The following is a 57671-nucleotide window of genomic DNA, read 5'->3' as shown; positions in this document are numbered from 1 at the left end:
CCGTTGTTCGCCATGTCCTGCGCCCCGACCTTGTCGAAATCCACGCCGATGGCCTTGCCCCAGACCCGCTGCTCGTTCGCGGCGGCTGAAAAGAACCAGTCGTGCGCGCTAAGTCCGCCCAATTCATCCAAGGTGCGGGCCTTGGTATAGGTCGGGGCCGCGACCACGACGAACTGACTGACCGCGAGCGGTTCGACATCGTTGCCGGGCCAGTCGCCGTTTCCGAACCGTATGGCGAGGTCGATACCATCGCGGCGCAGGTTCGCCAGCGCCATCGACGGCACGAGCCGCACCTCGACCTCGGGGTGCTGCGACCAGAACTGGCCCATTCTCGGCATCAGCCAAGCTTCCGCGAAGGATGGGGTGAGCGTCACCGTGATCGGGCGGATGGCGTTGCGGTCCATGATGTCCGTCACGCCCTCGGCGATCCGCCCGAACCCCTCGCCCAGCGCATCCGCCAGATCACGCCCCGTCTCGGTCAGTTTCATCGTCTGACCGTCGCGGGTGGCAAGGCTTTCGCCAAAATGCGTCTCGAGCGCGCGAAGGTGCTGCGCGATGGCCGCATGGGTCACGTTCAGGTCACGCGCTGCTGCGGACAGGGAGTTGTGGCGCGCCAAGGCCTCGAAGGCGCGGAGCGCCGCGAGAGATGGGATTCGGGACCAGTCCATCCCTTTACTGTAAGTGAAACTTACAACTTTGAAAGTTTAGAAACTCGCCTGACCCCCCCGAATCCCGCATGGTCCTTTCATGCAACGCGGAAAGGAGAAACGCCATGTTGGGTATCATGAACCACGTCATTCGCACCGCAACCGGGGCGGAAGCCCGTCGCGAGACCGGATTCGAACGCGAACACCGCATCCGCAACGCGGATCGCATCAAGCGGGAGGAAGCACGCGACGAACTGCGCCGGCGCATCTACAGCAAGATTTCCCTGTAAGCCAGGCTCACGCCAATCTTCGGGAGCCGCCGGAACGTCGATCAGACATTCCGGCGGTTTTCCTTTGTCTCGTGGATTTGTCATGAAACCGTTACATCGGGCCGATAGCCCGCGACCGACCACCGGAGGTTCACATGACACGCATCGCCATCAACGGCCTTGGCCGCATCGGGAAGCTCGTACTTCGTGAGTTGATCGACAACGGGGTGGAGGCCGAGATCGCCCTGCTGAACGATCCGGTCGGCACACCGGAGATTCACGCCCATCTGTTCGAGTTCGATACGGTCCACGGGCGCTGGGATGCCGACATCTCGCACAGCGACGCATCGGTCACCATCAACGGGACCGAGATTCCCCTGACCGCAAGCTGGACGATCGAAGACCTGCCGCTCGACGGCATCGACCTGGTCATCGACTGCACGGGTGCGTTCAAGACCAACGCGAAACTGGCGCCCTATTACGCGGCGGGCGTGAAAAAGGTGGTCGTCTCGGCCCCGGTGAAAGAAGAGAATGCGCTGAATGTCGTCTACGGCGTGAACAGCGACCTTTATACGGATCATGATCTCGTCACTGCCGCGTCCTGCACGACCAACTGCCTCGCCCCGGTGGTCAAGGTCATTCACGAGGCATTCGGGATCAAGCACGGCTCGATCACGACGATCCATGACGTGACGAACACGCAGACCATCGTGGATCGCCCGGCCAAGGATCTGCGCCGCGCGCGGTCGGCCTTGAACTCGCTCATCCCCACGACGACGGGTTCGGCCAAGGCGATCACCCAGATTTTTCCCGAGCTGACCGGCCGTTTGAACGGGCACGCGGTGCGGGTGCCCTTGCTGAACGCGTCCCTCACCGATTGCGTTTTCGAGGTGGAGCGCGACACGACGGTCGAAGAGGTGAACGGGGCCCTCGAAGCGGCGGCGAACGGCCCCCTCAAAGGCATTCTCGGATACGAGACGCGCCCGCTCGTCTCGACCGATTACACGAACGATCCGCGTTCCTCGATCATCGATGCGCCCTCCACGATGGTCGTGAACGGGACTCAGGTGAAAATCTACGCTTGGTATGATAATGAGTGGGGCTATGCCTGCCGCCTAGCCGACGTGGCCCGGATGGTTCTGGCATCCATTTGATCCATGACTTTCGGGGGCTGTCATGAACCCACGTTTTCTGTTCGTCCTGTTCTCGCTCTGCCCGGCTGCCGCATTCGCCGACGTGGAATTCTGCAATTCGACCGATGCCGTCGTTTCGGTGGCCATCGGATACAAGGGTGACGCCGATTGGGTGTCGGAAGGCTGGTGGAACGTCGACCCCGGCGATTGCCGGACCGTTCTGCCGGGGAATACGCCCAAGAGCCATTACTACTACCGGGTCGAATCCGGCGCCTACGCGTTCGAGCATGAGACCTATATGTTCTGTACATCCGACGACGTGTTCACGATTGTCGGGGACACGAATTGCGAAAGCCGCGGTTACGACCGCGAAGGCTTCAATGAGATCGCGATGGAGGGGCGGCCCGGCTTCACCATCGACATAACCGGCGACGGTGGGCGCGAAGGGCAACCTTCGGCCCAGACCGAGCGCGACGACGGCGTGCCGTCCCTTTTCGACAACCTGCTCGACACCTCCCCTTCGGCTGAAGCCGATCCGCCGGGCACCCATGGCGAATACGGAACCTATGCCGGGTTGTTCAGTCATTGCGGTGACTACGGCTCGGGTCGGGTCTGTTTCTTCTCGACCCAAGGCTGGGTTGTCGGCGTGGCCGAGGCCGGACCGACCCCACAGGCCCTCATCGACGATCTGGTGTCCCGCCCGGTCAATACGGCCATGCAGTTCTCGGGCGACGTGATGGAAAGCGGGAATGGTCGCGCCCTTTTGGCCCTGTCGGACTACATGGTCATCGCGGATGATGAGTTCGCTTCGGATCGCGACGCGATGCAGGGCCGCTGGGTCGGGGCGACCAATCGGGACTATGAGATCGAGATTTATGGCAGCTTCTTCACCGAAAGCTTCACGGGCGAACCCGAAATGTCGAGTTTCATGCACTTTCGGAATGGCTGCCCGGGGGCGCAGGGCGACGGGGTGGGCGTGCGCCTGATGCCTTCGGACGAGAACGACCCCGAGACCTGTTTCTTCCTGTCCTACATCGACGACACTCAGATGGAGCTGCTGTTCGTCGACGACTTCAGCGAGCCGGTGGTGATGAATCGCGCGCCGTGACGGGTGCTGCATGGGGAACGAAGGGGACATGGGATGAAGTGGTTATTGGTCGCGGGTGCCGCGTGCCTGCCGTCGGCGGCACAGGCGGGGCTTGAGTTCTGCAACCAGACGGGATCATCGGCCTCTGTCGCCATCGGTTACAAATCCGCTGACGGATGGATGTCCGAGGGATGGTGGAACATCGACGCGGGTGCCTGCAAAACCGTCATCTCGCGCGATCTGGACAAGACGCATTATTACTGGCGGGCGGAAAGCCGTGACCTGTCGTGGTCCCATGCCAATTTCATGTTCTGCACCAGAGACGAGGTTTTCACCATTCTCGGTGATGAGGATTGCACGGCGCGTGGCTATGACCGCGAGGGCTTCAACGAGATCGAGACCGAAGGCTTCACCACCTTCACGATGAACCTGACGCATACGGGTGACGGGCGGGATGACAACATCGCGGACCACGGTCCACGCGACCCGGAAGAGGGTATCGTCTATCCCGACGAGCCATACGACAGCGCCGCATCCGACGTGGTGGTAGACCCGCCGGGCACCCATGGCGAACCCTATACGTTCACGGGGATTCTCAGCCATTGCGATTGGTATGACGCCGGGGTCGGGTGCACCGTTCTCGCCGACGGCTGGAGTTACGTCGCTTCATCCTACGATCCGACCCCGGTCGCAGTTCTGGAAGAGCTCGAAGCGCTGGGCACGAATGTCCCGATCACCATTTCCGGCGACATGATGTTTTACGAGGGCACGGAAGCGACTGTTACAATCAGCGACTATTCATTCGCGCAACCGGACGTCTTTCAGACCACCCGGCAAGCGATTCAGGGCTACTGGCAGTCCGAGGACGATGCGAACTACGAGGTGCTGATCCATGGGTCCAGCTTCGAGGAATACTACCAGCAGATGCCGGACATGCCGCTTTTGATGCACTTTCAGACCGGATGCCCGGACAATCCTTCGAACGGCACTGCCTTTCGCCTGACGTCGCGCGACGGGTCTGAAGATCGCTGTGTGTTGGTCAGCCATGTCGACGCCTCATCGCTCGAGCTTTTCGTCGCCGGGACGATGCGCCCCCTCTACTTCCAGCGAAAGAACTGACGTGACCGATATGACCGGGAAACCGGAGAATGCGCTTGCGGCCTATGTCGCGGTGACGGCGGCCTACTGGGCCTTCATGCTGACCGACGGCGCGTTGCGGATGCTCGTGCTGCTGCACTTTCACGACCTTGGATTTTCGCCGATCACGCTGGCGTGGTTGTTCCTGCTCTACGAGGTCGCCGGAATGGTCACGAACCTGTCGGCCGGGTGGATCGCGGCGCGGTTCGGTCTGACCACGACGCTTTATGCCGGTCTTGCGATCCAGATCGTCGCGCTCGTCGCCTTGTCCCGGTTGAACCCCGGCTGGGCCGTCGCGGTGTCGGTCCTGTTCGTGATGATCGTTCAGGGGATGTCGGGGGTTGCCAAGGATCTTGCGAAAATGTCCTCCAAGTCGGCGGTCAAGATCCTCGCCCCGACGGCAGGGGGCGGCCTGTTCCGATGGGTCGCGGTGCTGACGGGATCGAAGAACGCGGTGAAAGGTATCGGGTTCTTCCTAGGTGCCGGACTGCTCGCCACCATCGGGTTCAAGGCCGCGGTTCTGTCGATGGCGGTGGTGCTGACCGTGATCCTTGTCGCGGTGGTGCTGTTCATGCCCGCGGGCCTGCCTAAAGGCTCTAAATCAGCCAAATTCACCCAAGTCTGGTCCAAGAATCGAAATATCAACCGGCTGTCACTGGCCCGCATGTTCCTGTTCGGCGCGCGCGATACGTGGTTCGTCGTCGGCATTCCGATCTACTTCACGGCCCTGATTTCAGACGGGAGCGAGGACGGCAACCGCGCCGCGTTCTTCCTTGTTGGCGGCTTCATGGCGCTCTGGATCATCGCCTATGGCGCGGTGCAGGCCTCGGCGCCCCGATTGCTCGGACAGGCCGCGCACGAAAGCCGGGTGGCCGTCCGCCTCGCGATCCGGTGGGTCGGCATCCTGACCGCGATCATCGCAGTGCTCGCCGCCCTGTCGCTGACGTCCGCGACATGGATCGCGGGCGTACTCGTCGCGGGCCTTTTGGCCTTCGGTTTCGTCTTCGCAATCAATTCGTCGCTCCACTCCTACCTTATCCTCGCCTTTTCACAGGCGGAACGGGTCACGATGGATGTGGGGTTCTACTATATGTCGAACGCCGCCGGGCGGCTGATCGGAACGCTGGCTTCGGGCATCAGCTATCAGACCGGCGGGCTGCCTCTTTGCCTCGCCACGGCTGCCGCAACGGCTGGCGCAAGCTGGATTTCTGCCAAAAGATTGGGCGGCGACGGCGCTTTGAATGCTTGACGATTTCTTTTCAGTTGATTGGTCAGAGGCCATCCGTAAAGCTTGGTTAGTATTCTATTAATGACATTGCTTTGACCCGGTTTTTTGGGCCCGTTCGAGCGGTGGAGAGGGGGCCAATTGACTGGATCGATCAATGTAAATGAATCGACGCGTGAAATCACCGTCGATTCCTCAGGCAGCTTGATAGCGGACGACGGCGTAACCACGCTTGCCGAAGCGGTCGCCCATGCGAACGCATGGGACGGGACAGGTTCGGCCTACACTATCCTGTTCGATGCGAGCCTCGATACCATCTGGCTGACGACGCCGATTGTCATCACGACCTCCATGACAATCGACGGTGGCCCGCTCGACGCTGGTTCGCCGAGCTTAGACATCCGAATGGACACGTTCGACCGTATCTTCGAGGTCGATCTTGAACTTGCAGAGTCCCTGTTCCTCAGAAACGTCGGCGTCAAATCCGGGAACCACGTGTCGCCCGACAACGGCACCGGCGGCGCGGGTATGCTGATCGAGGGGAGCGGTTACGTCAGTGTCTTTCAGTCCGAGTTCTCGTTCAACTCTCAAAGCCACCTGAATCCCGCGGGCACTTTTACGGCAGGCTACGGTGGAGGGATCCTGCATGAGGGCGGAACCCTCGTCGTCACGGACAGCACTTTCGCGAACAACAAGGCGGGTTTTGGCGGCGGTGCGATCAGCTCGAGCACCACGGCGGGGCAGCTTTACATCAGCGGATCGACGTTCAGCAACAACTCCGCCAGCGGTGCAGGCGGTGCGATTTATGCGCTGAACCATACGTCCACCGTCACGATCGTGAACTCGACATTCGAAGGCAACAGCGTAGCGGACGTCGCCAATACCAACTCGACGGCAGGCGGCGCGATCTATGGCAGCGACATTGATCTGACCGTGAGCAACACGACCTTCTCCGACAACTCCGTGGCGGAAGGCGCAGCGGGCAGCGGGGATGGCGGCGCCATTGCCCTCGTCAACTCCACGGCCAATGTGCAATCTACACAGTTCAACCGCTCGAGTTCCGAGGGTGTCGGAGGCGCGATCTTTGGAGTGGCAACCGACCTCACGGTTACCGGATCGTCCTTCCTGAACACGGAATGGTTCGGCGGCGGCAACGCGATTGAACTGCTTGGCGACGGAACGCTCGATTTCACGACGAGTTCGGTCGACCTGACCGGCACCACGAACCCGATCGCGATCTTCGGTCCCAATGGCCGCAATGTGATCGAAGCAGACCCCGAAGGTACGGAATATCGCATGGGAGACGCCGATGACGACATCCTGCTTTTGGGTACGGGCATGACACTTCGTTTGGGCGACGGAGCGGATTTGATAACCGGAACGATGGCGACGTTCTTTGGCAACACGGTTGCCGATCTAAGTATCGAAGATGTGTTCTGGATGACGGACGACAAAGCGCCGAGCGATGATTTTCGTGTTCTCGCCGTCATCACCCCCGAACCTGGCGGGGGTATATCGGCCGAGTATTATCTGGATGGCGTCACGTCGACTTTCGCTCCGATCCGGATTGTCGCGGAGAACGACATTTCCGGCACCGATATTTTGATGAGCCATGTCGCGGACCAAACGCAGTTCGGTCTGATCGACCTGTTCCCGGCCCTTTCCGAGGGGACGACGGTGGCGGACGCCGACCCGGAGCGGTCTGCGATGCTCGAATTCTTCGCGGAAGGCTGGCAGGCCTATAGCATCACGACGCGCACCGACCTTGCCGCGACGGTGAACAACAACGCCATCGGGGTGTATGAGGTCAGCGGCGGCGGAACGATCTCGAACGTCCGAATTCTGATCGACGACGCCAAGGTTGGGACGACCGAAACGTTCCAGCGCATGACCGACGGTTACCTTGAGTTCTTCATCATCAAGGACGGGGCGGATCTTGCGGCAACGCTGGGCCGCAAGTCGCTTTCAATCGATAGCGACGGGTCGCTGCTCGTGAACGGCGTCGAAAGCGACCGGTTCATCTGGCACATGGACACGTCCCGCAACAGCGATGCGGCCAACCATGCGATCATCGGACACGGGGGTCGCGCAGACACGATCCGCATCGGGTTCGAAGACGCCTCCGCTTGGGACAACGACTTTCAGGACGTGGTGATCGATGTGCAGGGGCTGGACGGCTTGCCGATCTAGTCCGCGACCGTCGCGATCCAGTCCGCGATGCTTTCGGCGCATTCCTCGGCGGTGAGTTCGGTCGTGTCCAGCTGGAACACGCGCTCGGCCTCGCCGCCCATGAGGATCTGACCCTGTTCGTGATACTGAAGCGCCAGCGCCCGTTTGCGTGATTTGGTCATCGCCTCGCGACCCGCCGACCCGATCCGGCGTGCGTTTTCGTCGGGGTCGCAATGGACGTGGACGACATGTAGCGGACCGTGCGTTTCCGCCAGTTTCTCGATCCGGGCCCAGGCTTCCGCCGACCAATCCGAATCCTTGCGCAGGGTGTCGGTCATGATGAGCGGCACGTCCGACGGCATCTCTGCGATCCGCTTGTCCGCGATGTCCCAGACGGCGCGCACGGTGTCGTAGAACGCTGCGCTTTTGAACTCGGTCAGGGCATAGGCGAGGTTCATCTGGGTGTGAACGTCGAGCAGTCGACCGCCCAGACGATCCATGAGCGCCTGACCGATGGTGAGCTTCCCGGTGCCGGGATATCCGTTGAGAAAAATCAGCATGGCGGGATCATGCATCGGATCGCGCCCGAGGCCAAAAGAAAACCGGCGCGGAGGGCCGCGCCGGTGATTTTTTGCGATCCGTGATGGATCAGAAGTTCAGCGACACGTCGCGGTGGTTGGCCGAACAGGACGCCATGGCGAGCGCCTGCTTGCGGGTGAACCGGTCCTGCGACCGGATACCGAAGGTGCCGATCACGCCGTCGACGTAGTTGCGGACGCCGGGCAGGGCCGCTTGGGCATCTGCGCGCCATTGGGCCTGAGTCGCGTATTCGGCCAGTGCGTCTTCGTAGTTCGACAACACCTCTTCGCGGTCCGGTTCGTCCTCGTCGAGTTCGCGGCGGGCCTTGGCGAGTGCGGACTTCACGTCGCCCGCGCCCTCGACTTCGCCGATGAGGTCTTCGACCTCTTCGACTTTCAACGCATCCGCTTCGCCCGCGCCCGTCTCCATGAGAGAGCGAAGGTCGTTGAGCGGCGCCTCGAGCGCCACGAACGCGTCGTAGTCTTCGAGCACCGCCAGAACCTCGGCCGGGCCCGAATAGGCATCGTCGGCTGCACGGCGATACTGGTTGCGCGCGGCATCCTCGGCGGTCGTCAGTTCGACGAAGGCGTCATGCGCTGCCTCCCACCCCTCCGGGATCTGGGCTTCGAGCGCGGCGATTTCTTCGTCGATCTCGGCGACGCGCGCCTCGAGCGGCCCACGGCTTTCGCTGTCGGCTTCGAGACGATTGAGAAGCGTCTGATCCTCGTCCCGTTCCTCTTCGAGCCGCCGGATCTGCTTTTCGAGATTCCGCACGGCAATGAGTTGCGGGCGATACTCCGGCGTGGCGGCATCCACCGCAGCCTCGGCCTCGTGGATCGCATCCATCTGGGCGAGCGCGGTTTCCCCTGCCTCGACGCCTTCGTTGAAGTCATCGCGCATGTCTTCGGGAAGCGCCGAGAGGTCCAGCGTTTTCGCGGCGGCGACGGCATCGGCCGTTCTCGTGCTGCTCGCAAGCTGCTGACCCACGTAGTCTTCGAGGCAAAGCTGAAGCTGCGGGTTGCGCGGCGGCGGTGCGGTTTCACCCAACAGGCTCACGCGGTTGGGGAGGTAGTTCACGAGCGGCGGGTAAGACCCGACGATTGCCAGAGCAAGGAGCTGCAACAGGATGAACGGCACGACGCCCTTGTAGATCTGGAGCGTCTTGACCACCGCGGGTGCGACGCCGCGCAGATAGAACAACGCGAAGCCGAAGGGTGGCGTCAGGAACGACGTCTGGATGTTCAGACCGATCATCACGCCCAGCCAAACGGCTGTCACGTTGGCGCCGGGGTCGGCCAGCAGGATCGGCGCGACGATGGGCACGACGACCACGGCGATCTCGATGAAGTCGAGGAAGAAGCCGAGGACGAAGATCACCGCCATGACGATGACGAACTGGGTCCAGAACCCGCCGGGCATGCTGTTCAGGAATTCACGCACCAGCTCTTCGCCGCCGAAGCCACGGAAGGCGGCGGTCAGCATGGCCGCGCCGAGCAGGATGATGAACACGAGCGATGTGGTCTTGGCCGTCTCGAGCATCACACCCTGAAGCGTGAACTCGATCCGGATCGCACGGACCGCCGACCAGATCAGGGCGGTGACGATCAGGATGGTCGCAAGGGCACCGATTGCGATGCCGAGCTGGTCCTGCGCGCTATCGACCGCCTTCACGTTCATTTCGAACATGGAAAGCGCGACCCCAATCAGGACGAGGCCCGCGATGGCGACGAGCGCAGGTCCGAACAGCATCCGGCTGCCGGAGGGCGGCAATCGGTAGGAGGCCATGATAAGCGCACCCGCGGCACCGATGGCGCCGGCCTGGTTCACCGTGGCGATACCGCCGATGATCGAGCCGAGCACGAGGAAGATCAGCGCGAGCGGCGGGATCAACGACAGGCTGACACGGCCCCAGAACGCGAGATTCCATTTCTGGCTCTTGTCATGCACGGCGGGCGCGGCTTTGGGCCGGATCACCGCGTAGACCAGAATGTAGATCATGTAGATGCCGACGAGGACGAGACCCGGAATGAGAGCACCCAGAAACATTTCACCGGCCGACGTGCCGCTGACCCCGAAGGTCGAGGGCATCTGAAGGTCGCCGGTGGCGTCGGTGTAGAGGTTCTTGCGCAGCGTCGAGGCCTGATCTGCGGCGCTCGCCAACTGGTCGGCAAGGATGATGAGCACGATGGACGGCGGAATGATCTGACCGAGCGTGCCGGAGGCCGCGATCGTGCCGGTTGCGAGCGGTGTCGAATAGTTCGACCGCAACATGGCCGGGAGCGAGATCATACCCATCGCGACGACGGTGGCGCCCACGATGCCGGTGGTCGCGGCAAGAAGCGCGCCCACGAAGACGACCGAGATACCCAGACCGCCCGGCACGGGGCCGAAAAGCTGGGCCATGGTGACAAGCAGGTCTTCGGCGATCTTGGACCGCTGGAGCATGATGCCCATGAAGATGAAGAGCGGGATGGCGATGAGCGTATCCCTCTCGACCTCCCAATAGACCCCTCGGAGGTTCGTGACCCCCGCCGTCAGCCACTGTTGGGGACCGCCGGAATGGAAGTAGGCGTCCGTGTTGCTCTCAAACAGATAACCGGTCCCTGCGGCGAGACCGATGGTGATGATCGCGGCACCCGGAAGCGCGAACGCGACCGGGAAACCGGAGCCCAGCGCGGCCGCCATGATGACGATCAGCAGAAGAAGGAAGAAGATTTCCATTGTTCCGGTGTCCCCTCAGTGTCCGGCGTCTTGCGCGGGTTCGCGATGGCCCGGTTCATCCCGGGCATCTGCAACGGCGTCGAAGAAATAGCTGACGAACTGGATCAGCATGGTGATCCCGAACAGGCCGATGAAGGCGGCCATCTGGTATTTCACGAACATGCCGAACGGCCCGGCCTGACTGACCTCGAAGCTGGTCAGCGGTGCGTTGATGATCGATTGCTTGCCGCCGAAGCCGATGGCGAGGATCACCCAGACCGTGCTCATCCCAAGCAGGATGGTGCCGAAGGCGTTGGCGAAACCCTTCTTGGTGCGGCCGAAGCCCGCATAAAGGATGTCGACCCGCACGTGACCTTCGTCGAACAGCGTGTAGGCCGAAGCGAAGAGGAACAGCGCGGCATACCAATAGCGAACGAGGTCGCCCATCAGCGCCTGTTCATACGAGAACACGAAGCGCGAGATGACGATCAGGAGTTCGGCGGCCACGATCAGGAGCGAGAGCCAGACGAAACCGAGCGTGCGGGTGAACAGGGCGAGGATGAAACCGACCACGATGAGAGGCCCGTGCACCCACGGCCCGACCCAATTGGCGCGGGCGAACTGGCGCGAAATGTCGGTGCCGAGGATCGGCTCGATCATGTCTTCGGTGCGCATGAACGCGATGGTCGCGTCGGCGATGCCCACCAGAAAGACCGACCAGAACAATGCCCGGATCAGGTAGACGTTGAACATATGGACGCGGTGCGCATCCCACCGGATCGCCCGGTCCTGCGTCGACAGGACGAAGACCGCCGCGATGGCGACCCCGATCAGGTAAAGCGCGGCCTGAATCCAGGCCAGCCCCGCGCCTTCGCCGCCAAGCGCGGCTGTCCCGGGGAACCCGAAGTAGACCACGAGAACATTGTTGATGAGAAACGCGGCCAGCACGCCAAGCGTGATCCAGCCGAACAGACGTTGCAGAACCGCTGGCCGCCCGTGGCGCGGAATCTCAGTGTGATCGAAGACCTCAGTCATGGCCCCTCCCGTGGACGCAAGTGAGCGTGATTTCGCGGTCGTTTATCAGAAAAAAAGCGGGACCGAAGCCCCGCTTTTCACTTTTTGATGCGTTATTCCACCGCAATCAGCCGATGTCGAAGATCCGGTTGCGGTTCGCGACGAACTGACCTTCGAAGAGTGCGATGCCGCGGCCGAAGTCGCGCATCTGCTTCTGGCAGCTCTCGTTCACGCGCGCGGCGAGGTCGGAGTAGGCGGCCGTCTCTTCGAAGACTTCCATCGCGGCTTCGCCCATGGCGTCCCACACGTCTTCGTTGAACTCTTTCACTTCCACGCCCTGCTCGTCCTGAAGCTTGTTCAGGTACTCGCCGTTCAGCGCGGTCGCTTCGTAGTAGGAGTTGGCGTTCTCTTCCAGCGCGGCGGCGGTGATGATCGCACGCTGGGTGTCGGTCAGACCCGACCACCACGACTTGTTCGAGGTGAGCGAGAGCTGCGCGCCCGGCTCGTGCATACCGCCGGTGTAGTAGAACTTGGCGGCTTCGTAGAACTTCATGAAGTAGTCGTTGTACGGACCCACCCACTCGGTCGCTTCGATCGAACCGGAGACGAGGTTTTCGTAGATCTGACCACCCGGAAGCGACACGGTCGACGCGCCGAGTTTCGACAGAACCTGACCGCCAAGGCCCGGAATACGCATTTTCAGACCCTTCAGGTCGTCAGCGGATTCGATTTCCTTGTTGAACCAGCCGCCGGCCTGCGTGCCGGTGTTGCCAGCCGGAAGGCCGTAGAGGCCGAACTGATCCTGCACTTCGTCCCACAGGGCGCGGCCTTCGCCGTAGATGCACCATGCGTTGATTTCAGCGAAGGTCATGCCGAACGGCACAGCGGTGAAATAGGCCAGCGACGGGTCTTTGCCGGTCCAGTAGTAGTCGGCGCCGATGTAGGCCTGCGAGTTGCCGTTCGCGACTTCGTCGAACACGTCGAGCGCGCCCACACGTTCGCCAGCGGCGAAGTATTCGGTCTGAATGGCACCTTCCGACAGTTCGGTGATGCGCGCGGCCAGACGCTGTGCCGAAACACCGAGACCCGGGAAGTCACGGGGCCAGGTCGACACGATGGTCATGGTCGTTGCGTGGCTGGCAGCGATCGCCGGAGCGGCCAATGCGGTACCGGCGGTGCCAAGCGCGGCACCCTTCAGAAACTTACGACGTTCCATGGTTCCTCCTCCAATAAGACGTCTTGTCTTTTCGTTGTTATCGGTGCGGGTTCCCTGCCCGCAGCCTGCCACACCCTACCCGGAAGTCTTGGATATTCAAACGAAAAGACCCGGACGCGGCGGTTAAATTCGTCGCATCCGGGTCATTATGTAGGCTGCCCTACGGGAAACTACGTAGGTCCGCGTTACCGCAAACGCGAAAATCTCATATCGCGAACAGAGGTTGAAGGATGCGCGGCACGAAGGCCGAGAATCGCAACGGCGCATCGGTTGCCGCCAGACAGATGCAGTCGACACCTTCGTCGGCGACCGGAACGTGTTCCAGATCGTCGTTCGCGACTTCGACGTCGCCGACATCGAAATGCCCGGTCGCGTCGGAGAATCCGCCCTGAAGCACCAGCGTCAGCTCAAGCCCGCCGTGCGTGTGCTCCGGCACCGGCTTGCCAGCGGGGATGTGGAGGAGCCGGGCGGACCCTTCGCGGTCCATATCCACGATGCACTGGCGCACGCCGCCGCCGAGCCGCTTCCATTTCGGCTTTTTGCCCTTGAGCGCGGCCATCACGGGACCGGGATAGATGCCGTCGCGAACAGGCGTCTCGTCTTCCTCGCGGTCGAGGTCAATGGCGTCATCCAAGCGGCCCATGATCTGAGCGCGAAGGTCGCCGGACAGCGGCGCTTCGGCCATGCTGTCGAGTACGGCACCACCTGCCGCCTCATGCGCGTGAAGATTTGCACGGCAGTCGTCGCACATCGAAACATGCGTGGCGACGACCAGCGAAAAGGCTTTGGGTAGGTTCCCGGCCACATAAGCCGCCATCACGGCGTCGGGGATGTGATGCGAGATCGTATCAGTCATTTCTTACCTCAGATCCTTCAATTCATGCCGCAGTCGGTCGAGGCCCAACCGGATGCGGGACTTGATGGTGCCGAGCGGCAGTCCTGTCGCCTCGGCAATGTCACTATGCGAAAGCTCACCCAGGTAGGCTTTCTCGATCATTTCGCGCTGGTCGGGGTTCAGACGGTTCAGCGCGTCGCGCAGCACGTCCGTCTCCTGCTCCAGCGCAAGCACCTGCCCTGCATCGGGGGTGCCGTCGTCCTGTTCGGCCTTCAGGGCTTCCGGCATTGGCCGGCCCTCTTTCCGCACGATGTCGATCTGGCGGTTCCGGGCGATCTGGTAGATCCAGCTCGACACCTGGGCCCGCTCGGGATCGAACAGGTGCGCCTTGCGCCAGACCGACATCATCACGTCCTGAACGATGTCTTCGGCCTGACCGGCGGGCGCCCCGCTGCGGATCACGAACCCTTTCAGGCGCGGTGCGAAATGGTCGAACAGCTGCCCGAAGGCGTATTTGTCACGTTTGTCCCGGATCGCCAGCATCCAGAGGGTCTGCTCTGAAAACGGCTTCGGGTCTTCTGTCGTCGTCGTCGCCACGCGGCGCCCCGTCTTCCCAATTACAGCAGTAGCGACCAACCCCGCAGGCGGGGCGAGGTCATGATCGCGGGTATCTTCGTCGAGACGCAGCATACCAACATTACGGGGACAGATGAAACTTGGATCAGAAATGATCCGTATCTTTTTGCGAGCCGTAACTCAGCCTGCACAAACGAGGATTTCGCATGTCATTCGACGCACCACCCCTTCGACCGCAACGCATCGCCGTGATCGGCGGCGGCGTTTCCGGTCTTGCCGCCGCATGGCTGCTTGCCCCGCAAAACGATGTCACCCTCTACGAAGCGGCGCCCCGGCTGGGTGGTCACGCGCGGACGGTGGTGGCCGGGCGAAACGGGGATCAGCCGGTCGACACGGGCTTCATCGTGTTCAACGAGGTGAACTATCCGCACTTCACGGACATGCTGAAAAAGCTCGACGTTCCGGTGGCGGATTCAAACATGAGCTTCGGCGCGACGGTCGATCGCGGTCGGGTGGAGTATTCGCTTCAGACGCTCAACACGATCTTCGGGCAGCGCCGCAATCTGGGGCGACCGGCCTTCGTCGGCATGATCCGGGATCTCATCCGGTTCAACAATGAGGCCGAGGAAGCCGCCGACAGCGATGACGTGACCATCGCGGAACTGGTCGAGACGCTTGGGCTGGGCGACTGGTTCGCGCGTTATTACCTGATGCCGATCTGCGGCGCGATCTGGTCGACGCCGACGATGGATGTCGGGGCCTTCCCGGCCAAAACGCTGGTCAACTTCTTCAAGAACCACTCGCTTCTGGGGTGGAAGCAACACCAGTGGAAAACGATCGACGGCGGTTCGATCCAGTATGTGAACCGCCTGACAAACGATCTGCGTGTTCGCGGCGTGTCGCTCCGCCCCGGCACGCCGGTTCAATCCGTTCGCCGCGATCCCGGTCTGGTGACCGTTCGCGCGCAAGGCTCTTTGCCCGAGACGTTCGATCAGGTGATCTTCGCGACGCACTCCGACGATGCCCTCCGGCTGATCGAAAACCCCACCGCTTCGGAAGAGGCCACGCTGGGCAATTTGAACTATCAAGACAACCGCGCGTTTCTTCATTGCGACAGCGGCCAGATGCCATTGCGCCGTCGCTGCTGGTCGTCGTGGACCTACAAGGCCGAAACGGCGGGCGAAGACACGCAGATCGGAGTGACGTACTGGATGAACCGGCTTCAGAACATTCCCGACAACGACCCGATGTTCATTTCGCTCAATCCGTCCTCCGACATCCGGCAGGAAGCGATTTATGACGAGGTGATGTTCCGCCATCCGGTGTTCGACCGTGCGGCGCTGCGCGCGCAGAAAGACCTCAAGGCGATCCAAGGCCACAACAACACGTGGTTCGCCGGGGCCTATACCCGTCACGGGTTCCACGAGGACGGGTTTGCTTCGGCGGTGGCCATCGCCGAGCGCATTCAGCCCGCACAGGAAGTCATAGCCGCATGAGTGTCGCGCCCCGGCATATGCGTGGCGAGACGATGCATGCCCGCAAGGATGCGATCCGGAACCGGTTTCGCTATGCGGTCGATTACCTTCTGATCGACCCGGACGACACGCGGGACATCGCCCCGCTTTTTTCGCGCAACTCCGCCGGTCTTTTCTCGCTCCATGATCGGGACCACGGCGGCGTGCGCGGTGATGGCGAGGGTGTGTCTTGGGCGCAGAAGGTCTTGGGGAACGCGGGTCTCGACATGGCGGGGGTCAAGCTTCTGCTCCTGGCACAGCCCCGTTTCGCGGGTTTCTGGTTCAACCCGGTCGCGTTCTGGCTGGCGATGCGCGGTGAGGATCTTGTCGCCGTTATCGCCGAGGTGAACAACACGATGGGCGACCGCCACAGCTACCTGTGCGCCCACGAAGGGTTCGTGCCCATCGGAGGGAAGGACGTTCTGACGTCGAAAAAGGTGTTCCACGTCTCGCCGTTTCAGGAAATTTCGGGCGATTACCGTTTCCGCTTCGATGTGTCCGATGAACGGATCGACATCACCATCGACCTCGTAGACGGGAACAAGGGGTTGATCGCAACGCTCTCGGGACCGCTTGCGCCGTTGACCACCCGTTCCGTGATTACAATGGCGGTCCGGCGGCCGACCGGCGCCCTTCGTGTGATGGCGCTCATCCTGTGGCAGGCCGCGAAACTCAAGATCAAGGGCGCCACGTTCCGCAAACGCACACCACCCCCGACACAGGAAGTGACCTGATCATGGCCAAGGACCTCCCGGCAAAACGCTACTGGATCGTCGGTGCAAGCGAGGGGCTTGGCCGCGCACTGGCCGAGGCGCTGGATGCGCGCGGTGCGTCCCTGATCCTATCGGCGCGAAGCGAAGATCGGCTGAAAGACCTTGCCTCGGGCCTGCGCGACGCGACCGTGGTTCCGATTGACGTCACAGACCCTGAATCAGTGTCTAACGCGGCCAAAAGCGCGGGGGAATTCGACGGGTTCATCTATTCGGTCGGTGCCTACGAGCCGATGAAATCGACGGAATGGGATGGCGACGCGGCGCGGATGATGGTTGCGACCAACATCACCGGGTGCCTCAACGTGCTGGGGGAAGTCGTGCCGCGTTTCGTTGAGATGAACCGGGGTCACATCGCGCTCATCGGGTCGCTCTCGGGCTTTCGTGGTCTGCCCGGTGCCGTCGGCTATGGCCTGTCCAAAGCTGCGGTCATGCACACGGCTGAAAACCTTCGCATCGACCTGTCAAAAACCGACATTCTCGTTCAGCGGATGAACCCCGGCTTCATCAAGACGCGCCTGACGGAGAAGAACGAGTTCAACATGCCGCAACTGATGGAACCGGACGTGGCCGCCGCCCTTGTGCTCAAGGCCATCGACAAGCGGGTGTTTTCCTACAGCTTCCCCAAACCGTTCTCGCTCATGTTCACGGTTGGGCAACACCTGCCGATTTCGTGGTTCCACGGATTGTTCAAAGGGATGGTCTGACCGGGTTCACACAAGCGGGACGGTCATCGCCTTGATGACGGGGGCCGTGTCCGGCCGCTTACCGCGCCACCATGCAAAGGCTTCGGCGGCCTGTTCGACCAGCATACCGACCCCGTCCGCAACCTGCGCGCCACGCGCTTCGGCCTTTGCGAGGAATGGGGTCAGCCCCTTTCCGTAGACCAGATCATAGGCCAGCCGCGCCCCTTCAAACACCGTGTCGGGCAGCGGCGGGGCTTTGCCCGTCAGGCTAAGGGTGGTCGAGTTCAGGACAATGTCGAAGAACCCCGACAGGTTCTCATAAGACACCGCGCGGACCGGCCCCCGGTCCCCCAGAAGCGCCTCGATCTCATGCCCTTTGGCGACCGTGCGGTTCGCAATGGTGATCTCGGCCCCCTGTGCAAGGAACGGGGCCACCGCCCCGCGCGTCGCGCCGCCTGCGCCCGCGAAAAGGACGCGAGCACCGGAAAGCGGGACGCCCAGATTTCGGGTGATATCGCGCACCAGACCCACACCGTCGGTATTGTCAGCTTCGATCCTGCCGTCCACGAAGCGCAGCGTATTGGCCGCCCCGCAGATCCGAGCGGCGTCTTTCGCGTGGTCGGCCAGACTGAAGGCTTCAAGCTTGAACGGCACGGTGACGTTGGCGCCGACTCCGCCTTCGTCGATGAACAGGCGCAATGCGGACTCGAACCGATCGACCGGTGCTTCGATCGCCTCATAGGTCAGATCTTCGCCGAACTGCCGGGCGAATTCGGTGTGGATGAAGGGGGATTTGGTGTGGCCAAGCGGGTGACCGAACACCGCGTAACGGTCGGTCATGCGAGAAGTGTCGCCATCCGCCGCACGGCAAATTCGTAGCCTTCGACACCACAGCCGACGATCACGCCCTGAGCGCGGGCCGAAATGTAGGAATGGTGCCGGAACGGCTCGCGCGCATGGATGTTCGAGATGTGAACCTCGATCACCGGACCTTCGAACGTGTTGAGCGCGTCGAGGATCGCGACCGACGTGTGGGTGTAGGCTCCGGCGTTGATGACGATCCCCGCAGCTTCTTCACGGGCGCGATGTATCTGCTCGACAATCTCGCCTTCGTGGTTCGATTGAAAAAGCTCGGTTGAAAGGCCCAGATCGGCGGCGAGTTCGGCGCAGGCCCTTTCGACATCGGCCAGTGTGTCGGCGCCATAGATTTCCGGCTGGCGCTTGCCCAGCAGGTTGAGGTTCGGCCCGTTCAGAATGTGGATCGTCTTCGACATATGCTCCGCCCTTCAAGTTGGCGTCGCATAGCATGGGTTTTCGCAAAGGCCGAGACGAAACCGCCTGTTTTCCTGCTACCCGTGGCGAATTGGTCAGAACCAGCGGCCAATGGCGATCAGGTTCACATCGGGTGCCACGGTATCGTCGCCGATCAGGTCGAAGCTTTCGATGTCCACCGATGTTGCAGATTGCGCGGAAATCGTCGCCACAGCGGGGGCCGAGCCGAGGATCGAGGCGGTGACGCTGTAGGTTCCCGAAGCGAAGGGTTCGGGAAGGGTCCAAGTGGCGGCGGCACCGGATGCGGTCTGGAACTCTGATATCTGGCAGATCAGGGTGCCATCGGCCAATTTCGTGAAGCTGCCGTTCGTGCCTGACCCGGTTTCGAAAACGGCGTCGCCCGGACCTGCCGGGTTCGCGACCGTTCCCACCATGTTCGCAGTGGTCACAACGCCTTCTCCGGGGCCGACCTTCAAGACCTCGTCCCACGACGACCCGTCCCCGCTGACCTTGATCGAGAAGCTGTCGTTCCCGGCGATGCCCATCTCGGCACGTCCCGACCAGTTCGTCTGGAACAAAAGCGATGCCGTATCCGACACGCCCGCCTTGTTGATCTTGAGCTGGTGGCCGGACCCCTCGTGGGTGAGAAGCGTCGCGGGGGACTGAACCGCAAGCCGATTGGTGCCGTCGGAGGTCGTGTTGATGCCGACTCCCGCTACGTTGTCCAGATCGACCGACGCGGTGGCGAGTGCCCAGTCCGAACCGTCGTGGATGTAGATGTCGGTTCCGCCTGCGACCGTGGCGATCCAGCCCGACTTGGGCGTCTGGAAATACCATGCCGCATCGAACCATGTCGCGACCTCGCCGTCGTGGCCCGCCCAGTCGCCCGAGGCGCTTGCGCCGATTGCGTGGGCTTCGCCGTTCGCGGGCGTTGACGGAGGGGTCGTCGTGCCGATGGAGGCCAAGGTCAGCTGAACGAGCGTGTCCAACAAGCGAAGTGCTTCGTTGTGGGTCACGTGTTTTTGGGCCTGCGCGGGTTGCAAAAAGGGCAGCGTGAGCCGTGGGGAAGCCTGGGTCATGTGGGGTCTCGCACTATGTCGGTCTTTCCGATTTCTACGAGATCGCGGTTTGCCGGGTGTGACATCGTCGGCTGCCCCGTTAACCCGTTGTTAACCAAAGACTCGTTCGACTTTTCACGCTTCGCGAACGGGCACGGACTAACCCATTGATCATGATAAACTATTTAGAATGATGTGGGTAACCCTACCTTGCGGAAATTAAAGACTATGTTAAAAGTCAACTTCTGAGGGCAGTGGAAAATTGGGTATGAGCGAGCAGAAAAATGAAAGACGAAAAGCTGCGCAAGACCTGGAAGCAGGACGCAGAGGGCGTTAAACACGACATCCTGATGGTCGCGATGGACGAATTCGCGGACCACGGGCTTGCCGGTGCCCGGATCGACGAAATCGCCGAAAAGACGAAAACGTCGAAACGTATGATCTACTACTACTTCGGTGACAAGGAAGGGCTGTATCTGGCCGCGCTCGAGGCCGCATATGCGCGTGTGCGCGGCGGTGAGGAAAACATCGAAATCGACGCGCTCGGCCCCGTCGAGGCGATGCAGGAACTCGTCCGGTTCACCTTCGACCATCACAGATCGCAGCCGAACCTCGTCCGCATGGTGATGAACGAGAACGTCAACCATGCGGCCTATCTCAAAAAGTCGGACTTCATTCGCGATCTCAACCTGATGTCGCTCAGGCGTATCAGTCAGGTTCTCGAACGCGGTCAGGCCGAAGGCATCTTCCGCACCGATGTGGACGGACGGTTCCTGCATTGGCAGATTCAGGCGCAGTGTTTTTACAACGTTGCGAACCGGCCGAGCTATTCGACGAAGTTCGGCGGCGAATTCTTCACGGACGAGGGCCAGAAGCGCGTGCGTGAACTGATCGTCGAGTCGGTCATCGCGTTTCTGAAAGGCTAGCGCGACCCACGAACAGAAAGCTGCGCCGTCCTGCGGGCGGCAAATCCGCTCCGCGCGTCCTGATACGATGCGCGGAGTGCCTCGTTCGGCGCTATGGTCTCGCTAATCGCCGGGGGCGTCAGAACGTCGGTCGCTTTCGCGCCGGTCGTCATCATCCCCAAGCGTGCAGCCCCGAATGCAGCCCCGAAATCCCCATCCGCGGGTCGTTTGATTTCGACGCCGAGGATGGTTGCGATCAGTTCCAGCCAGTATCGCGACCGTGAGCCGCCCCCGACAGCCAGTATCGACGACAGCCGGGTTCCGGCGGCTTCGAGCGCGTCGAGGTTTTCGGCGAGGGCGAAGGCGACCCCTTCAAGAACGGCATGGGTCATGGCTGCGCGATCCGTGGCGTGTGTCATCCCGTCGAAGCTGCCCACAAGGTGCGGGTCGTTGTGCGGCGTGCGTTCGCCGGACAGGTAGGGCAGGAACCGCACCTGCCCCGGACCGCGAAGGTCCGCGCCAAGCGCATCGGTCAGCGCCTTCGCCGGATGCCCGGTGATCCCGGCGAACCAATCCAGTGCCGAGGCCGCCGACAGGATCACCCCCATCTGGTGCCAAGTGTTCGGCAGGGCATGGCAGAACGTGTGAACCGCGCTCGCGGCATTCGGGCGGTATCCTTCCGTCGCGGCGAAGAGCACACCTGACGTTCCAAGCGACACGAACCCGTCGCCTTCCCCGACCACGCCGACACCGATGGCCGTCGCCGCGTTGTCACCGGCGCCGCCTGCCACGGGAAGACCGGGTTTCATGCTCCACCGCGCGGCGAGCGATTCCCGCAACCCGCCCGACGGCTCGGTCCCTTCGACGAGTCGGGGCATATGCTCCCGCCGCAATCCGGTTGCAGCCAGCAAAGGTTGGGACCAGTCGCGTTTCTGCATATCGAGCCAAGCGGTACCTGCGGCGTCCGACATCTCGCTCACCCGTTCGCCAGTCAGCCAAAGGCGCAGGTAATCCTTGGGCAAGAGCACGGTTGCGATGTCTGCGAATGCAGCCGGTTCATGAGTTCGGAGCCAGGCGAGCTTAGGGGCGGTGAAACCCGGGAACACCACATTCCCGGTCAGCTCCCGAAACCGCGGATCGCTGTCCAGAGCGCCCGCTTCGGCATGGCTCCGTGTGTCGTTCCACAGAACGGCGGGGCGGATCACGTCATCCGACGCTTCCAGCAACGTGGCGCCGTGCATCTGGCCGGACAATCCGATCCCCTGCACCTTCTCGAGTCCGCCATTCACGGCGAGGCTGTCGAGCACGGTCTTTGTCGCCTTGATCCAGTCTGCCGGGTCTTGCTCGGACCAAAGATCGGCCGGACGGGACACAGACAGGGGCGCGGTCGCTTGCGCGACGATGCGTTGATCGTCGTCCAGCACAACGGCTTTGACACCTGAGGTGCCCAGATCGATACCAAGATACATGACTACTCCTGCAACCTGGCGATTTCGGCGCGATGCTCCTGCATCAGACGATGGACTCGGCGGTCCCGCGCGACATCGGCGGCCCTTGCGGGGTTCGGTTCTAGGGTTCTGATCGCTGGTGTCATCCGGTGACTGGCGTCGTCCATGTCACCAGCCCAGCCTGCCGCGACAGCACCGGCCATTGCCGTGCCCAGAAGCACCGCGTCGACCCCGACAGGCAGGATCAGCGTGTTGTCCGTCACATCGGCGAACAACTGCGCGATCAGATCGCTTTGCATGAGCCCCCCGGTCGCTGCAATCGCGCGCGCCTCCAACCCCGATGCGCCGAAGCGGTCGATCACATCACCGATGGAAATGGCGAGGGCGACGGCCGTTCGCCAATAGAGCGCGGCAAGGGCGGACAGGGACGAATCAAGCCGAAGACCGTGAACGACGCCACGCCAGCGGGGGTCACCCACCGGCCCACGACTTCCGACGAAGTCCGGTAGCACATGCAGGTCGGACGCGAAAACATGGCCCCGACGGACCAGACGTGTCTCTATTTCAGCAATAACGGCAGGGTGCCCGATCTTCGAGCCGCCGATCTCCGGCCAATGGATCAGCACGTGGTCGAGCAAAGCGCCCGCGTTCGTGATCCCGCCTTCGTGGCTAGTCAGGCCCGCCGTGGGCACATCCCGGAACGGCCCCCAGAGGCCATCGAGTGACACGGCGTCCGGGCGAAGGGCAATGACGCTTGCCGAGGTTCCGGCGATCAATGTCAGAGCGTCCGGCACCTCTGCCGCGAGCGCCATGGACCGACAGCCCATCGCCCCCGCGTAGCCGTCGATCATGCCCACTGCGACCGGGATGCCAGAGGACACTCCCATGTCACTGGCCGCTTCAGGGGACAGGTTCCCCGCCACGCTTCCGACCGGCCGCACGGGCGTGGCCCAGCCGGAAGTCGCGCGCAGATCGTCAAGCCCGAGGCGGTCCAACAATACGTCATCCCATCCCTCCCGCGATGACCACGGCCATTTCGCCCCCAACGCCGAGACGGAACGGGAAACGGCGCCGGTCGCGCGGAATGCGAGCCAGTCCGGCAGATCGAGCGCCGTGGAGAAACGGGACCAGACATCCGGGCATGTCTCGCGAAGCCACATCAGCTTGGGCAGTTGCATTTCGGGCGACATCACGCCGCCTAAAAGGTCGACGGTTCGGCCACCGACACGGGTGCAGGCCTCGGCCTGCGACACGGCGCGTCGATCGAACCATGCGAAGGTGTCCGTGCCGTCATCGCCGAACGGCAAACCATCACCTTCCCGGTCCATGATTACGAGCGAGCAGGTGCCGTCGAACGCGACAGCCCCGACGTCGCGCGCATCGACTCCGGCGGCCGACCGCGCGAGGCGGACGGCGCGGCAGACCGCGGACCAGATCTGGGCCGAGTGATATGCGCCAAGACCGTCGGGTTCGACGGTCACATGAATCGGCGCGACTTCCCGCGCCGACATATGGCCGTGCGCGTCGAAAAACGCCGCTCGGGCCGAGCGGGTGCCAACATCGACGGCACAGACGAATTTCGCCATGTCCTCCCCCGGATCAGGCCGTGACTTCGATCAGCGACGGCAAGTCGCTCATATGTTCGATGATCGCATCCGGGCCAGCCGATGCAACGGCGGTTTTCAAGTCCGCCGGCTTGGCGTGACTGCCACCGACGAAACCGACGACGGACATGCCCGCAGCCTTGGCCGCACCGATACCTGCCGGGCTATCCTCGATCACGAGGCAATCGCCCGGCGACACACCCATTTCCCGCGCGGCATGAAGGAACAGGTCCGGCGCCGGCTTGCCGTTGTCGACCATCGCGGCGCTGAACAGGTGGGGGTCGAACAGGTCGATCAGGCCGGTCAGGGTCAGCGACAACCTGATGCGATCCGGCTGACTGGAAGATGCGACGCACCGTTCGATGTTCAATGCTTCGATCGCCGCGCGGGCACCCGAAACAGGCTCTAATTCAGCCCGAAACCGCTCGAACACCCGACGACGCAACGCCTCCCTGTGTTCGCTCGTAAGTTCGAGCCCTTTCTCATCACGTATCCAATCCGCATTCGACGCGATGGACCGGCCCAGCAGGTGCCGATACCCTTCGGCTTCGGTGACGTCGATCCCGGCCTCGTGCAAGACGTCAAGCATGACCGAGAGCGAGATCGGCTCACTATCCACAAGAACGCCGTCGCAATCGAAGATCACAAGTCGCGGTTTTGCGTTCAAAGCCATCGGTCAGGTTGCAAGATAGTGTTCGAGCGTCGCGACGGTTCCGCGCGACCACAACATGTCGAGCCATTGCGCAAAGGCCGCAGAAAACCGCGGGTCCGATCCAACGGCGCCGTAAACCGCCTCCTGATCGAGCCACGCTTGCGGGTTATCCTTGGCGGCTTGAGCCACGCGAACCAGCGTGTCCCAGTTCGGGTCGTTGGGTGCAATCGCGCGACCGGACTCGTCTACCGCCGCGCAATACCGGCACCACAAGGCGGATTCCAGCGCGAGACCGGAAATCGAAGCCCCCTTGGCGATGGCGTCACGAATGACCGGGACGATGAACTTTGGTTGCCGGTTCGATCCATCAAGGCACAGCCGCTGGATGGTGTCGCCGATCTTGGGGTTCGAAAACCGCTGTTCGATCAGGTCGAAATAGGCGTTCGTATCGGTTTCCGGCACCGGCGGCACCATCGGGATGATCTCGGTCTCTACCAGCTTTCGCAGGAACGCGCGGATCAGCGGGTGCTCCATCGCTTCGTGGACATAGTGAATGCCCATCAGGCCGCCGGGATAGGCTATCGTCGCATGGCCGCCGTTGAGAATGCGGAGCTTCATCAGCTCGAATGGCGACACATCGTCGACGAACTGGACCCCCACCTTCTCGAAGTCAGGGCGACCGAGCGAGAAGTTGTCTTCGAGCACCCACTGCGTGAACCCCTCGCAAAAGACCGGGCAACCGTCTTCGACACCGAACTCACGTTCAAGGATCTCGCGCTCGCGGTCGGTGGTTGCCGGGGTGATCCTGTCGACCATGCCGTTCGGAAAGGCGACGTTCGACGCGATCCAATCGGCGAAGTCGGGATCGGAGAGCTTTGCGAGACCCACGAGCGCGTTTTTCGTCACCGTGCCGTTGTGGGGAATGTTGTCGCAGGACATGACGGTGAACGGCGGGTGTCCTGCACGGCTCCTCGCGCGCAGACCCGCCAGAATCATTCCGAACACGGTCTTGGGGCTTTCGGGGTTGGTCCCATCCGCCTGTATCGCGGGATGCGACGGGTCGAACTTGTCCGAAGAATCAAGGAAATATCCGCCCTCGGTGATCGTGAGCGACACGATCCGAATATCCGGCTGCGCCATCCGAGCGACAATCGCATCTGCATCGGCAGGTTCAATAAAATCGATCATCGAACCGAGGACGCGAGCCTCGGATCGGTCTGCTTCCTGCTCGACAAGCGTCGTCAGCCAGTCCTGCCTTTGCAGGACATCCTTCCCCTTGCGTTCGCCCTCGAACACACCAGCCCCGACAATGGCCCAATCGTGGCTCTCACCCGCCGCGAAAAGACGATCGAGATATTCGGCCTGGTGGGCGCGGTGGAAATTTCCGACGCCGAAATGCAGGATCCCCGCCGAAAGATTTTCGCGCGCATATGCCGGGCGACCCACGGACACAGGAAGCATATCAAGGTTCGTTAGAGACAGTTTTACAGCCATAGGCTCAGCTCATCCAGTTCCCGCCGTCGACGTTGTAGGTCTGAGCGACGATGTAGTTTGCCTCGTCCGTGGCGAGGAAGATCGCCATGCCGGTCAGATCGTCGGCTGTGCCCATTCGTCCGAATGGCACCGCCTCACCGACCTCGCGCTTCTTCTGGCCGAGGGGTTTGTTTTCGTGTTTCGCGAAAAAGGCATCCACGCCGTCCCAGTGCTCACCGTCGACCACGCCGGGCGCGATGGCGTTCACGTTGATCCCGTGCTCGATCAGGTTCAGCCCTGCGGATTGGGTCAGTGAAATGACCGCGGCCTTCGACGCGCAGTAGACACCGACCAGCGGTTCGCCGCGACGTCCGGCCTGCGACGCCATGTTGATGATTTTCCCACCCCGTCCGCGTTCGATCATGTGCTTCGCGACGGCCTGAAGCGTAAAGAGCGTCCCGGCCACATTGATCGACATGACACGGTCGAAATCCGCTCGGTCGATCTCGACGATGGGCGCAGCGGTGAAGATCGCGGCGTTGTTGATGAGGATGTCGATTTGCCCGAATTGCGCGATGGTTTCTGCCACGCCTGCGTCGATCGAGGCTTGATCGGTCACGTCCAACTCGACGGCGTGGGCCGCTGCACCGATCTCCGTCGCCGCCGCACGCGCGCGAATGATGTCGATATCGGCAATCGCCACCCGCGCGCCTTCGCGCACGAACGCCTTGGCGAAGGCGAGGCCGATCCCGCGCGCCGATCCCGTGATCAGCGCCGTTTTGCCGTCGAGGCGTTTCATCCGATGCGCAGCCCCTGAGCGTCGAAGCGGTGGATCTTCGTGGCGTCGGGGGTGAGGAAAACGGTGTCGCCGTGCTTGACCCCGAACTCGCCGCCGACGCGCACGGTCATGGTGTCGGCGAGGCCCGTTTCGGTGACGTGCAGATAGGTGTCGGAACCCAGATGCTCGGAAACCGTCACCGTTCCCTTCCATTCGCCCGCGTCTTTCGATGCCGCCAGATGTTCCGGCCGGATACCGATGGTGTGCGCGTCGTGCTTGGCGGCCTCGGCGCCTTCGATCATGTTCATCTTGGGCGAACCGATGAAGCCCGCGACGAAGATGTTGCGCGGCGCGTTGTAAAGTTCCAGCGGACTTCCGACCTGCTCGATCACGCCTTTCTGGAGCACGACGATCTTGTCGGCCATGGTCATGGCTTCGACCTGATCGTGCGTCACGTAGATCATGGTGGTCTTGAGCCGTTCGTGAAGTTCGGAAATCTCCAACCGCATCCCCACGCGCAGCGCCGCGTCGAGATTCGAGAGCGGTTCGTCGAACAGGAACGCCGCCGGTTCGCGCACGATGGCGCGTCCGATGGCGACGCGCTGACGTTGACCGCCCGACAGTTGGCCGGGCCGCCGGTCGAGGTAGTCGGTCAGGTTCAGCACCCGCGCCGCATCCTCGATCTTGCGGTTCTGCTCGGCCTCGGGGATGCCAGCCATCTTCATCGGAAAGGCGATATTCTTGCGCACCGACATGTGCGGGTAAAGCGCGTAGGACTGGAACACCATCGCAAGGCCCCGCTTGGCGGGCGGCAGGTGCGTGGCGGGCTGTTTGTCGATGCGAATTTCGCCCGACGACACATCCTCAAGCCCCGCAATGAGCCGGAGTAGGGTCGATTTCCCGCAGCCCGACGGGCCGACGAATACGACGAATTCACCGTCGTCGATGGTCAGGTCCAAGGGCGGGATCACCTCAACCTCGCCGAAGGCCTTGGTCACTTTATCAAGCGTAATGCGTCCCATGGTCTTTTCCTTATTTCACCGCGCCGAAGGTCAGACCCCGGACGAGTTGTTTCTGGCTGAACCAGCCCATGATGAGGATCGGCGCGATGGCCATGATCGAGGCCGCCGAGAGTTTCGCGTAAAACAGCCCCTCGGGGGACGAATAGCTGGCGATGAACGCGGTCAGCGGCGCGGCCTTGGCAGCGGTCAGCGTGAGCGTCCAGAACGCCTCGTTCCAGGCGAGGATGATGTTCAGAAGCAGGGTCGAGGCGATGCCCGGCACGGCCATCGGCAGGAGGACATAAATCACCTCTTCCCGCAGCGAAGCGCCGTCCATCCGCGCGGCTTCCAGAATCTCGCCCGGAATCTCGCGGAAGTAGGTGTAGAGCATCCAGATGATGATCGGCAGGTTGATCATCATGAGGATGAAGACCAGCGCGATGCGCGTATCCAGCAGCCCGAGGTTCTGACAGATCAGATAGATCGGGAGCAGAACGCCGACCGGCGGAAGCATCTTCGTGGACAGCATCCACATCAGCACGTCCTTGGTCCGCTTGCCGGGCACGAAGGCCATCGCCCAGGCGCTTGGCACGGCGATGATGAGACCCAGAACGGTGGAGCCGACCGAGATCACGACCGAGTTCCAGAAGTGGCGGAAGTAGTTCGACCGCTCCTGCACCGTCGCGTAGCTCTCGAACGTCCATGTCGAGGTGATGACCTCGAGCGGCGATTTGATCGCGTCGCCTTCCGAATGGAAGGACAGGATGAAGATCCACAGGATCGGGAAGAAGATCAGAAGCCCGACGATCCATGCGATCAGGGTGTTGATCGCCTTGCGTTGTGTGGTGACTGCGCGTGCCATGTGTCCCCCCTCAGGCGTCAAGGTTCTTGCCGATCATCCGCATGAGGAAGATCGCGACGATGTTGGCGAGGATGATGGCGATGACGCCACCGGCGGAGCCTGCACCCACGTCGAAGCTCAAAAGGCTTTCCTTGTAGATGAGGAAGGTCAGGTTGGTCGACGCGTTGCCCGGCCCGCCGTTCGTCGTGACGAAGATCTCGGCGAAGATCGACAGCAGGAAGATCGTCTGGATCAGCACGACGACGGTGATCGCGCGGGCGAGGTGGGGCAGGGTGATGTAGAAGAACCGGCTGAACGGTCCGGCCCCGTCCATCTCGGCGGCCTCCAGCTGCTCGCTGTCGAGCGACTGGATCGCGGTCAGAAGGATCAGTGTCGCGAAAGGCAGCCACTGCCAGCTCACGATTCCGATGATCGAGGCGAGCGGGGCTTGGCTGAGAAAATCGAAAGGCTCTAACCCTAGCCCTTTCGCCAGATATCCGAACAACCCGTTCACGGGGTTCATGAACATGTTCTTCCAGACCAGTGCCGACACCGTGGGCATGACGAAGAAGGGCGCGATGACCAGAATACGGACGATCCCCTGGCCCCACATTTCGAGATTGAGCAGCAGGGCGAGGAGCACGCCCCCGATCACGGTGATGAGCAGGACACCCCCGACCAACAGCAGCGTGTTGATGAGTGCGGTGGCAAAGGCGGGGTTGGTGATGAAGAACTCATAGTTCTCCCAGCCGACGAAGGGCCGCGCCCCCGGCATCAGAAGGTTGTAGCGCAGAAGCGAGAAATAGATCGTCAGGCCCAGCGGGATCAGCATCCAGCCCAAAAGCAGGATGACGGATGGCGAGATCATCGCCCGGGCCGCGGTTCTGGATGCTTTGGTGGCCATGTTCTGCCCTCGCCCATTGGAACAGTTCCGAAGGAATGACCCCGATGGGCCATCGCCACGACACTGTCGCATATGCGTCGGGGCCGGCCCGAAGGCCGACCCCAGTCGGGAGGATTACTCGATGTAGCCCGCGCGCTTCATCTCACGCTCGGTCAGCGCCTGAGCCTGAGCCAGCGCATCTTCCGCCGACATCTGGCCCGCCAGCGCGGCCGAGAAGGTCTGGCCGACGGCGGTGCCGATCGACTGGAACTCCGGGATCGCGACGAACTGAACGCCGGTGTAGGGCACTTCGTCCACGGTCGGTGCGGTGGGGTCCGCCGCGTTGATCGATTCCAGCGTCATCTGCGCGAACGGAACTTCCTGATACTCGGGGTTCTCGTAAAGCGAGGTGCGCGTGCCCGGCGGGACGTTGGCCCAGCCTTCGTTCTCGGCGACCAGCGCGGTGTAGTCCTTGGAGGTCGCCCAAGCGATGAATTGCTTGGCCGCATCCGGGTTGTCGGACCCGGCGGGAACCGCAAGCGACCATGCCCAGAGCCAGTTGCCACGCTTGCCCAGCCCGTTGTCGGGGGCCAGCGCGAAGCCGACCTTGTCGGCGACGGTGGAATCGTTCGGGTTGGTCACGAACGAAGCGGCGACGGTGGCGTCGATCCACATGCCGCACTTGCCCTGCTGGAACAGCGCGAGGTTTTCGTTGAACCCGTTGCCGGACGCGCCCGGCGGGCCGTAGCTGTTCATGAGGTCGAGATAGTCGTTCAGCGTGTTCGCCCATGCTTCGCTGTCGAACTGCGGGTTCCAGTCCATGTCGAACCAGCGCGCGCCGTAAGAGTTGGACATGGCGGTCAGGAACGCCATGTTCTCGCCCCAGCCCGCCTTGCCGCGCAGGCAGATGCCGTAAACTTCGTTGTCCTTGTCGGTCATCGCCGCCGCGGCTTCCTTGATGAAGTCCCAGGTCGGCGCGTCAGGCATTTCCAGCCCGGCGGCTTCCATCAGGTCGGTGCGATACATCACCATCGAGGATTCACCGTAGAACGGTGCGGCATAAAGCTCGCCATCGACGGTCAGGCCGCCGCGGATCGCGGGCAGAATATCATCGACGTCATACTCGGCGGGAAGATCGTTCAGCGACACGAGCCAATCCTGCGCCCCCCAGATCGGAACTTCGTAGGTGCCGATGGTCATGACGTCGAACTGGCCGCCGTTGGTGGCGATGTCCTGCGTGACGCGCTGACGCAGCACGTTCTCTTCCAGCGTGACCCATTCCAGAGCAATGCCGGTCTCTTCCGTGAACGCGTCGGCCAGACCCTGCATACGGATCATGTCGCCGTTGTTCACGGTCGCGATGGTGAGTGTGGTGTCCTGTGCGCTGGCGGCGAAACCGGCAGCCGTAAGTGCGGTCGCGCCCAAAAGCGCGCGGATCATGGTCGTCATGATATCCTCCCAAAATTGAAATGAGCAATTGCTACGCTCGTTGGCAATTATTCATTCAGGCGCGACTCACGTCAACGCACATTCCGCTCTGCACCGCAGAGAGAACAGTCAACACCCTGTAAATGCGGTTGAAAAAGGTCTACGGCGCTTGTGTTAGCGCAATCGCAGTTTCCTCGTCCGTAATCAGACCATTCACCAATCGGCCCCGGAGCGCACCGCGAATCGCGGCGAGTTTGTCGGGCCCGTGCGCACTCGCGATCGTCGGGCGGGGCGGCGAAGGTTCCATGACCGCAGAACTGACGCGATCGTTGATCCGGTCGTCGATGAGCGTGCCGTTTTCGTCGAAAACCCAGCCGATCACCTCGCCCACGGCACCCTTCTCGACAAGACGCGATTGATCTTCGGCCGAGATGAAGCCGTCCATGAGCAAGGGGGAGGGGTCGGTCATCGGGCCGACCCCGACGAAGCGAACATCGGTCCGCGCCGCAAGATCCCGTGCGGTCTGCACCGTCTTCTGGCCCAGCAGCGTCTCGCGCTCATCCGTCGAGGCCGAGATGACGGGCATCGGCATCGGAAAGGTCGAGGCGCTGACCTTGTCGGTGATGGTGAACAGGACGTTGTAATGCGCGGTCGATCCATCCGGCGCGATGTTGCCCGTCAACGACACGATCCGGTGTTGCGCGCAGTCGATATGCGGCAGGTGCTCGATCGCACCGCGCAATGTGCGCCCAGTGCCGAGACCGATCACCATCGGCGTGTCGCGCATCAACCAGCTTTCGATCATGTCACCCGTCGCGACAGCGACGGCGACACCGCTTTCCGAGGGCGTTGTGAGCGATGGAACCACCTCACACGCCTCCAGACCGAAGGTCGCCTGCAAGTCCTGCGCCAGACCCATGCATCGCGCGATGGGGTGGTCGATACGGACCTTGATAAGCCCGGCCGCATGGGCCTGCGACAGCAGGCGCTGGGCAGATTGACGGGAAATTCCCATGATCTGCGCGATCTCGTCCTGCTTCTTGCCGGCGATATAGGACAACCAAGCAGCGCGTGCCGCGTCGTCCAGTTTTCGGTCCATCGAGTTCATAGGTTAGTCCCGTAACGCTACCGCAATGGTCGCGGCAATCGCGGCCTTTGACAAGGCGTGCCACCTGTCCAAGGTCCGATCCGATTGACAGACAGGCCCGGACCCGCCTTTGTGAGCGGCATGTTTCAGCGCCTTTCGTCTTTCATTCTGGCCATGTTTTTTCCGGCGATTGCCGTCGCGCAGGACGCGGGCGAAACCTTTCGCGATTGGTCCGTCGCCCGGAATTCGGCGGGATGCATCGCGGTCATCAGCGTTGGGTTGCGGGAAGCGGACTCGGGCCTTTTGACCGTCGCGCTCCTGCCCGGTCCGAACGACGACACGCCGTCCATCATGACGGTGCGCGTGCCCTTGGGTGCCGCCTTGAACCAGCCGCTGACCTATACCTATCCACGCGGGGATGAGGCCGTGGGCCTGGAATGGCAAAGTTGTAGCGACCGGACTTGCCTCGCCTCTGGACCCGTCAGCAAGCCGGAACTCGACAAACTGAAGCGTGCAAACCGGATTTTCTTTGGCTTTCAACCGCTTCCGGGCGCGCGCCCCCTGATCGTTCCGGTGTCGCTGCTCGGCGTGACACGGGCCTGGGACGCCGCTCAGGCCTGCGAACAAGCGAACTGAGCGCGGATGGCGTCGAGCACGACACGGGGCGATTGATAGAACAAAAGCTGTCCGGCCTCGTCCAGCACGGTCAGTTCGGCGCGACGCCCCAAGGATCGTGAAAATTCGCGCACCGAGTCGACGGTCACGACGCTGTCGTGCGCGCCGTGGATCAGGTGAACGGGCGCGTCCGAACCGGCTGTCAGGTGGGACCAGTCGCGCACGACCTGATGGCTGTCGATTTCGAACGCGCGGTGCCCCTGTCGAACGGTGAACTGGTAGCCGTCGAGGATAAGGCGTCTGATCTCAGGGTCTTGCGTGACCTTGAAGTCGACCGGCGCGTTTTCGTAGAGCGACGTGAGGAACCGTTTGTCTCCGCCACTCTTGAGTTGATGGATTCCGGCGCGCAGCACATATGGCAGCATGTTCGGTGCATGAAGCGCGGTAAAAGCGACCAGCCGTTGCCGCCGTGTCATCGCGCTGATCTGTTTGCGGGATGTGATGGGCACACCGCCCGACACGCAGACGATCCCCCGCGGCTCGCACACCTGCGCCGCCGCGAAGGCATAGACGGACCCGGCCATGTGGCCGACGACCACGGGCTGTGTCACGCCGAGCTGCCCGCAGACCTGTTTCAGATCCCGCGCAAAGCGTTGGGGCGCTTCGGAAAAAGGCCCGGGGTCGGGGTCGGATTGGCCGAAGCTGGGCCTGTGGGGGCAGATGAACCGAAGATTATATTCGGCAAGCAACTCCTGCGCGCTGCGGGTAAAGGCCGTGCCGTCCAGCATCCCGTGCAGGAAAATGACCGGATCTCCGGTCTCGGGCCCATGAAACTCAAGGTCCATGCGCCGATCTCCGATCCGCGCCGTCGCGATGCGCCCTTCCGGCCCCAGCGTTTCTTCGCGCTTCAGATCGTGCCGCTCGGCCAAACGCCGGATGTTGTTCAAAAGCGCGGTCAGCTCGCCCTGCGCATTCGTGCCGGTCTTGGACATGATCTTTTTGACCTGCGTGCGCACGGTGGCGACCGACGCTCCGCGCCGCTCGGCGATCGTTGCGGGCGGCAGACCCTCGGCCACCAGCCCGGCCACTTCGCATTCCGAAGCCGACAGGCCGTAGCTATCGGTCAACATTTGCGACGCAAGCGGCGGCCACACCGGTTCCAGCCCGGCCACGAGGATGACATCCGTGCTTCCCGCATAACGGAAACGCTCGGCCCTGAGGTGGATCGGCTTTCCGCCATTCGGGGCCTGTAGCTGCAACAGCAAAGGGGCCCGCATCTCGGAAAGGTCGCTCGACAGATCAGCGACCAGCGCCTTGAGCGCGGCGGCCTGATGCGGGGGCAAGGGCAGCCGATCCACGGCGTCACGGCGCTGCAATCCTAGCGCGTCGGCCGAGGCGCCATTGCGCCAGACGACCTGACCCGACGCGTCGATCAGGAACTGCGGTGCGCCGATCTGGGACACCAGTTGACCGGGCGCCGGGGCCGTCTGCGGCGCGCGTTCGATTAGCTGCGAAGCGATCTCGAAATGCTTTTCGAATTCAGGCGCTTGGAAGGTCGGATCGGAATCCTTCAAGGCCTCGAGCGCGGCCAGACGCTGCGAGACGTATCCATCCCATTCGAGCATGAACGCGTCATAAGATCCGGGCTCCAACGCGGCCCGATAAATCGATTCGATCAAGCTGTCCGGTGTCGAAAAGGGGCCCGGGTCACTCATATTCACCGCCAAAAAATACCGGAACAGCATACACCAATTGCGGTATACGCCAATGAATTTGAGAACTGAGACGGCAATTCCCACCCTTCTGGACGCCGTAGGGCACGGTTATCGTTGACCAAAGGTTACTGAACGCCCGACCCTGAGCCGGTAGATTGCAATTACATTTTGAAGAGGCGCACTTTGCGCAGCGGGGGACCCATCACGAGAGCGAACTTGTTGGCGACGACCGCGATGGTCGTGGCCCTGCCTTTCGTTTCGCCCCACCTCGCCATTGCTCAGGTCACCCCGGATGGGCGCACCGCCACGTCGATCACCCGCAACGGCGCGACGGCGAACGTGCGAACCGGCACCATTGCCAACAACCACGGCGTCAACTCGTTCTCATCCTTCAACGTGCGGCAGGGCGCGACGGTCAACCTCCACGCCCCGAATGGCACGCGCGGGACGATCAACATCGTCAACGGCAGTCAGGCCCAGATTCACGGCATGGTCCGTGGGATGCAGAATGGTTCGGTCGGTGGCGACGTTTACATCGCCGCGCCGAACGGTGTCGTCGTCGGCCCCACGGGCACGATCCGCGCCGGGTCCATCGGGCTTTCCACGCCATCCCAATCCGTCGTGAACAACCTGTTCGGGACGGGGGGGTCGGTGAACCCGCAGGGCATCGGCCAGATCATCGACGGCACCGTGCCGCTCGGCCCCGGAAACATCGCGGTGAACGGGGCGCTGACGGCGGATCAGCGCGTCCGGCTTCGCGCAGGCGGTCAGGTCAACGTCGGCGGCTCGATCACCGCTGGCCAGACGGTCGACATCTACGGTCAGACCGGCGTCACCTTTTCCGGCACGTCCACCGTGCGCGCGCAGGACGGGAACACGGGCGGCACGGTCAGGGTCCGCTCGGCCGGTGACATCGTCCTTGAACGCGGTGCGAAAATCCTGAGCCAATCCACTGGCTCGGCGGCGGCCGGGACGATCGACATTTATGCCGAAGGGTCGGCGTTGCTGGCACAAGGCGCCGTCATCTCGGCCGCCGCGTTGGGAAGCGGCACCGGCGGCTTCGTCGAGTTCTCCGCCACCAATACGGTCGAGGCGCTCGGCGACCTCGAGGCGTTTTCGGCCCAAGGTGTCGGCGGCAAGATCCTGATCGACCCGCAGCACGCCGTATTGACCGGGACCGCCACGAACGGTGCCGATTTCGAGGTCATCGCGACCGAAACCATCACCCTGTCGGCAGGGGAAACCATCTCGACCATCTCCGGCAGCGGCCCGGCTGGCGACGTGACGCTGACCGCGCCACAAATCACGCTTGAGCAGGGCAGCCGGATCATCGCGACGGACGGGGTGCACCCCGGCGGGCGTATCCACATCGAGGCGCGTCTGGACGACCGCCTGACGGACCAGACGACTGCGCCGGGCGACGTCGCCCAGAACGCCCTTCCAGTCGGTATTACCCGCGTTTCCATGACCGGAGCGATCCTGAAGGGTGACGTGGTCCATGTCTCGGCCACCACGTTCAAGGACAACAAGGTCGATGTAGAAGCCGCGACCGACGCCTACCTTACGTCCCTTGCTGGGCCGCTCGCGGATTTCGAAGCGGTGCAAGCCGTGCTCGACGTCGCGAACGGGATTGCGAGCGGCGCGCAGGCGGAACTCGACAAGATCGACATCGAAAACCTGCCGATGTTCCTCGACGCGCACGCGATCATCGAGATGGACGGCAGTTATATCTTCGCCGACACCGATGCCATTGTCGTGTCCCGCGCCACCACGCATTTCGAGATCGCGCCCGAGAACCAGAATCTCGCGCTGTCCATCGCTGCGTCCAACACGGTCGCGCGCACCACCCTGCACAACACGGCCATCGACGCCGGAAACTCGATCGAAGTGCATTCCGTGGTCAGCGAAGAGCAGACGCTCGTGGCCAAGTCGGGGGTCGAGGATCCCGACGTCGATCCCACCGCCTTCAATCTCGCGGTCGCCGCCTCGCTGCGCCGGTCGCGGGCCGAAACCATCGTGAACGGTGTGCGTCCGGTCATCGGTTTCGACCCCTATGCGAGCACAAATCCCGACACGTCGATCTACATCCCGTGGAACCCGAACGTCGATCAGGGTGAATACGCCATCCTGACCACCGGCGGCACCATCGACATCGCCGCGCTCACCACCCGCGACATCCTGATGACCTCGGATGCGGTCGTGAGCGACGCGGCCAAAGGCGTGGCGCTTGCTATTTCGCTCGAAAATAGCCTGACCGAGACCTACCTGGGTGGTGCCATCGCCGCCCAGTCGGGCCAGATCGACATTCGTGCGGAAACCACCGTCGAACGGTTCGCAAGCCGCGCCCGCGTTTCGGGCGGGTCGGAGACGGTCGAAAACATCGATCCAGACCGGGACGATCAGGCGGTCGACCCGGACGATCAGGAAGCCCTGTCGCCGGACGTTTCTGCGCTGGTTCTTGGCAACTTCACCCTGACGGATGCCGTAAGCACCGCGTTGTCCGCCAAGATGGACAACGGATCGGCAGGCAGCAGCGGCGGGTCGGGCGACAGCGACGACAACCGCTTCGCACTCGCCGGTTCGATCATCGTCCATTCGACGCGTTCGGTGGCCGAGGCCGGGGGCGATCACGAATACGAAGCCCCCGATGGGTCCACGGCATCGCTCATCGCGCCCCTGATCGAAACCACCCCGGATGGCTCCTACGGGCGACCGGGTGGCCAGTTCTACGCCGACGGGTCCAAGATCAACCTCGACGACAACCCGATGGTCGCGATTACGGCCCGAAACACGTTGCAGGACGTGCGGGTGGAGACGCTGACACAGGTCGGGTCGGTCCCCCAGCCGGACCCCGAGGATGACGGTGATCTGACCGGGCAGACCGAGGAAGAGCTTGCGACCAGTGGCGAGCAGGTTCTGCTTGTCTCGGTCGGGATCACCCAGTGGGGTCTTGGGGCGACCGCCAACATCGACGGTGACGCCGACGGCGACTGGTCGGCTCGCATCCGCAGCCCTTCGGACGCGGGCGTCATCGCCGAGAACATTCTGGCCGAGACCGAAGGCCGTGACGAAGTCGGCGACTGGTGGGGCGACTACCGCAATGCGTTGGAGCAGACGGAAAGCGACGATCCCGCCGATGTCGTGCCGGAGGACGAGGTCGGTGAAGGTGCCGATCCCGATGACGAAACGTCGACCACAGAACCGGGTTGGAAGGGCCCGGGCACGCCCAAGGGCCCACGCCCGAACCGGCCGGGGCGACCGGGGGCGGTCGGCAATTTTGCGGATGGCGACAGCTACGGTGTCACCGGCCTGAAGCCCGGCGATCCGAGCATTCCCGACGACACCACCGATCCCGATGCGCCCGACGATGCCGACGATCCGGTGTCGCAGACGCCCACGGACACGCGCATGTTCGTGGCCGAGACGACGGGGCGCGGCACCGAGGTGGGTGCAGGGATCAACATCCTGTCGAGCAACTTCGAACTCGACGCCGATGCCACGGTCGGGGACGTCTGGGTTGAGCGTGAGACCTATTTCCGTTCCAACGACCGCGACAACGAAGACCTGAACGCCCGCGCCTTCGCCATTGCGCGCAATGCGGGTGACATCATCGCCAGCGCGGGGTCGCCCGGCAATTCGACCGGAGGGGAAAAGGGTGGTTACGGTGGCGCGCTGTCCCTGATGGACGTGAACGCCTCGGCCCGGTCCGTTCTCAGCCCGAATGCGACATTCTCGCTCGAAGCGACCGAACAGCGCGCCGAGCAGGATCTTCTGATCGTCAATACCGCGCGGGCGCAGGCGCAGAACGACGACGGTGGCACGGGGTTCAACATCGCCGTCGCGATCACGAACTATCAGGCCAACACGCTCGTGCGGAACGACGCGGACGGGATCGAAGGGCGGGGCGACGACGGCGTTGTCATCCGGGCCGACGACAAGACCTCGGTGGTCACGCTCGCCGGGTCCGGCAGTCTCGATGCCGAGAAAGGATTCGCGATCGGGGTGGCGGTGAACCTGACCGATCGCAATACGCGCGCGATCATCACCACGCCCGACGTCAACGTCGAAAAGGACATCGAAATCGCCGCAACCACCACTGGTTCGGTTCTGGCGGCGGGCACGGCATCGGCCCTAGACGCGCTCCCCGACGATGAGGAAACCCCCGACGACCCGGATACGCCCGAGGATGAAAGCGAAGCCGAGATTCCCCCGTCCAACAAGGATGAGGCGCCGGTCGATCTGTCCTCGGACCTGTTCGGTGACAAAGCCGATGCGGTTGCCGAGGCGATGGGCGACGGCGACGACGGTTCGGCACCCGATCCCGGCGGCAGCGGTGACAGCGGCGGGGACGGCACCAAGACCTTCTCGTTCGCGGGTGATTTCGCGGCGACGTTCGGGACGGTCGCGACCGAAGTTCTGATCGAAGGGGCCGAAATAGGCTCTGAATTCGAGCAGGAGATCACCGTAACGGCGCTGACCGACGTGGAATACGGTCAGGCCAGCTCGGTCACCGCGTCTGCTGTCGACGGTGTCGGCATCGCCGGAAGCTTCGGGCTTTCCCTGATCGACCACACGACCTCGGTCATCGTGCGCGACAGCATGATCTTCGTCTATGAAGACGAGGCGGACGCTGGCGACGGGCTGACCAGCATAACGGCCATAGACCAAAGCGTCTTCGACACGCTGGTCACAGGGCGCGCGGCGCATAGCGAGGACGCGTGGGGCGTGGCGATCAGCGCCAGCTTCAACCAGTTCAAGTCCGCCGCATCGGTGGACATCGAAGACACCAAGATCACCAACGGCCGCTTCTTCGACTTTTCCTTCGACGAGGGCGAAGGCGGCTTTGAAGGTGAAGGCGGGTTCGAGGGCGAGGAAGGCTTTGAGGGCGAAGGCGAGGGCGACTACACCTGCGTCGATGAAATCTGTTCTGACAACACCGTCGGCCGCGAAGTCCTGATCCATGCCGAGGCTCTGCCGGTTTCGATCGTCACCGTCTTTGCCGCGCGTGACGCGGTGGGGGCCGAGAATTCCGGCGATCAGCAGATGGACAAGCTGTCCGAACAGATGGAGGACGCGGCGAAGCAAGCCGAAGAACCGTCCGAGACTGCGCCGGACCCGGGCGACTCCGGGTCGGGCGACACCGGTGGCGGCGACGCGCCGGACGAAAAGGGCAAGGGTCGCAAGGGCGTGTCGATTTCGATTGCGCCTTCGGTCGTGCACGCCACCGCTTCGGTCAACATCACCGACACACTCATCGTCGCGGACCGTGACGTGCCCGGCGTCGTCGCGGGCAGCAAGGGTGAAATCGACATCCTGTCGAAGGCGGTCACAACGTCGAACGTGGACGCGAGCGCGGGCACGGTGGGCCTGAGCTTCGCGCTGACAGATACACAGTCGGTGGTCTGGATTCAGAACTCCGAACTGCTCGCACCCGGAAACGGCTCGGTTTCCGTCCGCTCCGTCGTTGGCGAAGTGCAGGAAGTGTCGGCGCGCGTCGAAAGCGACAGCAGGGTCAAGGTCGCGGGCATCCTGTCGCTGCGTGACGCGCTGAACCGGGTCATCATCGACGGCGGCACGAACACCGGTTCGGTCATTTCCGGCGGGACAGGCGTGACCATCAGCGCGACGACCACGCATGACTTCGGTTTCACGGCCCATGCCTCGGACAGCACGTCACTGGTGTTCGCAGGCGCCGGGATTGTCTCACTCGGTGACGCCGATACCGCCGTTTACATGGGCGGTCAGGCGAGCAGCGGCGGGACGCTTGGCATCTCCGCCAGCGATACGACGACCCGGTATGAGGCCGAGGCGATCGTCACCACCGGCTCTCTCACGGACGAGGAACTGGACGAGGATATCGAAGAGGGTGGGGGGCCGGACAAGCCCAAGACCCCGTTCGGCAAGCGGGACAAGGCCGAAACGCCCGAGGACGCGGGCGGTGCCGATGCGGCGGGCGGAAACCTGACCGACGCGCTCGCCAACATCGCGGATGAGCAAACCGAAAAGGCCGAAGACACCGCCGAAGAACAGACCGGCACCGGCGACCAGGACGACGACGACGAGAAGAAGGCAGGGAAAGCCCTGTCCTTCGCCATCGCCGTAAACGCAGACCGGACCGACACGACCGTGACCGCCCTGATCGGTGGAACGGTCACGGGCGACCAGATCGCGGGTGACCTCGACCTGTCCGATGCGTCGGTGGCGGGGTCGACCGTCACGCTCGCCGCCAGTCAGGATCTGTCTCACTACCGCAAGGTGTCGGCCACCAAGGCGGGTTCGCTCGATGACAAGGTCGGGTTCGTCGGTACCTTCTCATACGGGTTCATCGGGTCGACCGTCACCGCACGGGTGGAACCGACGATCAGTGCCCTGACCGCTTCCGATCTGACCGTGCGCGCGACGAATTCGCTTCCCACCAACTCGCTGGCCGACATTCAGAACCCGCTGAATGACACCACGCTCGGGATCAAGACCATCGACGACAGCGAGGCGTTGCTTGCCGGTGACCTCCTCCCCGATCCGGCGCTGGAGATGGATCAGGAGAACTGGAACATCCTCAACCGGACCGAGGGTCAGGCCGGTGTCGGGTTCGCGGTCGACATCGGCATTCACACCGCCAAGCTCGATACGGTCGCCGAGATCGCGGACGACGCCAAGCTGGGGTCGGGTGCCGCTGTGACGCTGGAGGCCCAAAACGAAGGCGGGCTGATCGCCCTGCGTGACATTCCGGTCGAAGAAAGCGTTGCGCCCGAAAAGCAGGAGGATGTCGATCCGCCATCGCCCGTGCCGGTCGACGGGCTGACCGACGATATCCCCGGCGACGATATATCCAAGGAAGAGCGTGACGACGCGCGCGAGGATGAAGAGCGGACCATGGGCACCGTCGGCATCGGCGGCGCAGTGCAGTATCTGCGCCTCGATGCGAATGCCACGGCTCGTTTCGGCGTTCTTTCCAATACCGGCGCAGTCAACCTCGCCAGTATCGACGCCTCGGCCACGAACGACATGCAGGGCATGGTCGTCACCAAGTCGTTCGGGGCGGCGGAAACGGTGGCGTTCAACGGTGGCTTCTCGATCATCGATTATCGCGGCGACGCCCGCGCCGTCGTGGACGACCGCAATCCGCTGGTCGTCGGCAATTTCACGACGCTCAACGCCGAAGACACCGCGCGCCTGCTCGCCTTCGGTGGCGCCGGGTCGCAGGCCGGAAAGGTCGCGGTTGGCTTGGGGGCCGGGATCATCTTTGCCGACCGTTCCGCCATTGCCGCCGTCACATCCTCCAAGACCGAAGACATCCTCGCCACGCTCAAAGGAAGCGGGGGTGCGCCGGAACTGACGCTCGGCGACCTGAGTATCACCACCGAGACGGGCGGATATTCGGTCGCGGGTGCCAGCGCCGGGGCGGAAGGGATCGAAGACGAGAACGAGGCCGAGCCGACACCTGACGATCCCGACACGCCCGAGGACGAAAGCGAAGACGGCAAGAAACGCGGCAAGATCGACCTGCCGGACCAGTTGACCGCCGACCGGCAGGAAGAAAACGAAGAGGGGCTGGGCGAACAGACCACGTCGGACGAGACCGGGCAGGATCAGGTTTCGGACAAGGCATTCGGCTTCGCGCTCGCCGCGGATTTCGGCGGGGTATTCGGCACGAATACCGCTGTTTCCACCCTTGCCACCAATTCCACAGTCATGACCGACAGCATCGCCCTGACTGCCGAGAACACGGCGGACGCGCTGATCGGAACGGGGGCCGTGATCGGAACCGCAGGCAACATCGGGCTCGCCGGTGCCGTCTCGATCACCGATGTGAAGACCGAGGTTCACGCGCTTATCGCCAGCGGCTCCCACATAGTGAACGGCGGCGGCGTGTCGATCGTCGCGAAGGATGCGGGCGATCTGCTGGCCGCCTCGGTCGGGCGCGGTGGCGCTGGCAGCACCTTTTCGCTCGTCGGGTCGGGCACGCTGCATCTTGGCCGTTCCGTCGTCGAAGCGCAGGTGAGTTTCGCCGAGATCAACGAGGGCGGCGACGTGACGCTCGAAGCCGAGCTGACCGGCGCGACCGTGGCCGTCGCCGGGTCGCTGGCCCGCGAAGTCGCAGAAGAGGCGCGGGAGGAACAGCTCGGCGACGACAACGACGAGACGGCGCAGGATTACATTGATGATGTGAACCCGCTGGCGGATGACACGCCGATCCCGGACGAAGGGGAAGGCGATGCAGGTGCGGGCGCGGGTGACGATCCACAGGAAGAAGAGAATTCCGACAGCATCGGCGTGGGGATCACCTATGCCCAGAATACGCGCGTCGAAACCGTGCGGGCCGAGGTCTACCAGACGAATGTCGAGGCAAACTCGCTCGAACTCGACGCCAAGAACGCGCGCCAGATCGACGGGGTGGCGGCGGCGACCGGGGATGATCCCAAAATCGGGATCAGCGCATCGGTGGTGGTCAACGTCCTGACCCAAACCACCGAGGCCCGTATCGCGGGGTCCGGCGCGACACTGATGCAACTCGACATCGCCGAGTCCGTCGATCTGCTGGCCGAGAATACCTCGGATGCCGGGATCACGGTCGGGTTCTCGGGCGCGGGCAGCGCCTTTGCGCTGGGCATCACGGGCGGCGCGCAGGTGGACCGCCGCACCACGACCGGCGCGGTCGAGTTTGTCACGGGCGACGTCGACGGCATCCGCTCCCGCGCGCGGCACACCGGGGTGGCGGACATCGCCCTGACATCCGGTCTCGCGTCGAACAACGAGGGGGACGAGGACGGCGGGTTCGCCGTGAACATTCCGATCTCGATTCTGACGACGAACTGGGAAACCCGCGCGGTCATCGACGACACCAGCCTGAACAGCAGCGGCGAAGTCGAGGTCGACGCGCTTGAAGATGCCGAGGTCAAGAACCGACAGGGCGCCGTCACCGCCTCCGGCAATATCGCGGGGTCGGTCGGGGTCGCGCTGACGAATTACAATGCCGATACGGTCGCCGAAATCACCGACAGCAACCTGTCGGGGGTGAACGTGGTCGCCCATGCCACCACGCAAAGCCTGTTGCGGGCGGTCGCGGTGCGTGACGGCGAAACCAAGTATGGCATCGACGTCATCACCGCGATCCTCAAGGGCAACGGCGAAACGCGCGCCCAGATCGACGACAGCGCCGTAACGGCGAGCAAGATCGTCATCTCCGCGCTGGACGAAACCCGCCACGACGTGTTCGCCAACGGCTATTCCGAGAATTCGGGGGCCGGGGCATCGGGTGGTGTCGGCGTCGATATCTACAAGCGTGACCTCATCGCGCGGCTCTCGGACGGGTCCGCGACCACAACGGCCAATATCGAGCTCGAAGCCCGGTCCGGGATCAAGGCGACCAACGTGATCCTCGGCCACAACGGCGGCGGCACCGACCTGTTCGACGAGTCGAACAGCATCACGGGGCTCGCCAATATCGCCTGGACCACCGACGCGCGGGACGTGATCGCCGAAATCTCTCGGGTCACCGTTGATGCGGGCGGTTCGGTCCTGATCGATGCGAAACGTGAAGACACGTTCCTTGCGATCGAAGCGGGTGCGAACCGGTCGTCCAAGGGCGTGGGCATCGGCGCGGGCATCCTCAAGTTCCACGGTCTGACGTCTGCCCGCATCGTCGGCAACCGCAGCCTGACGGTCGATGGTGACGTGATCCTGACGGCTGAGAACCTGACCGAAGTGCTTCAGGTCGGGATCGGTGTGACGATCAGCGGGGGCTTCGCGGCGGTCGGGTCGTTCGGCTATGTCGATTTCGGCCAACGCTCCGACGATCTGGGTCAGGTCGACGGCGATCCGCGCGGCGTTCTTCTGCGCGATCTGGTGGAAGACGCGCTGAACGAAGGCGCGGACTTCATCGAGGAAAAAACGACCCTAACGCTGCCCGAATTCAACCTGACCCGCGAAAGCCTGATCGAAGCTCGGCTCGATATCGACTCGGCAAGCGTGGATATCGACGGCAATCTCGAACTGAATGCCATCGACGGGCGCGAGGCCGATGTGATCTCGGGTCAGGTCACCGCGGCGCTGGACATTAGCCTCGCCGATTTCATCCTCGATATGTGGACGGTCGAACGCGACCCCGACACCGGGAAATTCCGCGTCGCCAAACGCCCGGATGCGCCCAAGTCCGAGGCGAGTGCGAACGAGGAAGAAGAGAAAGAGGTCGACCCCGGCGAAGACAGCGAAGGCGCCAACAGCTTCGATCAGGCCGACAGCGCGAATGCGGACGGTCAGTCGAACGAGGGGAGCGGCGACAGCGGCGGGGGCGAGGACAACAGCCCGATCAGCTTCGGCCTCGGCGTGTCGTGGGTGCGCGTCGGGGGCGAGGTGGACGCGGTCATCGACCTCAGAAACGCGGGCGCCTTCAGCGTCGCGCAGGACATCGAACTCACCGCGAAATCCGAGACCAAGGTGATGACGGCCTCCGCAGGTGCCTCGGTCCTCGGCAACGCACTGGGCGCGGGTGGGGCCATCACGCGGCAGGTGCAGTTCGTGCGCGCCCGTGTGGTCGGCAACGGTCAGCTCAACACCGGCGGGATCGGGCTGACGGCCACGTCCGACAACAGCATGTGGTCCATGGCCGGTGTCCTGTCCATCGGGGAGGATCTTGGTTTCGGCGCGACGCTCGCCCTCAACGAAATGCTCGCCCGGACGCAGACCCGCATCAGCGACGATGCCAGTGTCTTCACCTCGGCGGGTGATGTCAGGCTGGCGGCGCGTGACGATACGCGAGTCGTCTCGATGGGTGTCGCAGGTGTGGGGTCCGTGAACTCCACCGGCATCAGTGCGGCGAACGGGGTCATTTTCAATCGTTCCGCAGTCGATGCGTTGATCGACGGCGGCGCGACCGTCGTGTCCGCAGCCAACGTCAGCGCCGAGGCGATCCGCAGTCAGGAGCTTGCAGGACTTGCCTATCAGGTCGTCATCGCGTCGTCGGTCGGTGCGGGTGGCGCCTTGGGTCTTGCCGTCGACAAGGGGTTCACGACTGCCAAGATCGAAGATGCGACGGTGCGCGCGGCGGACGACGCAATCGTGCGGGCGCAGAACAACACCAAGGTCGTCTCGTCTGGGATGGGTGGTGGATACGGCGGTTCGGCCGGTGTCACCGGCTCGATCTCGATCACGATCAAGAACGATACGACCTCGGCACTGATTGCGGATGCGCAGGTGCAGGCGGGCGACGTGCTTGTCGAGGCGTTGAACGGCGGTCGGATCGATGCGGTCGGCGGCGGCGACGAGACCTTCTACGGGGCCTTCGACCAGACGACGCTGAATGTCACCGTCGGCAATTCGGCGGCCATCGGTGTTTCGGTCGCCGTGATCGACAGCTCGTCCATCGTCACAGCGGCCATTACCGACGGCAGCCTCGTCATCGCCGAGAACAGCGCATCGGATGATGGGGTCGTCGGCACGCATCGCAGCGAAGGCGGCGATATCTGGCTCGACCGTCAGACCCAGACCTACCACGGCGTCGCGGTGGTCGCGGACAACACGACCGAGTTCAACACTCTGGCCATGACAGGCTCCGCCTCGGCTGGCGTGTCCGTGTCCGCCCAAGTTCCGATCCTGTTCGTGGCCGACAGCGTGGTGGCCCAGATCGCGGGTGGTGCCGATGTGACCAGCGCGAGCGATGTCGACGTGTTCGCGGGCAACGCGACCAAGATCAAATCGATCTCGGTCACCGCCTCGTTCGGCACGACGGCCGGGATCGGCGCGCATAACGAGTTCTTCAAGATCGAAAAGGAAACCCGGGCCGAGATCGAACAGGCCGATGTTTTCGCCAGTCGCGACGTGACCGTCGAAGCCGTGACCCCCGAGAGCCTGTCCCATTTCGCCGTGTCGGGTGCGGTCGGCATCTACGCCGGTGTCGCCGGGGTCAATCAGGTGGGCATCACCAAGTCGCGCACGATTGCCTATATGGCCGATGCGGCGGTCGAATCCGGGCGCGACACGTCGATCATCGCCACCGCGCCGCGCCAGTCGCGTATGACCGCCGGATCGGGTGGGGGCGGTTTTGTCGGTGTCGGCGCTTCCATCGTCATTCTCGACGCGCAGGACGAAGTCGTCGCCGAAACCACGTCGGGCCGCAGCGCGAATGACGGCTATGTCGACCTGACCGTTGGGCGCGATCTTCTGGTCCATGCGGACGCCCGGACCGATCCGTCCGAGAAGGTGCCGTTCGTGAACGGTCAAAACGGCGAAGGCGGTTACAGCGTCAATCAGGTCGTGGTCGGCACGGGCGGCGGATTGGTCGGGATCGCGGGGGCCGGGCTTTACACGTCCGCCAAACAGTCGGTGACCGCGCGGATCGGCGACTACACGCGCGTCGATGGCCCGGACCTCAACGATGTGACCGTCGAAGCGCATCAAAGCTACGGGCAGGACGTTTTCGTTCTGACCGCTGCCGGGGGCGCGATTTCGGTCGGTGCGGCAGGCGTCATCACCTCCATGCGCAATGCCGTCCTTGCCGAGATCGGTACGGGCGTCATCCTCAAGGCGACGGGTGACGTCACCGTGAATGCCTATGGCGAGCGTGACTTCACCGGAGCGGTCGTCGCCGGTGGCGGCGGTGCCATTTCCGCGCAGGGGTCCGGCATCCTGCTGACCTATGGCAAACGCGTGCGCATCGACGACCCGGACGAGGAAGTGCCGGATTGGCAGGAGCAGATCGACGACGCAGACGACAGCCTGCAAGACGACAGTTTCACCAACACGGACGATCCGGTGAAAGCGGGCGAAGATCCGCCCGACGAGACCTACAACGTCGCGCAGGGCGCGAACCCGAACGGGCCGCAGGACGGCAACGAGAACCTTTTGGCAGCGATGCTGGGCAAGGTCACAACGGGTCGCCGGTCGATCAACCTCGAGAACAGCTTCAATGGTGCCGATGTCGACACGATCGAAACGCGGATCGGCACGAACGTCACGATCGAAGCGGCGAATGTCGATATCGGCTCGGAAGAGGGCGGGCGGCTCGACATTCTAGCAGGCGGCGCGTCGGGGGGTGCGATTTCGGCAACCCACGGTGTCGCAATCGTCCGTCGTGGCACTACGGTCGTCACGAACCTTGGCGCCAATGTCGCAATCGACGCGCGCGGGGGTGATGTCCGCGTCGGGGCGCTGGCCGATGTGGATGACGGGACGCCCGAGGCGATTGCCGGGTCGGGCGGTGCCATCGCCTCGTCGATGGGTATCGTCGATATGCGCGTCGGCCGCGCCGTCAGCGTCAACATCGGCAGCAACGCGGACATTCTGGCCGACACCCTGACCATCGAGGCTGAGGAAACGAGCGTCACACAGGCCAAGGTGTCCGCCGGTGTCGGAGGTGCCATCGGTGTCGGCGTCGCGATCGCTGGCGCGAAACGGGAAAGCCAGGTCGGCGTCAACTTCAGCCGCACGGGCGCGGCGCCACAGCTCGAAGCCGAGACCATCGTGATCGAAGCGCGCCGGTTCGGCGAAACCGATGCGAAGGTGCACCTCATCACCTCGGGCGCCATCGGCGTCGGCGGCACGTCGGCGACGGCCAAGGACAGTTCGGTCGTCAATGTCGACCTGAGCAATGTCCGCATCAACGGCGGCGATCTGACGGTTCGTGCGATCAACTCCGGCGATGTGATGGCGAGTGCGTTCGGCCTTGTCGGCGGGGCAGGAACCACCGGGTTGAACAACGCCGTCGCGCGGCGCGAATCCCAGACATCGATCTTCGGGCAGGCCATCGACCTCGAAGTGCGCAACGTCACGGTTCTGGCGACCGACAACGTGCCGGGCGCGGCGAATGCGACGGTGTCGGCGGATGCAACCTCCACCACCATCGCCGGGGGCAGCCTGAACGGGTCGAACACGCTGGCCCGCAACGAAAGCGCGGTGACCACCGATCTCAGGTTCTCGCAGTTCAAAGTGGGCGGGGATGCGTGGCTCGAAGCGCGAAACGAGGCGGACCTCGAATATCTGTCCAAAGGCGTCACGGCGAGCCTCGTTGGTCTCGGCGCATCGCTCGCCCGCGGCATCGACTACAGTTCGTCGACCCTCGACGTCTTTTTCGTGACCGAAGCGTCGGTCGCGGGCACCTTCACCGCGCGTTCCGGGGGCGACGGTTACCTGTTCGGCAATTCGGTTTCCGGTCGCGGCGGAATCGTGTCGATCTATGCCTCCGAGAACCGCCTGACGATGGACCTGACGACAGAGTTGCGGCTGGACGGTGCGGCGCTGAACGCGACCGACATCGACATCGCGACGAACCGCGAGATCGAGTTCGAGAGCAATTCGGACAGCATCGAAGTCGCGCTTGTCGGCTACGGGGCCACGCGCCAGATCAACGAGGTTCAAAGCGACAGCCAGTTGAATATCGGGCTCGACCTGAGCGCCGAGACCATCGACATCGCTTCGGTCAACGACATCACGAAACGCGCCATCGATTTCAACGGCGTGACCGGCAGCTTCGGTGGCGTGAACCGCGCGGCATTGGTGTCGCGCACCGAGGTCGAGAGCGATGCGCTTATCAACATCGGGCCGGGCGTCACGATCACGCAGCTATCGACAACGGCCAATCCGGTGAACGATACCGGCTACGTCAATATCGCGATGCGCACGAACTATGACCTCACCGACCGTCTGACGGGGGACATGGGCGGGGCCGTGCCGCTGCCCAAGCTGGTGTCCAACGTGATCGTGGGTGCGCATGAAGACCCGAACGTCTGGTCCTCGGGCAATATCCGCATGACGGGCGCGACCATCCGGGCGAACGGCGACGTGAACATCACGGCGCGCGCGGATGCCGAAATGGTGTCGGAATCCTATATCCGCACCTATGGGTTCGCGGGCGCGGGTGAATCCGAAGCCCACACGATCCTCAGACATTCGAGCCTGATCGACCTTGCCTCGGGCGAAATCGAAAGCCGCCGGGGAAGCATTTCGATCCTCGCAGGGGCCGATGCCTCGGGCGTGCAGGAACAGTACCAGCATGCCGAGACGCGGGTTCACAACAGGACGGCGATACCGCTCAGCTCCGACCCGGATGCGTTGGCGGAACTGCGCAACAAGGCGTTCATCGACGTCGGCTCGGGCATGTCTCTGGTCGCGGCGGGCGATGTGAACCTCGAAACGGGCGACGGGATCACCGACCCCTATGCCTACGGCTATGCCATCGATGCCTATTCCGAAGCGGCGGAGGCCGTCGGCAACTTCTTCGGGGGTCTGATCGGCGCCGATGAGGTGTCGCTCGCGCGGGAAAGCGGAACATATCGCTCGGTCGCGCAAACCGGAGTGACGGTGGACGGGTCGATCGAGGCGGGCGCCTATGCGGCCAAGCGGATCAACATCGGTTTCGCCGGATCAGGGTCGCATCCGGCGGTCAACGACGCTGGCGATCTGGTCATCACGACAGAAGGCGACATCTCCTACGCTCTGGAATTCGATCGCAACATCGGTGAAAAGATCCTGAGTTTCATCGACGAGTTGGAAGACCTGCGCGACGAGTATGACGTGAATTCGTCGGTCTATGACACGCTGACGACCCAGATCGAAGCCCTCCAAGCGCGTTACAATTTCCTGAACTCGAACGGCATCGGCCAGCTTTCGACCGACTTCCTCTATATCACGGACGAGTCGGCCCAAGGCGGGAACGTGAACGTATCGGGCGACTTCTTCCTCGGGTCCGGTGACATCACGGCGAACGGCGATGCGTTGATCGAAGTCATCAACAGCTCGTCGCTTTCCGTCGAGGTCTCGGGCCTCGTCATTCCCTTCGAGGACTATGGCGAGGTCCGCTATAACGGCGTGTCCGTCGATACTATCGGCGATCTGATCTCGCTTGGCGCGAATTACGATCCGACGGCAACCGGCCTGGGCGAAGTGCCTGCCTTCGACCTGACGGCGAACCATACCGACGTCACGCCGCCGAACATCATCATCCGCAACCTCTATACCGCGTCGAACAACGGGCCGAGCGCGGATGTCTATGTCGTCGGCGATGTCGAAAACCTGAACGGGAACGTCCAGATCTTCGCGCAGGACGGTTCCGTCTATGTCTTCGGCGGCGACATAAACGCGCAATCGGTGACGATCGATTCCGGCGGCGACTTCTTCCTCGCACCCTCCGATCCGACGACCCACATCACCGGCGATCCGCGTGGGCTGTACGAAAACGAATTCGCCGCGATCGAACTCTACTGGGATCGCGTCTATTCGAGGATGAACAACGATCCCGACCTGTCGCTCGCGTCGGCGCGGTCGGCGGTCAATTCAATCTATGGGCCCCAGCCGTCCGAAGTTCTGCCGGATCGTGCGGCGGGCGGCTCGGTCACGGCTGTCGGCAACATCTTCATCTATGCCGATGTCCTGAACATCAACGGCCGCATTCAATCCGGTGTGACAGACTGGGATCTCACGATCAGCTCGGCCATCGACGCCTATCTCGACACCCGCGGGGGCAGCACGATCATTCCGCTCTATGCGCCGCTTCGTGGTGAGCCGGTCGGCAGCGACGCGGATCAGACGAACGTCGACGTGATCGGTGGGATCGGAAACAACCCGCCCTCGTCCCTCCCCGGCGATCCCTACATGACCGGCAATGTTTCGGTGAACTACAACCCGATCACGGATCAACTCGAAGTCGCGCCGATCCGCACCAAAGGCGGGTTCATCGAGATCTCCGGCAAGATCGTATCGACCGGCGATGGCGAAATCATCGCGGCGAACGGGTATGGCACGCTCGACGTCGTCAGCAATTCCTCCCGCGACCTCGTGTTCTCTCATATCGACCTTGGCCCGGACGAAGGTGTCGAGGGCGTCATCCGTATCATCGACAAGAACAAGATCGCCGAGAACACGATCTTCATCGGTGGGCAGCCCGTTTACCTGACGACCGAGTATCGGCTGTCCGAAGGGTATTCGACCATCGAGATCGACCTGAGCCACGGGACCGACCCGGCCCCGACCACGCAGGCGTTCTACAACCCCGTCGATGACATGGCCCTCTACTACACGACCGCCTACGACCGCACGGTCGAGCAGCGGCGGGTGCACACGGAAATCACATACACCTGCATCAGCTTCATCGGCTGCGGCAACAAGGAGAACGACGATCTCGGGGTCGCGCTGGTCGGCGCGCCGCAGCTGGTGAACCTGCCGAACAAACCCGAAGTCGGCTATATCGAGGTCGCGAATGAGAACCTCGACTTCTTCAACCCGCTCACCCAGACCTACCCGAACGCTTACGATTTTCAGGAACGCCGCCAGATCCTGAACTATCAGGAGGAATTCGTCAGCCAGACGACGACGCCTGACGGTATTTTCGATCTGATCTACGACAAGGATGTCGTCACCACGACGACGGACGTGAGCTTTACGGAACGGCGCACCTATACGCACCGGCTGAAAGCCGACGAACCGATCAGGATCGACTTCTTCGGCGACGGATATCGCGGCGATGTGACCATCGATGCGGCGGGGTCGGTCCTGTTTACCGAGAATGTTCGCGCATCCGGCGTCGGCACCATCGACGTCGATGCGGGTGGCGACATCCTGACGGTCGGCCCCGACACGTCGATGACCGCGCGCCACGCGATCCTGACCGCCGGTGGCGATATCGGAGGAACCTCGGCCTCAGGGTTCAGCGACCGGTCCTACCGCATCGCCAACCCAATCGAAGGGCGCGAGATTTATGGCCGGCGGACGGGCGCGAACCTCGAGGCCGGGTCGCAGTCCTATCGCAACGAGCTTATCGGGGCGGCGACGAGCGAGAGCGCCTCGCAGGTCGCGCTGTTGAACGGGAGCACGGTCACGCTGGTCGTGAATGCCGAGGGAAGCATCCGGTTGCGCAACGCATCCGGCGGTTACTTCGTTTCTGAGGTCATCAGCGAATACACCGACGAAATCCAGCTCGAGGCTCAGGGCGACATCATCACATCGAACTTCTCGGACGGCCTGATCGACGGTGGTCGGGTGAGCCTGCTGTCGGAAACCGGTCGCATCGGCAAGCCTGAGACCGAGCCGTTCGGCGAGCGCACGATGACCGTCAACGCGCTCGACGAAGTGTATATTCAGGCCTTTGGCGACATTTCGCTTTCGTCCGATGGCACCTTCGAAGTGGAAGAGGCCGCGTCGCAGTCCGGCAACGTCAGCCTGATCGCCGGTTCCTCCATTCAGGACGCGGACAACCGCGAAACGGTCGACCGCCGCGCCGAGGCTGCGTTGCTTGGCGCGCTGTGGGACGAGCTTCGCCTGATCGACAACGACTCGCTTCGGACGCCGACCAAGGCGGAAGTCGAAGAGAGACTGTCAGGCCTCGTCGATACCGAAACCTCGGCCTATCACGAATGGTGGTCGTGGCTCGTCACCTACAACGAAGAAGGCAAGGTCGTCGAAGTTCGCGATTACGACGAAGGGCTGATTCTGGAACTCAGCGAGCAGGAAAAACTGCTCTACCGCGCGAAGGGCACGAGCAACGAGGCGCTTGAGCAGATCGTTCAGGAACGCACGACCAAGTTCCACGAGGCCGCGCAGAAATTCGTCAATCTCGGGTTCGATCAGGACTACCGCTATGAGCCGACCGAGGCCGAACGGGCGACCGTGACGGCTGCGCTGGAGCAGGAGAAGCTGGACGCCAACCCGATCGTCCAGCGCGAAATCGCGAACCGGACGCAGGAGTATCAGGAGTGGTGGTCGCGTCTGGCCCTTTACGACGAGGATACCGGCGAACTCTTGGGGCACGAAGACTACGACGACGGGTTCCAGGCCTATGCCTACGACGACGAGCGCCGCGCCGAGATGATCGCGAGCGGCCTGACCGAGGTCGAGATCGACGCGCTCGAGGCATCTCAGAACGACTGGTTCCACAAAGCCGCCGAGCGTTTTGCCGGAAAGGACTTCAACAAGAACTACGTCTACGAAATGTCCGGGGACGAAGTCAGCGACCTTATCCAGAGCGCGTTCTTCACGACGACCGAGCTTGAGGCCGCTTTCCGTCAGGATCTGATCCTGCCGATGCTCGACACGCAACTGACCATCGAGGAGCCGAATGTGATCGGCCGCGACGTGACGTTGGTCGCGGGTCTGGATGTCGGCAAGCGCGAGGACCAGATTTTCATCGACGCGGGCGAGCAGATCACGAAACAGCAACGCCTGTGGCTGTTCTCGGCTGCGCGGGCCGACGTGGAGATTTTGCCCGATGGGGTGCGCATCCATCGCAACGAAGATTTCGACATCGAGGCAACCGGCGAGGTCACCGTTCAGGCCGGACGCCACGCCTATGTCGGCTCCGAGATCGACGTCGCCCTAAACGCGTTCGAGGCCTATCAGGATGCGCGGCTTCGCACATCCGGCGCCATTTCCGCGATCTTGGGCGGCAGCGGCATCGTCGGCACGTCGGTCGTGGTCGAAGCGTCGGGCGGCCGGATCGGGTCGCTTGAAAGCCCGCTGCTTTATGCGCAACGTCCCGGCGGCACTTTCGCGGCCCGTGCGGCGGGCGAGATCCACCTCTTCGCACCCTCGACCGATGTTTCGATCGAGGAAATCTACTCGCCCGAGCGTGTCTTCCTCGAAGCGAAATCCGGCCGGATTCTCGACGCAGACCCGTCGAGCGTCATCGACATCCTGTCGCGCGGCGTCTGGCTCAAGTCGCTCGGGGCGATGGATCTCGAAGTCGAACTCACACGGCCGGGCGCGGCGGTGTTCGCCGAATCCGGTGGCGACATGACCCTCGAAGTCGTCGGCGGAGAGATCGCGCTGGAACGTGTGGCGTCGACCAATGGCAGCCTGACGTTCTACAACTGGGACGGCGGAGCGACGGTGGTGCACCCGTCCTCCGCCGGATCGCAGGACGGCATGATCGGGTTCTTCGGCAAGACCGGGATCACCGCGTGGATCAACGGCGACATCACCGAAACTTCCGGTCTGTGGAACACCTTCAAGACCGAGGGCACCGTCAACCTGACCAGCCATGGTCAGGCAGGTGACGACACTCGCGCCCTGTCCATCGTGGCCGGAAAGCTCGAACTCAACCTGATGCCGGGCGCGGGCCAGTTGAACGCCAATTTCAACGCTTTGGGCGACCTCACACTGTCCAAGGTCAATGCTGGCAGCGGCGAAGTGATCGTCGGGGCCTCGGGCAACCTTCTGAACGATCTGGATGGCGGTGCTTTCAGCGAACTCGTCCTGCGCACGCTTGGCGAGCCGGGCACGATGTCCGACGTCGTGTTCCTGCGGGACTTCACGACAGGGCCCTCGCAGGTGTTCTCGGCCGCGGCTGCCCGCAACATCAACCTCGGGTCCGCCACGCTCGGGTTCTTCGGCGCGACCGAACTGCGTGCCGGGCTTCGCGGTGCCGGTTCCGTTGCCGGGTCGGTGTCGAGCGTGATCGAAGGGGGCGGCAACACAATCCGGGTCGCTGCGGTCGACAACGTGCGTCTGTTCACCGTCGAGCACGAGGGCTTGCTGGACATCGACACCGTGAACGGCGGTGTCCTTCTCGCAGATGTGCAAGCGTCGCATGTCGACGTGACGACGGGTGACACCGGTGATGTCGTCGGTCAGGTCATCGCGCGCGAGGTCACACTGGACGTGGGCACGGTCGGTCTTGGCGGCACCGGAATGACCCTTGGCGGCGATGCCACGGCCCTGTCGCTGGATGTTAAGGGCGAGGCCTGGATCGCGCCGCTCGGCGACATCGAATTGCGGGTCACCCAATTGACCAGCGGCCCCGGCCCGGTGGTCATCAACGGGTCGTCCGCGCAGGTCCAGCTTGGTGGTGAATCGACGGTGGGCGGCGACCTTTATGTCAGTGCGCATGACATTTACGTGGACAAGTCGATCACCGGCACGGCCGATGGGTCCGCCAGCGCAGGCCAGATCGCGCTTGAAGCCGCGGACGACATCACGATTGCCGATGGAGCGGATATCGACGCCGGGATCGGATACATCGACCTCGAAGCCGGTGACGTTCTGCGGATCGCGGGGCTGACGAGCAGCCAGAGCGGCGTCGCCACCATTGCCTTGCGCGCCAAGACCCTGACCCCCGGCGACGGCATCGTGTCGGCTGCGAACGGCCAACTCATCGTCGACGCCAGCAACGTCGGCACCGCCGCCAATCCGTTGCAGTTCGAAGCGGAGCGCGCGCATCTGACCTTCGGTCAGGGCCCGGCCTATCTCCGCTCACTCGGCCCGGTCGAGGTGCAGGCGCTGAACGGCGTGACGGGCCACTACGACCTCGTGTCCTTGGGCGACATCTATTTCTCGGGGCCGGTGTCCGTGGATCGTGACGCAACCGTCATTGCAACGTCGATCAACGGTGACATCACCGCCGACTCCCGCGCGCCGGTATCGCTGTCCGGCAACGTGTTCCTGACCGCGATCACGGGGACCATTCAGGGTCGCGACGATTCGACGCCGTTCACGCTGAAGCCTTCGTCAGACCTCGCGATGCTGAACCTTGCGGCCTTCGGCGAGATCGATGTTCACAGCGAAGACGATGTCGCGATGGACTATGCCGTGTCTCAGGAAGGTCCGGTGAGCATTCAGGTCGACGGAGAGCTCGACCTTGCACTCGCTGGCACGCAACAGGGCCTGACCCTGAACGTGGACAGCCTGCGCAACACGCCGCAGCACGGGTCCGACGACGCCCTTGATGCGACCCCGACCAGCGCCGCGCCGGTCCAGAACCCGGAAATCTACCCGCTGTTCAACGTGTTCGGACCTGATGGCGATGGCGGCGACACGGGCGGTGGTGATACCGGCGGCGGCGATACAGGTGGTGGCGACACGGGCGGTGGCGATACGGGTGGCGGCGATACGGGCGGTGGCGACACAGGCGGCGGCGACACAGGCGGCGGTGATACCGGCGGTGGCGACACTGGCGGTGGTGATACGGGCGGTGGTGATACGGGCGGCGGTGATACCGGCGGCGGTGACACGGGCGGTGGTGATACCGGCGGTGGAGACACGGGTGGCGGCGACACGGGCGGCGGCGACACGGGTGGTGGCGACACGGGCGGCGGCGATACAGGTGGTGGCGACACGGGCGGCGGTGATACCGGCGGCGGTGACACGGGTGGCGGCGACACGGGTGGTGGTGACACCGGCGGCGGCGACACGGGTGGCCGGGACACCTCGAACCCGCGCGACCCGGACAACGGCAACGGATCCAATGGCTCGACCGGCAAAGAGGGCGACGACGGCCAGACCAACGACCCGGACCCGCGCGGCGGAACCGACCCGCGCATTCAGACCAAGTCGCAGGGCAATCCGCTGCCGGGGGATTTCACCTTCGGCTCGGACCGGGGCGAAGACGATGATGACGACGAGGAGGAGGAAGAAGAGGACGCCGAAGGCGAAGACGGATCTGACGATGAGGGCGGAGATCAGGAGGAAGCGGCGTAATGCGGCCTTCGGTCCCTGCGGCATCCCTACAACGCTTCTATTTCAACTGGTTGAAGGGCGTCGTCAGAATGGCCGGAATGAGTTATCCACAGGGGATTGAGGCCTCCCAGATCTTCGGAAAAGAAAAATGAGAATTTCCATCCTCGCCCTGACCGCAGCCCTTGGGTTGTGCGCATCCGCGCCGGGCCTCGTCGCACAGGATCTCGATCTCGACGAAGGTGCGGCGGTCGAAACCCAGCAGGACACAGGCACGCCCGACACCTCGTCCGAGGCGCAGGTGGCCGCCGAGGCGGCGAACCAGACGGCAGAGCCGCAGACGACCACCCAGACCGCCACGACGACACAACGCGCCCCGTCCGGCTTCGTGCTTCGGGACATCCGGTTCCAGAACGGATCGGCCTATCTCGCACCGGAGGACATCGCGGCGGCCAAGGCGGCGCTTGTCGGGCGTCGATACGGCAACGGGTCGGCTCAGGCATTGGCCGAGGCGCTGACGCAGATGTACCGGGATCGCGGCATCCGCTCGGCCCGTGTGATCCCCTACAACATTTCCGGCGGCGTCCTGAACGTGGCCTTTTACGAACCGGTCATCGGCGCGACGCGAGGCGGGACCAATATCGTCTCGAACCGCTATCTGGACTTCCGTCTGCAATTGCCGAAAGGCGAGCTGGCGGACGACCGGAAGATCGACCCACGCATCGCGCGGCATCAGGCGACGGATGGTTTGCCGTTGTCCTATGACTACGCACCTTCGGCCGAGAACACCGTGGACGTCGTGGTGAATGTGCCCGAGATCCAGCGCCACGCTACGACCATCACGCTCGACAACTACGGCTCGCCCGCCTTCGGCCGGGCGCAGCTTGGCGTGAGCCACACGATCAACGGTGTCACGGGCTGGAACGATCCGTTGACCGTCGCCGCCCTGATCCGGCAAGGGTCGTTGACCGGAACCGTCG

Annotated in this window: 34 protein-coding genes (2 of these 34 cut by a window edge); 13 read left to right on the top strand and 21 right to left on the bottom strand. The window is 63.1% G+C overall.

Features of this window, described 5'->3' with window-relative positions:
• Window positions 1–668, bottom strand: partial view of a LysR substrate-binding domain-containing protein gene (locus FCT00_RS05835; protein ID WP_008332547.1) — the 5' portion only. It extends 214 nt beyond the left edge of the window; only the first 668 of its 882 coding nucleotides appear in the window; it begins with the start codon at window positions 666–668; its stop codon lies beyond the left edge, outside the window.
• Window positions 669–772: 104 nt separating this feature from the next.
• Between FCT00_RS05835 and FCT00_RS21410 the strand changes: the two genes are divergently transcribed.
• The 6 genes from FCT00_RS21410 (at window position 773) to FCT00_RS05810 (ending at window position 7688) form a co-directional block, all read left to right on the top strand.
• Window positions 773–937, top strand: coding sequence for a hypothetical protein (locus tag FCT00_RS21410; protein WP_008332548.1), 165 nt, complete (start codon window positions 773–775; stop codon window positions 935–937).
• 134 nt (window positions 938–1071) lie between these two features.
• Complete coding sequence (locus FCT00_RS05830) at window positions 1072–2070, top strand: ArsJ-associated glyceraldehyde-3-phosphate dehydrogenase (protein ID WP_138422203.1); 999 nt, start codon at window positions 1072–1074, stop codon at window positions 2068–2070.
• A gap of 22 nt (window positions 2071–2092) precedes the next feature.
• Complete coding sequence (locus tag FCT00_RS05825; RefSeq protein ID WP_138422202.1) at window positions 2093–3157, top strand: DUF1036 domain-containing protein; 1065 nt, start codon at window positions 2093–2095, stop codon at window positions 3155–3157.
• A 33-nt stretch (window positions 3158–3190) separates the two neighbouring features.
• Window positions 3191–4255 (top strand): DUF1036 domain-containing protein, encoded by a 1065-nt coding sequence (locus FCT00_RS05820; protein WP_138422201.1) that lies wholly within the window; start codon window positions 3191–3193, stop codon window positions 4253–4255.
• 10 nt (window positions 4256–4265) lie between these two features.
• The gene (gene arsJ / locus FCT00_RS05815) at window positions 4266–5522 is read left to right on the top strand and encodes an organoarsenical effux MFS transporter ArsJ (protein WP_138422200.1); all 1257 of its coding nucleotides are present in this window, start codon (window positions 4266–4268) and stop codon (window positions 5520–5522) included.
• 117 nt (window positions 5523–5639) lie between these two features.
• Complete coding sequence (locus FCT00_RS05810) at window positions 5640–7688, top strand: hypothetical protein (protein ID WP_138422199.1); 2049 nt, start codon at window positions 5640–5642, stop codon at window positions 7686–7688.
• Here FCT00_RS05810 and FCT00_RS05805 read toward each other — a convergent pair.
• The 6 genes from FCT00_RS05805 to FCT00_RS05780 all read right to left on the bottom strand — a co-directional run bounded on the left by FCT00_RS05805 (window position 7685) and on the right by FCT00_RS05780 (window position 14554).
• Window positions 7685–8227: an AAA family ATPase gene (locus FCT00_RS05805; protein ID WP_171042901.1), complete on the bottom strand. Its 543-nt coding sequence runs from the start codon at window positions 8225–8227 to the stop codon at window positions 7685–7687. The two genes, FCT00_RS05810 and FCT00_RS05805, sit on opposite strands and share 4 nt — an antisense overlap.
• 88 nt (window positions 8228–8315) lie before the next feature.
• A complete protein-coding gene (locus FCT00_RS05800) occupies window positions 8316–10967 on the bottom strand; it encodes a TRAP transporter large permease (protein WP_138422197.1) in 2652 nt (883 codons plus the stop codon).
• A gap of 15 nt (window positions 10968–10982) precedes the next feature.
• The gene (locus tag FCT00_RS05795) at window positions 10983–11981 is read right to left on the bottom strand and encodes a TRAP transporter small permease subunit (protein ID WP_138422196.1); all 999 of its coding nucleotides are present in this window, start codon (window positions 11979–11981) and stop codon (window positions 10983–10985) included.
• Between the two features lie 106 nt (window positions 11982–12087).
• A complete protein-coding gene (locus FCT00_RS05790; protein WP_008332562.1) occupies window positions 12088–13176 on the bottom strand; it encodes a TRAP transporter substrate-binding protein in 1089 nt (362 codons plus the stop codon).
• Between the two features lie 205 nt (window positions 13177–13381).
• Complete coding sequence (locus tag FCT00_RS05785; protein ID WP_008332563.1) at window positions 13382–14032, bottom strand: ChrR family anti-sigma-E factor; 651 nt, start codon at window positions 14030–14032, stop codon at window positions 13382–13384.
• A gap of 3 nt (window positions 14033–14035) precedes the next feature.
• The gene (locus tag FCT00_RS05780; RefSeq protein ID WP_008332565.1) at window positions 14036–14554 is read right to left on the bottom strand and encodes a sigma-70 family RNA polymerase sigma factor; all 519 of its coding nucleotides are present in this window, start codon (window positions 14552–14554) and stop codon (window positions 14036–14038) included.
• 239 nt (window positions 14555–14793) lie between these two features.
• On the opposite strand from FCT00_RS05780, the gene FCT00_RS05775 reads away from it, so the two are divergent.
• The 3 genes from FCT00_RS05775 to FCT00_RS05765 are packed head-to-tail and all read left to right on the top strand — an operon-like array spanning window position 14794 to window position 17578.
• Window positions 14794–16083, top strand: coding sequence for an NAD(P)/FAD-dependent oxidoreductase (locus FCT00_RS05775; protein ID WP_138422194.1), 1290 nt, complete (start codon window positions 14794–14796; stop codon window positions 16081–16083).
• A complete protein-coding gene (locus FCT00_RS05770; RefSeq protein WP_138422193.1) occupies window positions 16080–16835 on the top strand; it encodes a DUF1365 domain-containing protein in 756 nt (251 codons plus the stop codon). The genes FCT00_RS05775 and FCT00_RS05770 overlap by 4 nt, the downstream gene beginning before the upstream one ends.
• Window positions 16836–16837: 2 nt before the next feature.
• Window positions 16838–17578: an SDR family NAD(P)-dependent oxidoreductase gene (locus FCT00_RS05765; protein ID WP_138422192.1), complete on the top strand. Its 741-nt coding sequence runs from the start codon at window positions 16838–16840 to the stop codon at window positions 17576–17578.
• Between the two features lie 6 nt (window positions 17579–17584).
• On the opposite strand, the gene aroE is transcribed toward FCT00_RS05765, so the two are convergent.
• From aroE to FCT00_RS05750, 3 genes are all read right to left on the bottom strand, one after another.
• Window positions 17585–18397: a shikimate dehydrogenase gene (gene aroE, locus FCT00_RS05760; RefSeq protein ID WP_138422191.1), complete on the bottom strand. Its 813-nt coding sequence runs from the start codon at window positions 18395–18397 to the stop codon at window positions 17585–17587.
• Window positions 18394–18831 (bottom strand): type II 3-dehydroquinate dehydratase, encoded by a 438-nt coding sequence (gene aroQ / locus FCT00_RS05755; protein ID WP_138422190.1) that lies wholly within the window; start codon window positions 18829–18831, stop codon window positions 18394–18396. The genes aroE and aroQ overlap by 4 nt, the downstream gene beginning before the upstream one ends.
• Window positions 18832–18924: 93 nt before the next feature.
• The gene (locus FCT00_RS05750; RefSeq protein ID WP_235888944.1) at window positions 18925–19845 is read right to left on the bottom strand and encodes a DUF2793 domain-containing protein; all 921 of its coding nucleotides are present in this window, start codon (window positions 19843–19845) and stop codon (window positions 18925–18927) included.
• 326 nt (window positions 19846–20171) lie between these two features.
• On the opposite strand from FCT00_RS05750, the gene FCT00_RS05745 reads away from it, so the two are divergent.
• Window positions 20172–20813: a TetR/AcrR family transcriptional regulator gene (locus FCT00_RS05745; RefSeq protein ID WP_138422188.1), complete on the top strand. Its 642-nt coding sequence runs from the start codon at window positions 20172–20174 to the stop codon at window positions 20811–20813.
• On the opposite strand, the gene xylB is transcribed toward FCT00_RS05745, so the two are convergent.
• From xylB to FCT00_RS05695, 10 genes are all read right to left on the bottom strand, one after another.
• Window positions 20810–22261, bottom strand: a complete 1452-nt coding sequence (gene xylB, locus FCT00_RS05740; protein ID WP_138422187.1) for a xylulokinase — start codon at window positions 22259–22261, stop codon at window positions 20810–20812. The genes FCT00_RS05745 and xylB overlap by 4 nt on opposite strands.
• 2 nt (window positions 22262–22263) lie before the next feature.
• A complete protein-coding gene (locus FCT00_RS05735) occupies window positions 22264–23826 on the bottom strand; it encodes an FGGY-family carbohydrate kinase (protein WP_138422186.1) in 1563 nt (520 codons plus the stop codon).
• A 13-nt stretch (window positions 23827–23839) separates the two neighbouring features.
• Window positions 23840–24517: an HAD family hydrolase gene (locus tag FCT00_RS05730; protein WP_138422185.1), complete on the bottom strand. Its 678-nt coding sequence runs from the start codon at window positions 24515–24517 to the stop codon at window positions 23840–23842.
• 3 nt (window positions 24518–24520) lie between these two features.
• Window positions 24521–25957 carry a mannitol dehydrogenase family protein gene (locus tag FCT00_RS05725; protein WP_138422184.1) on the bottom strand — a complete coding sequence of 479 codons (1437 nt, stop codon included), beginning with the start codon at window positions 25955–25957 and terminating at the stop codon, window positions 24521–24523.
• Window positions 25958–25994: 37 nt separating this feature from the next.
• Window positions 25995–26768, bottom strand: coding sequence for an L-iditol 2-dehydrogenase (locus tag FCT00_RS05720; RefSeq protein WP_138422183.1), 774 nt, complete (start codon window positions 26766–26768; stop codon window positions 25995–25997).
• Entirely contained in the window at window positions 26765–27769 is a 1005-nt protein-coding gene (locus FCT00_RS05715) for an ABC transporter ATP-binding protein (protein WP_138422182.1), read from the bottom strand. The genes FCT00_RS05720 and FCT00_RS05715 overlap by 4 nt, the downstream gene beginning before the upstream one ends.
• A 10-nt stretch (window positions 27770–27779) precedes the next feature.
• Complete coding sequence (locus FCT00_RS05710) at window positions 27780–28610, bottom strand: carbohydrate ABC transporter permease (RefSeq protein ID WP_008332599.1); 831 nt, start codon at window positions 28608–28610, stop codon at window positions 27780–27782.
• A gap of 10 nt (window positions 28611–28620) precedes the next feature.
• The gene (locus FCT00_RS05705; RefSeq protein WP_138422181.1) at window positions 28621–29493 is read right to left on the bottom strand and encodes a carbohydrate ABC transporter permease; all 873 of its coding nucleotides are present in this window, start codon (window positions 29491–29493) and stop codon (window positions 28621–28623) included.
• A gap of 114 nt (window positions 29494–29607) precedes the next feature.
• Window positions 29608–30921, bottom strand: coding sequence for an ABC transporter substrate-binding protein (locus FCT00_RS05700; protein WP_008332607.1), 1314 nt, complete (start codon window positions 30919–30921; stop codon window positions 29608–29610).
• 139 nt (window positions 30922–31060) lie between these two features.
• Complete coding sequence (locus FCT00_RS05695) at window positions 31061–31999, bottom strand: sugar-binding transcriptional regulator (RefSeq protein WP_328591393.1); 939 nt, start codon at window positions 31997–31999, stop codon at window positions 31061–31063.
• A 129-nt stretch (window positions 32000–32128) separates the two neighbouring features.
• On the opposite strand from FCT00_RS05695, the gene FCT00_RS05690 reads away from it, so the two are divergent.
• On the top strand, window positions 32129–32623 hold the full coding sequence (locus FCT00_RS05690; protein ID WP_138422179.1) for an invasion associated locus B family protein: 495 nt from the start codon (window positions 32129–32131) through the stop codon (window positions 32621–32623).
• Here FCT00_RS05690 and FCT00_RS05685 read toward each other — a convergent pair.
• Window positions 32599–34281 (bottom strand): alpha/beta fold hydrolase, encoded by a 1683-nt coding sequence (locus FCT00_RS05685; RefSeq protein WP_171042899.1) that lies wholly within the window; start codon window positions 34279–34281, stop codon window positions 32599–32601. The two genes, FCT00_RS05690 and FCT00_RS05685, sit on opposite strands and share 25 nt — an antisense overlap.
• A 252-nt stretch (window positions 34282–34533) precedes the next feature.
• On the opposite strand from FCT00_RS05685, the gene FCT00_RS05680 reads away from it, so the two are divergent.
• The gene (locus FCT00_RS05680; RefSeq protein ID WP_138422177.1) at window positions 34534–56715 is read left to right on the top strand and encodes a leukotoxin LktA family filamentous adhesin; all 22182 of its coding nucleotides are present in this window, start codon (window positions 34534–34536) and stop codon (window positions 56713–56715) included.
• Between the two features lie 127 nt (window positions 56716–56842).
• On the top strand, window positions 56843–57671 hold the 5' portion of the coding sequence (locus FCT00_RS05675; RefSeq protein WP_138422176.1) for a ShlB/FhaC/HecB family hemolysin secretion/activation protein. Its footprint extends 815 nt past the window's final position; 829 of the gene's 1644 nt are visible here — the first part of the coding sequence; its start codon is at window positions 56843–56845; its stop codon lies off the right edge, out of view.

It is taken from the genome of Maritimibacter alexandrii (assembly GCF_005871115.1).
GTDB lineage: Bacteria > Pseudomonadota > Alphaproteobacteria > Rhodobacterales > Rhodobacteraceae > Maritimibacter > Maritimibacter alkaliphilus.
The sequence above is the reverse complement of the archived record's forward strand: the minus strand, read 5'-3'. Positions and strand labels throughout refer to the sequence as shown.

Excerpts from the sequence above, each read along its gene's own strand:
- FCT00_RS05805 (WP_171042901.1), bottom strand. The coding sequence starts at position 8,227 with ATGCTGATTTTTCTCAACGGATATCCCGGCACCGGGAAGCTCACCATC.
- aroQ (WP_138422190.1), bottom strand. The coding sequence starts at position 18,831 with ATGTCGAAGACGATCCACATTCTGAACGGGCCGAACCTCAACCTGCTG.
- FCT00_RS05725 (WP_138422184.1), bottom strand. The coding sequence starts at position 25,957 with ATGCTTCCTGTGTCCGTGGGTCGCCCGGCATATGCGCGCGAAAATCTT.
- FCT00_RS05730 (WP_138422185.1), bottom strand. The coding sequence starts at position 24,517 with ATGGCTTTGAACGCAAAACCGCGACTTGTGATCTTCGATTGCGACGGC.
- FCT00_RS05770 (WP_138422193.1), top strand. The coding sequence starts at position 16,080 with ATGAGTGTCGCGCCCCGGCATATGCGTGGCGAGACGATGCATGCCCGC.
- FCT00_RS05780 (WP_008332565.1), bottom strand. The coding sequence starts at position 14,554 with ATGCTGGCGATCCGGGACAAACGTGACAAATACGCCTTCGGGCAGCTG.
- FCT00_RS05795 (WP_138422196.1), bottom strand. The coding sequence starts at position 11,981 with ATGACTGAGGTCTTCGATCACACTGAGATTCCGCGCCACGGGCGGCCA.
- FCT00_RS05745 (WP_138422188.1), top strand. The coding sequence starts at position 20,172 with ATGAAAGACGAAAAGCTGCGCAAGACCTGGAAGCAGGACGCAGAGGGC.
- FCT00_RS05790 (WP_008332562.1), bottom strand. The coding sequence starts at position 13,176 with ATGGAACGTCGTAAGTTTCTGAAGGGTGCCGCGCTTGGCACCGCCGGT.
- FCT00_RS05820 (WP_138422201.1), top strand. The coding sequence starts at position 3,191 with ATGAAGTGGTTATTGGTCGCGGGTGCCGCGTGCCTGCCGTCGGCGGCA.
- FCT00_RS05735 (WP_138422186.1), bottom strand. The coding sequence starts at position 23,826 with ATGGCGAAATTCGTCTGTGCCGTCGATGTTGGCACCCGCTCGGCCCGA.
- FCT00_RS05785 (WP_008332563.1), bottom strand. The coding sequence starts at position 14,032 with ATGACTGATACGATCTCGCATCACATCCCCGACGCCGTGATGGCGGCT.
- FCT00_RS05700 (WP_008332607.1), bottom strand. The coding sequence starts at position 30,921 with ATGACGACCATGATCCGCGCGCTTTTGGGCGCGACCGCACTTACGGCT.
- FCT00_RS05695 (WP_328591393.1), bottom strand. The coding sequence starts at position 31,999 with ATGGACCGAAAACTGGACGACGCGGCACGCGCTGCTTGGTTGTCCTAT.
- aroE (WP_138422191.1), bottom strand. The coding sequence starts at position 18,397 with ATGACCGACCGTTACGCGGTGTTCGGTCACCCGCTTGGCCACACCAAA.
- FCT00_RS05800 (WP_138422197.1), bottom strand. The coding sequence starts at position 10,967 with ATGGAAATCTTCTTCCTTCTTCTGCTGATCGTCATCATGGCGGCCGCG.
- FCT00_RS05775 (WP_138422194.1), top strand. The coding sequence starts at position 14,794 with ATGTCATTCGACGCACCACCCCTTCGACCGCAACGCATCGCCGTGATC.
- FCT00_RS05825 (WP_138422202.1), top strand. The coding sequence starts at position 2,093 with ATGAACCCACGTTTTCTGTTCGTCCTGTTCTCGCTCTGCCCGGCTGCC.
- arsJ (WP_138422200.1), top strand. The coding sequence starts at position 4,266 with ATGACCGGGAAACCGGAGAATGCGCTTGCGGCCTATGTCGCGGTGACG.
- FCT00_RS05830 (WP_138422203.1), top strand. The coding sequence starts at position 1,072 with ATGACACGCATCGCCATCAACGGCCTTGGCCGCATCGGGAAGCTCGTA.
- FCT00_RS05715 (WP_138422182.1), bottom strand. The coding sequence starts at position 27,769 with ATGGGACGCATTACGCTTGATAAAGTGACCAAGGCCTTCGGCGAGGTT.
- FCT00_RS05705 (WP_138422181.1), bottom strand. The coding sequence starts at position 29,493 with ATGGCCACCAAAGCATCCAGAACCGCGGCCCGGGCGATGATCTCGCCA.
- FCT00_RS05765 (WP_138422192.1), top strand. The coding sequence starts at position 16,838 with ATGGCCAAGGACCTCCCGGCAAAACGCTACTGGATCGTCGGTGCAAGC.
- xylB (WP_138422187.1), bottom strand. The coding sequence starts at position 22,261 with ATGTATCTTGGTATCGATCTGGGCACCTCAGGTGTCAAAGCCGTTGTG.
- FCT00_RS05690 (WP_138422179.1), top strand. The coding sequence starts at position 32,129 with ATGTTTCAGCGCCTTTCGTCTTTCATTCTGGCCATGTTTTTTCCGGCG.
- FCT00_RS05720 (WP_138422183.1), bottom strand. The coding sequence starts at position 26,768 with ATGAAACGCCTCGACGGCAAAACGGCGCTGATCACGGGATCGGCGCGC.
- FCT00_RS21410 (WP_008332548.1), top strand. The coding sequence starts at position 773 with ATGTTGGGTATCATGAACCACGTCATTCGCACCGCAACCGGGGCGGAA.
- FCT00_RS05710 (WP_008332599.1), bottom strand. The coding sequence starts at position 28,610 with ATGGCACGCGCAGTCACCACACAACGCAAGGCGATCAACACCCTGATC.